The sequence below is a fragment of the Pseudomonas extremorientalis genome (assembly GCF_001870465.1).
Taxonomy (GTDB): domain Bacteria; phylum Pseudomonadota; class Gammaproteobacteria; order Pseudomonadales; family Pseudomonadaceae; genus Aquipseudomonas; species Aquipseudomonas extremorientalis.
In genome coordinates, this window is sequence record NZ_MDGK01000015.1 from 511,016 (window position 1) to 565,356 (window position 54,341).

Annotated in this window: 57 protein-coding genes and 2 tRNA genes (1 of these 59 cut by a window edge); 26 read left to right on the forward strand and 33 right to left on the reverse strand. The window is 60.8% G+C overall.

The window, feature by feature from the left end:
• Positions 1–161: the 5' end (the start) of a DUF4917 family protein gene (locus BFN10_RS06090; protein ID WP_071488903.1), read on the reverse strand. The gene continues 856 nt to the left of window position 1, outside the view; only the first 161 of its 1,017 coding nucleotides appear in the window; it begins with the start codon at positions 159–161; its stop codon lies beyond the left edge, outside the window.
• A gap of 123 nt (positions 162–284) precedes the next feature.
• On the opposite strand from BFN10_RS06090, the gene yiaY reads away from it, so the two are divergent.
• Entirely contained in the window at positions 285–1,433 is a 1,149-nt protein-coding gene (gene yiaY / locus BFN10_RS06095) for an L-threonine dehydrogenase (RefSeq protein ID WP_071488904.1), read from the forward strand.
• Here the strand turns inward: yiaY and BFN10_RS06100 are convergent.
• Entirely contained in the window at positions 1,430–2,587 is a 1,158-nt protein-coding gene (locus BFN10_RS06100) for an MFS transporter (protein WP_071488905.1), read from the reverse strand. The two genes, yiaY and BFN10_RS06100, sit on opposite strands and share 4 nt — an antisense overlap.
• A 99-nt stretch (positions 2,588–2,686) precedes the next feature.
• Complete coding sequence (locus BFN10_RS06105; protein WP_071488906.1) at positions 2,687–3,913, reverse strand: aminotransferase class I/II-fold pyridoxal phosphate-dependent enzyme; 1,227 nt, start codon at positions 3,911–3,913, stop codon at positions 2,687–2,689.
• A gap of 337 nt (positions 3,914–4,250) precedes the next feature.
• On the opposite strand from BFN10_RS06105, the gene BFN10_RS06110 reads away from it, so the two are divergent.
• The 6 genes from BFN10_RS06110 (at position 4,251) to BFN10_RS06135 (ending at position 10,137) form a co-directional block, all read left to right on the forward strand.
• Entirely contained in the window at positions 4,251–4,925 is a 675-nt protein-coding gene (locus BFN10_RS06110) for an NAD(P)H-binding protein (RefSeq protein WP_071488907.1), read from the forward strand.
• Positions 4,925–5,833, forward strand: coding sequence for a LysR family transcriptional regulator (locus BFN10_RS06115; RefSeq protein WP_071488908.1), 909 nt, complete (start codon positions 4,925–4,927; stop codon positions 5,831–5,833). The genes BFN10_RS06110 and BFN10_RS06115 overlap by 1 nt, the downstream gene beginning before the upstream one ends.
• An 89-nt stretch (positions 5,834–5,922) precedes the next feature.
• Positions 5,923–7,116, forward strand: coding sequence for a CaiB/BaiF CoA transferase family protein (locus BFN10_RS06120; protein ID WP_071488909.1), 1,194 nt, complete (start codon positions 5,923–5,925; stop codon positions 7,114–7,116).
• Complete coding sequence (locus BFN10_RS06125) at positions 7,113–8,054, forward strand: hydroxymethylglutaryl-CoA lyase (RefSeq protein WP_071488910.1); 942 nt, start codon at positions 7,113–7,115, stop codon at positions 8,052–8,054. The genes BFN10_RS06120 and BFN10_RS06125 overlap by 4 nt, the downstream gene beginning before the upstream one ends.
• A gap of 59 nt (positions 8,055–8,113) precedes the next feature.
• Positions 8,114–9,445: an MFS transporter gene (locus BFN10_RS06130; RefSeq protein ID WP_071488911.1), complete on the forward strand. Its 1,332-nt coding sequence runs from the start codon at positions 8,114–8,116 to the stop codon at positions 9,443–9,445.
• 164 nt (positions 9,446–9,609) lie between these two features.
• On the forward strand, positions 9,610–10,137 hold the full coding sequence (locus tag BFN10_RS06135; RefSeq protein WP_071488912.1) for a DUF4142 domain-containing protein: 528 nt from the start codon (positions 9,610–9,612) through the stop codon (positions 10,135–10,137).
• 55 nt (positions 10,138–10,192) lie between these two features.
• On the opposite strand, the gene BFN10_RS06140 is transcribed toward BFN10_RS06135, so the two are convergent.
• The 5 genes from BFN10_RS06140 to BFN10_RS06160 all read right to left on the reverse strand — a co-directional run bounded on the left by BFN10_RS06140 (position 10,193) and on the right by BFN10_RS06160 (position 12,968).
• Positions 10,193–10,618 carry a low affinity iron permease family protein gene (locus BFN10_RS06140; RefSeq protein ID WP_071488913.1) on the reverse strand — a complete coding sequence of 142 codons (426 nt, stop codon included), beginning with the start codon at positions 10,616–10,618 and terminating at the stop codon, positions 10,193–10,195.
• An 81-nt stretch (positions 10,619–10,699) separates the two neighbouring features.
• Complete coding sequence (locus BFN10_RS06145; protein WP_071488914.1) at positions 10,700–11,200, reverse strand: methylated-DNA--[protein]-cysteine S-methyltransferase; 501 nt, start codon at positions 11,198–11,200, stop codon at positions 10,700–10,702.
• A 90-nt stretch (positions 11,201–11,290) separates the two neighbouring features.
• The gene (locus tag BFN10_RS06150; RefSeq protein ID WP_071488915.1) at positions 11,291–11,701 is read right to left on the reverse strand and encodes a type II toxin-antitoxin system HicB family antitoxin; all 411 of its coding nucleotides are present in this window, start codon (positions 11,699–11,701) and stop codon (positions 11,291–11,293) included.
• Positions 11,702–11,723: 22 nt separating this feature from the next.
• The gene (locus tag BFN10_RS06155) at positions 11,724–11,906 is read right to left on the reverse strand and encodes a type II toxin-antitoxin system HicA family toxin (RefSeq protein ID WP_003189411.1); all 183 of its coding nucleotides are present in this window, start codon (positions 11,904–11,906) and stop codon (positions 11,724–11,726) included.
• A gap of 168 nt (positions 11,907–12,074) precedes the next feature.
• A complete protein-coding gene (locus BFN10_RS06160) occupies positions 12,075–12,968 on the reverse strand; it encodes a LysR family transcriptional regulator (RefSeq protein WP_071488916.1) in 894 nt (297 codons plus the stop codon).
• A gap of 95 nt (positions 12,969–13,063) precedes the next feature.
• Between BFN10_RS06160 and BFN10_RS06165 the strand changes: the two genes are divergently transcribed.
• A complete protein-coding gene (locus BFN10_RS06165) occupies positions 13,064–14,227 on the forward strand; it encodes an MFS transporter (protein ID WP_071488917.1) in 1,164 nt (387 codons plus the stop codon).
• On the forward strand, positions 14,224–15,393 hold the full coding sequence (locus BFN10_RS06170) for an MFS transporter (RefSeq protein ID WP_071488918.1): 1,170 nt from the start codon (positions 14,224–14,226) through the stop codon (positions 15,391–15,393). Before BFN10_RS06165 ends, BFN10_RS06170 begins: the two co-directional genes overlap by 4 nt.
• 409 nt (positions 15,394–15,802) lie before the next feature.
• On the opposite strand, the gene BFN10_RS06175 is transcribed toward BFN10_RS06170, so the two are convergent.
• The 5 genes from BFN10_RS06175 to BFN10_RS06195 form a co-directional block, all read right to left on the reverse strand.
• Positions 15,803–15,876 (reverse strand) — tRNA-Gly (locus BFN10_RS06175).
• Between the two features lie 215 nt (positions 15,877–16,091).
• A complete protein-coding gene (locus tag BFN10_RS06180; protein ID WP_071488919.1) occupies positions 16,092–16,976 on the reverse strand; it encodes an alpha/beta fold hydrolase in 885 nt (294 codons plus the stop codon).
• Positions 16,977–17,281: 305 nt separating this feature from the next.
• On the reverse strand, positions 17,282–17,974 hold the full coding sequence (locus BFN10_RS06185) for a 16S rRNA pseudouridine(516) synthase (protein WP_071488920.1): 693 nt from the start codon (positions 17,972–17,974) through the stop codon (positions 17,282–17,284).
• The gene (locus BFN10_RS06190; protein ID WP_071488921.1) at positions 17,974–18,186 is read right to left on the reverse strand and encodes a cysteine-rich CWC family protein; all 213 of its coding nucleotides are present in this window, start codon (positions 18,184–18,186) and stop codon (positions 17,974–17,976) included. The genes BFN10_RS06185 and BFN10_RS06190 overlap by 1 nt, the downstream gene beginning before the upstream one ends.
• A gap of 74 nt (positions 18,187–18,260) precedes the next feature.
• Entirely contained in the window at positions 18,261–19,883 is a 1,623-nt protein-coding gene (locus tag BFN10_RS06195; protein ID WP_071488922.1) for a methyl-accepting chemotaxis protein, read from the reverse strand.
• 262 nt (positions 19,884–20,145) lie between these two features.
• On the opposite strand from BFN10_RS06195, the gene BFN10_RS28660 reads away from it, so the two are divergent.
• Complete coding sequence (locus BFN10_RS28660) at positions 20,146–20,511, forward strand: hypothetical protein (protein ID WP_083351549.1); 366 nt, start codon at positions 20,146–20,148, stop codon at positions 20,509–20,511.
• Positions 20,512–20,567: 56 nt separating this feature from the next.
• On the opposite strand, the gene BFN10_RS06200 is transcribed toward BFN10_RS28660, so the two are convergent.
• Complete coding sequence (locus tag BFN10_RS06200) at positions 20,568–21,680, reverse strand: enoyl-CoA hydratase/isomerase family protein (protein WP_071488923.1); 1,113 nt, start codon at positions 21,678–21,680, stop codon at positions 20,568–20,570.
• Between the two features lie 136 nt (positions 21,681–21,816).
• Here BFN10_RS06200 and ung point away from each other — a divergent pair, with 136 nt between their 5' ends.
• Positions 21,817–22,509 carry a uracil-DNA glycosylase gene (ung, locus tag BFN10_RS06205; RefSeq protein ID WP_071488924.1) on the forward strand — a complete coding sequence of 231 codons (693 nt, stop codon included), beginning with the start codon at positions 21,817–21,819 and terminating at the stop codon, positions 22,507–22,509.
• A gap of 50 nt (positions 22,510–22,559) precedes the next feature.
• Here ung and BFN10_RS06210 read toward each other — a convergent pair whose 3' ends face one another.
• From BFN10_RS06210 to BFN10_RS06230, 5 genes are read right to left on the reverse strand one after another with little or no spacing between them, the layout of a single operon-like run.
• Entirely contained in the window at positions 22,560–23,597 is a 1,038-nt protein-coding gene (locus BFN10_RS06210; protein WP_071488925.1) for an AbrB family transcriptional regulator, read from the reverse strand.
• Positions 23,590–25,104: a tripartite tricarboxylate transporter permease gene (locus tag BFN10_RS06215; RefSeq protein ID WP_071488926.1), complete on the reverse strand. Its 1,515-nt coding sequence runs from the start codon at positions 25,102–25,104 to the stop codon at positions 23,590–23,592. Before BFN10_RS06215 ends, BFN10_RS06210 begins: the two co-directional genes overlap by 8 nt.
• Before the next feature lies 1 nt (position 25,105).
• Positions 25,106–25,564, reverse strand: coding sequence for a tripartite tricarboxylate transporter TctB family protein (locus BFN10_RS06220; protein ID WP_071488927.1), 459 nt, complete (start codon positions 25,562–25,564; stop codon positions 25,106–25,108).
• 59 nt (positions 25,565–25,623) lie between these two features.
• Positions 25,624–26,613: a Bug family tripartite tricarboxylate transporter substrate binding protein gene (locus BFN10_RS06225; RefSeq protein ID WP_162276416.1), complete on the reverse strand. Its 990-nt coding sequence runs from the start codon at positions 26,611–26,613 to the stop codon at positions 25,624–25,626.
• A gap of 39 nt (positions 26,614–26,652) precedes the next feature.
• On the reverse strand, positions 26,653–27,945 hold the full coding sequence (locus BFN10_RS06230) for an OprD family porin (RefSeq protein ID WP_071488928.1): 1,293 nt from the start codon (positions 27,943–27,945) through the stop codon (positions 26,653–26,655).
• 235 nt (positions 27,946–28,180) lie between these two features.
• On the opposite strand from BFN10_RS06230, the gene BFN10_RS06235 reads away from it, so the two are divergent.
• On the forward strand, positions 28,181–28,852 hold the full coding sequence (locus BFN10_RS06235) for a response regulator (protein ID WP_010212220.1): 672 nt from the start codon (positions 28,181–28,183) through the stop codon (positions 28,850–28,852).
• On the forward strand, positions 28,845–30,230 hold the full coding sequence (locus BFN10_RS06240; protein WP_071488929.1) for a sensor histidine kinase: 1,386 nt from the start codon (positions 28,845–28,847) through the stop codon (positions 30,228–30,230). Before BFN10_RS06235 ends, BFN10_RS06240 begins: the two co-directional genes overlap by 8 nt.
• On the opposite strand, the gene BFN10_RS06245 is transcribed toward BFN10_RS06240, so the two are convergent.
• Positions 30,231–31,052 (reverse strand): HDOD domain-containing protein, encoded by an 822-nt coding sequence (locus BFN10_RS06245; RefSeq protein ID WP_071488930.1) that lies wholly within the window; start codon positions 31,050–31,052, stop codon positions 30,231–30,233.
• 37 nt (positions 31,053–31,089) lie between these two features.
• Complete coding sequence (gene ygfZ, locus BFN10_RS06250) at positions 31,090–32,031, reverse strand: CAF17-like 4Fe-4S cluster assembly/insertion protein YgfZ (protein ID WP_071488931.1); 942 nt, start codon at positions 32,029–32,031, stop codon at positions 31,090–31,092.
• A 142-nt stretch (positions 32,032–32,173) separates the two neighbouring features.
• Here ygfZ and BFN10_RS06255 point away from each other — a divergent pair, with 142 nt between their 5' ends.
• Together BFN10_RS06255 and BFN10_RS06260 are read left to right on the forward strand one after the other, a co-directional pair.
• Positions 32,174–32,428, forward strand: coding sequence for an FAD assembly factor SdhE (locus BFN10_RS06255; protein ID WP_071488932.1), 255 nt, complete (start codon positions 32,174–32,176; stop codon positions 32,426–32,428).
• Positions 32,412–32,858 carry a protein YgfX gene (locus tag BFN10_RS06260; protein ID WP_071488933.1) on the forward strand — a complete coding sequence of 149 codons (447 nt, stop codon included), beginning with the start codon at positions 32,412–32,414 and terminating at the stop codon, positions 32,856–32,858. The genes BFN10_RS06255 and BFN10_RS06260 overlap by 17 nt, the downstream gene beginning before the upstream one ends.
• Here the strand turns inward: BFN10_RS06260 and nadB are convergent.
• The gene (gene nadB / locus BFN10_RS06265; protein WP_071488934.1) at positions 32,827–34,443 is read right to left on the reverse strand and encodes an L-aspartate oxidase; all 1,617 of its coding nucleotides are present in this window, start codon (positions 34,441–34,443) and stop codon (positions 32,827–32,829) included. The two genes, BFN10_RS06260 and nadB, sit on opposite strands and share 32 nt — an antisense overlap.
• A 463-nt stretch (positions 34,444–34,906) precedes the next feature.
• Here nadB and rpoE point away from each other — a divergent pair, with 463 nt between their 5' ends.
• The 3 genes from rpoE to BFN10_RS06280 are packed head-to-tail and all read left to right on the forward strand — an operon-like array spanning position 34,907 to position 37,086.
• A complete protein-coding gene (rpoE, locus tag BFN10_RS06270; RefSeq protein WP_003172477.1) occupies positions 34,907–35,488 on the forward strand; it encodes an RNA polymerase sigma factor RpoE/AlgU in 582 nt (193 codons plus the stop codon).
• Between the two features lie 32 nt (positions 35,489–35,520).
• Positions 35,521–36,108, forward strand: a complete 588-nt coding sequence (locus BFN10_RS06275) for a sigma-E factor negative regulatory protein (protein ID WP_071488935.1) — start codon at positions 35,521–35,523, stop codon at positions 36,106–36,108.
• Between the two features lie 15 nt (positions 36,109–36,123).
• Positions 36,124–37,086, forward strand: a complete 963-nt coding sequence (locus tag BFN10_RS06280; protein ID WP_071488936.1) for a MucB/RseB C-terminal domain-containing protein — start codon at positions 36,124–36,126, stop codon at positions 37,084–37,086.
• A 29-nt stretch (positions 37,087–37,115) separates the two neighbouring features.
• On the opposite strand, the gene BFN10_RS29170 is transcribed toward BFN10_RS06280, so the two are convergent.
• A complete protein-coding gene (locus BFN10_RS29170) occupies positions 37,116–37,295 on the reverse strand; it encodes a hypothetical protein (RefSeq protein WP_130898099.1) in 180 nt (59 codons plus the stop codon).
• 25 nt (positions 37,296–37,320) lie between these two features.
• Here BFN10_RS29170 and BFN10_RS06285 point away from each other — a divergent pair, with 25 nt between their 5' ends.
• A complete protein-coding gene (locus BFN10_RS06285; RefSeq protein ID WP_071488937.1) occupies positions 37,321–38,757 on the forward strand; it encodes a DegQ family serine endoprotease in 1,437 nt (478 codons plus the stop codon).
• Between the two features lie 65 nt (positions 38,758–38,822).
• On the opposite strand, the gene BFN10_RS06290 is transcribed toward BFN10_RS06285, so the two are convergent.
• Positions 38,823–40,256, reverse strand: a complete 1,434-nt coding sequence (locus BFN10_RS06290) for a M48 family metalloprotease (RefSeq protein ID WP_071488938.1) — start codon at positions 40,254–40,256, stop codon at positions 38,823–38,825.
• A 94-nt stretch (positions 40,257–40,350) separates the two neighbouring features.
• On the opposite strand from BFN10_RS06290, the gene BFN10_RS06295 reads away from it, so the two are divergent.
• Positions 40,351–40,590 (forward strand): sulfurtransferase TusA family protein, encoded by a 240-nt coding sequence (locus BFN10_RS06295; protein WP_071488939.1) that lies wholly within the window; start codon positions 40,351–40,353, stop codon positions 40,588–40,590.
• 30 nt (positions 40,591–40,620) lie between these two features.
• On the forward strand, positions 40,621–41,691 hold the full coding sequence (locus tag BFN10_RS06300; RefSeq protein ID WP_071488940.1) for an AI-2E family transporter: 1,071 nt from the start codon (positions 40,621–40,623) through the stop codon (positions 41,689–41,691).
• A 40-nt stretch (positions 41,692–41,731) separates the two neighbouring features.
• On the opposite strand, the gene BFN10_RS06305 is transcribed toward BFN10_RS06300, so the two are convergent.
• Positions 41,732–42,205, reverse strand: a complete 474-nt coding sequence (locus tag BFN10_RS06305) for a peroxiredoxin (RefSeq protein WP_071488941.1) — start codon at positions 42,203–42,205, stop codon at positions 41,732–41,734.
• A gap of 10 nt (positions 42,206–42,215) precedes the next feature.
• A complete protein-coding gene (locus tag BFN10_RS06310) occupies positions 42,216–42,776 on the reverse strand; it encodes a glycine cleavage system transcriptional repressor (protein ID WP_003172487.1) in 561 nt (186 codons plus the stop codon).
• Positions 42,777–43,049: 273 nt separating this feature from the next.
• Here BFN10_RS06310 and dapA point away from each other — a divergent pair, with 273 nt between their 5' ends.
• From dapA to BFN10_RS06335, 5 genes are all read left to right on the forward strand, one after another.
• A complete protein-coding gene (gene dapA / locus BFN10_RS06315) occupies positions 43,050–43,928 on the forward strand; it encodes a 4-hydroxy-tetrahydrodipicolinate synthase (RefSeq protein WP_071488942.1) in 879 nt (292 codons plus the stop codon).
• Positions 43,929–43,945: 17 nt separating this feature from the next.
• Positions 43,946–45,061, forward strand: a complete 1,116-nt coding sequence (gene bamC / locus BFN10_RS06320) for an outer membrane protein assembly factor BamC (RefSeq protein WP_058425138.1) — start codon at positions 43,946–43,948, stop codon at positions 45,059–45,061.
• 4 nt (positions 45,062–45,065) lie between these two features.
• Positions 45,066–45,824: an MBL fold metallo-hydrolase gene (locus tag BFN10_RS06325; RefSeq protein WP_012722776.1), complete on the forward strand. Its 759-nt coding sequence runs from the start codon at positions 45,066–45,068 to the stop codon at positions 45,822–45,824.
• A gap of 27 nt (positions 45,825–45,851) precedes the next feature.
• Entirely contained in the window at positions 45,852–46,565 is a 714-nt protein-coding gene (purC, locus tag BFN10_RS06330; RefSeq protein ID WP_071488943.1) for a phosphoribosylaminoimidazolesuccinocarboxamide synthase, read from the forward strand.
• Positions 46,566–46,648: 83 nt separating this feature from the next.
• Positions 46,649–46,738: transfer RNA gene (locus BFN10_RS06335), tRNA-Ser, on the forward strand.
• Positions 46,739–47,162: 424 nt separating this feature from the next.
• Here BFN10_RS06335 and BFN10_RS06345 read toward each other — a convergent pair.
• From BFN10_RS06345 to BFN10_RS06375, 7 genes are all read right to left on the reverse strand, one after another.
• Positions 47,163–48,389 (reverse strand): MFS transporter, encoded by a 1,227-nt coding sequence (locus BFN10_RS06345; RefSeq protein ID WP_071488945.1) that lies wholly within the window; start codon positions 48,387–48,389, stop codon positions 47,163–47,165.
• Between the two features lie 435 nt (positions 48,390–48,824).
• Positions 48,825–50,744: a response regulator gene (locus tag BFN10_RS06350; RefSeq protein WP_071488946.1), complete on the reverse strand. Its 1,920-nt coding sequence runs from the start codon at positions 50,742–50,744 to the stop codon at positions 48,825–48,827.
• Positions 50,734–51,597 carry a sensor histidine kinase gene (locus tag BFN10_RS06355; RefSeq protein ID WP_071488947.1) on the reverse strand — a complete coding sequence of 288 codons (864 nt, stop codon included), beginning with the start codon at positions 51,595–51,597 and terminating at the stop codon, positions 50,734–50,736. Before BFN10_RS06355 ends, BFN10_RS06350 begins: the two co-directional genes overlap by 11 nt.
• The gene (locus BFN10_RS06360) at positions 51,590–52,597 is read right to left on the reverse strand and encodes an ATP-binding protein (protein ID WP_083351550.1); all 1,008 of its coding nucleotides are present in this window, start codon (positions 52,595–52,597) and stop codon (positions 51,590–51,592) included. The genes BFN10_RS06355 and BFN10_RS06360 overlap by 8 nt, the downstream gene beginning before the upstream one ends.
• Positions 52,588–52,992: an ATP-binding protein gene (locus tag BFN10_RS06365; RefSeq protein ID WP_071488948.1), complete on the reverse strand. Its 405-nt coding sequence runs from the start codon at positions 52,990–52,992 to the stop codon at positions 52,588–52,590. The genes BFN10_RS06360 and BFN10_RS06365 overlap by 10 nt, the downstream gene beginning before the upstream one ends.
• Positions 52,989–53,351 (reverse strand): STAS domain-containing protein, encoded by a 363-nt coding sequence (locus BFN10_RS06370; RefSeq protein WP_017254285.1) that lies wholly within the window; start codon positions 53,349–53,351, stop codon positions 52,989–52,991. Before BFN10_RS06370 ends, BFN10_RS06365 begins: the two co-directional genes overlap by 4 nt.
• 2 nt (positions 53,352–53,353) lie before the next feature.
• Complete coding sequence (locus BFN10_RS06375) at positions 53,354–54,205, reverse strand: STAS domain-containing protein (protein WP_071488949.1); 852 nt, start codon at positions 54,203–54,205, stop codon at positions 53,354–53,356.
• Positions 54,206–54,341: the final 136 nt, after the last annotated feature.

A 54,341-nucleotide genomic window follows, 5' to 3' on the forward strand; every position in this document is an offset into this window, starting at 1 on the left:
TCTTCGACGGTGCGAGCGTTTTCGAACAGCGAGTCGTAGGCAAAGTCTTCCCAAATCGTGCGGCTGGCGCCGTTGCCGATCAGAATCCCGCTGAAGTCGAGGCTCGCGCGCAGTGCGCTCCAGTCTTCAAGGTGGGCGTCTATATCCTGGAAATCCTTCATCGGGGCGGGTCTACTCGAAATCGGCTGGACGGTGACTTTATCACGAGCGAGCGTTGATCCTGATCAAGATGCAGAACGCGTGATCGGTTGATTCTGTAGGCATAAAGCCTCTGAGGATTGACCATGAGCAGCACCTTCTTCATCCCCGCCGTCAACATCATGGGCACCGACTGCCTCGACGAAGCCATGATCGCCATCCGCAACTATGGTTTTCGCAAGGCGTTGATCGTCACCGATGCCGGTCTGGCCAAGGCCGGCGTAGCCAGCATGATCGCCGAGAAACTGGCGATGCAGGACATCGATTCGGTGATCTACGACGGCGCCAAGCCCAACCCCAATGTGGACAACGTCGAGAAAGGCCTGGCGCTGTTGCAGCAGAGCGCCTGCGATTTCGTGGTGTCCCTGGGCGGCGGCTCGCCCCACGACTGCGCCAAGGGTATTGCGCTGTGCGCCACCAACGGCGGGCATATCAGCGACTACGAAGGCGTCGACCAATCGAGCAAACCGCAACTGCCGCTGGTGGCCATCAACACCACCGCCGGCACCGCCAGCGAGATGACCCGCTTCTGCATCATCACCGACGAAAGCCGCCACGTGAAAATGGCCATTGTCGACCGCAACGTCACGCCGCTGCTGTCGGTCAACGACCCGGCGCTGATGGTCGGCATGCCCAAGGGCCTCACCGCCGCCACCGGCATGGACGCGTTGACCCACGCCATCGAAGCCTACGTGTCCACCGCCGCCACACCGATCACCGACGCCTGTGCGATCAAGGCCATCGAACTGATCAGCGCCAACCTGCGCCTGGCCGTTCGCGACGGCACCGACAAGGCCGCACGGGAAAACATGGCCTACGCGCAGTTCCTCGCCGGCATGGCGTTCAACAATGCATCCCTGGGTTTCGTACACGCCATGGCCCACCAACTGGGCGGTTTCTACGACCTGCCCCACGGCGTGTGCAACGCGGTGTTGTTGCCCCACGTACAAAGCTTCAACGCCAGCGTCAGCGCCAAACGCCTGAGCGACGTAGGCCGAGCGTTGGGTGCGGACATCAAGGGCATCACCGATGAAGAGGGCGCCCAGGCCGCCATCGCCGCGATTCGCAGCCTGGCCCACGACGTCGAAATCCCGGCGGGGTTGCGCGAACTCGGCGCCAAACTGCAGGACATTCCACTGCTGGCGAGCAACGCGTTGAAGGACGCATGCGGCCTCACCAACCCACGCCGCGCGGACCAGCGGCAGATCGAGGAGATCTTTCGCAGCGCGTTTTAATCCATCCGAGAACGGGCGACGCATATCGATGCGGCGCCCGCCAACACCACACATAAAACCGCCAACGGCCAGGCCTGTTGACTCACCAGCAGGCTCGCCACGCCGCCGATCAACGCGGCCATCAACTGATGCATGAAGCCGCTCAACGCCATGGCGTAGGAGCCGCTCACCGGTGAGGCATCGTTGGCCAGGGACAAACTGATCGGGTAACTCATCGCTTGCCCCAGCACCGCCACGCAGTAAGGCAGCCACAGCAAGACAGCGATTCCGCCAGCAAACACACTGCTCAGCAACATCACAGCCGTTCCCGTTAGAACCAGGGTCATGCCCCAACCCATCATTTTCAGCCGCCCCGTGCGAGCGACGAAGCGATTGACCGTTAATGCCCCCGCCAGATACGCCACGCTGATTGGCCAACCCAGCCAGCCATATTGCGCCGCGCTCCACTCGAAACGCCCTTGCAGAATCAACGGTGCACAGGTGTTGAAGGCGATGATCACCCCATAACCCAGGCCACCGACCAACGCCGCGTGCAGAAACGGCGGATGCTGCATGATCATGGCGTAGATACGCCAGGCAGATGCCGATGTATCGACCTTTACCCGTGCAGGGAATATCACCCGGTTCAACACCAGCATCAAACCGACTGCGCCAATCGCCAATCCGTAGAAGATCGCCTCCCAGCCGAAGACCACCTGCAACAACGACCCAACGAATTGACCGATGCCCAAAGCAATCACGAAAGTCATGCCCAGCCATGACAACGCTTTTGCCAGCAATGCACCGCTGAAGCTGTCACGCACCAACACCCGCGCCATCACCGAAACACCGCCTGCCCCCAACCCTTGAACCAGCCGCAACGCCAAGAAGACTTCAACGCTGAACGCCGAGGGAATCGCCGCACTCGCTAGCGCATACACGCAAAGCGCCGCCAACAGCACCGGCTTACGCCCAAAGCGTTCGCCCAGGCTGCCCCACAGCAACATCGGCAATGCCATGCCGACCAAGTAGATCGCCAGCGCCAGCGCGACGTGGTCTTCGGCGGCGGGGAGTGCATGTGCAATCGTGGGGACGGCGGGCAGGTAGCTGCTGATGCCGACTTGGGCGAGGAAGGCGGCACTGCAGGCTATGACAAGGGTGGTGGTATTTTTCAAGACGAGGAAACCGCCAGCGTGAGTTCTGAACAAATCGTCGGAAGTCGGGTTATATGAATCGTGCCGTTTGAAACTCTTCATTTTTGAAACGTGTGTAATTCAGCGAGCACGTTTATTTTCTTCTATCAGACTCAGGAGCCTTGAGCAAAATAAACGTATTGTTTCATGGGTCATATCTGCTCGAAGCGTTATACGAATTGCGGCCCTTCCTCTGGGAACAACAGGGAAAAATACAGCTGACGTGAAGAAGCCACTGTCGGCGAGTTGTGCTGCGATTGTGTTCGCTTGTTGCGCCTCGCCGCAGGCCACGAGACGGATTGCAGTACTCGTGCCGTACTGCGCAGTTTCAATAAGTCTGTCAAATAATTGGATGTTGGCGAGGAGTTTATCTTGAAGAAGAGTCAGTTCCTTCGTTTGGTGAATTTTTACAGAGGCAAGGCCAGCGCCAATAGCGGCAGAATTTAGACTCTGGGACCAGTTGCTGGGTCCACCGTATCGATGCATGAGACTTTTTTGTTTTTCGGTACCAAACATAACCAGTCCTCCACTAGCGCCGAATGATTTGCCGAGCGATGCAACGATTAAGGTTTGATCGTCTAGCGTTTCAAAATTAGGGCGGATGAAGCCTTTTCCTTTCTCCCCAAAAGCCGACAGAGCATGCGAGTCGTCCAGATATAAAAATAGACCATAGCGGGATTTAAGGTAGATCAAACCGTCAATATCCGCCTTTCCACCCATGCTGTAGATGCCATCGGCTACGTAGGCGACTTTCTTGTGTTTCTTACATGATTCTTCAATGAAGTCTATGTCATTATGCGGCGCTGTTATTACTTCTGTTTCATCCGCGCAGGAGGCCTTCATATAGTTCATTGAATAGTGAGAATGTCTGTCGAATATCATTGTAGGGGGGACGTTTTTGGTAAACGCTCCGCTGGCAAGTAAGGGCAGTAATCCAGCGCTGGCCGCGCTGCAAGATAAGGTGCTCAGACAGATTGAGTCGAAAAGCGTTGAAAGCGCTGTTTCATATTGTTCGAGCATGTCCAGCTTGCATCTATTTTTTGAGTTCGCTACTCGCAGGGTCTTGGCTTTGAGTATCCCTTCGATAGCGCCATCCAGTATTTGCTGGTTGTAATCAAGTCCGAGGTAGGAGGTGGTGCAGAAATGTTGAAGTTCACGGCCGTATTGGTCGACAAAGCAGTTGTTGCTTTTGATGATTGCATTAAGTTCACAGGTTAGTCCTTCTTTGGCCGATTCCCAGTCTTGGTTGGAGGTTTGAATGATTTTTTTATAGTTTGAGAATTTGTTGGTTGACCTGGAGCTTTCCATTTTTCTGTCCTTGGCGATGGAGAGAAATAACACTAATGGGAATTTTTTTGAAGGTTAAGTCAGGACTTTCTTTTTGAGGTGACAGTCGGCGGATATTTTGATGTGTGTAACTTCCTACCATTTTCAATGGCGTGTATTCATCTGCACTGAATGGGTAACGAGATCAAGGCGTTTTTTATCGTGGTGTTTCGAGCTATACCCAGAGGCGTCGTACGATTTGATGAAGTCACCTGTCACCATATTGAGTAAGGTGGTAGTGCAAGGGCCTAATGTGACGATAGCCTCTGAAGACCTGTCTCTCAGGTAGTCAAAACCAGCGGGATGAAGGGAGTAGTGGATGAGAGTTCTGTTATTCGGTGCCACCGGCATGGTCGGCCAGGGCGTGCTGCGGGAGTGCCTGCTGGCCGCCGACGTGCAGGAAGTGGTCGCCGTCGGTCGCACGCCCCTGACCCAGGAACACGGCAAGCTGCACCAGGTGTTGCACAGCGATATGCTGGATTTCCAACCCCTGGAAAACCTGTTGCAAGGCTTTGATGCGTGTTTCTTCTGCCTCGGCGTTTCATCGGCGGGCATGAATGAAACCAGGTACACCCACCTCACCTACGACCTCACCCTGGTCGCCGCCAGCACCCTGGCGCGGCTCAATCCGCAGATGACCTTTATCTATGTGTCCGGCGCCGGTACCGACAGTTCCGAGGCGGGCAAGTCGATGTGGGCACGGGTCAAGGGCAAGACCGAGAACGCCTTGCTGCGCCTGCCGTTCAAGGCGGTGTATGTGTTTCGGCCGGGGGTGATCCAGCCGCTGCATGGCGTGCGCTCGAAGACGCCGTTGTATCAGTGGTTTTATTCCGTGCTTGGGCCGTTGCTGTCGTTTGTACGGCGGCTGAAACCGGGTTGGGTGGTGACTACCGAGACGGTGGGCCGGGCCATGTTGCAGGCGGCCAGCCACGGCGCGCCGCAGCCGGTGGTGGAACAGGCCGGGATCAACCGGCTGGCCAGCGAGCGTCGCTGATGCTGCACAAGAGTCTGGTGCGTCGGCTGGACCTGATCACGCTGCAGTTGTTCGTCGCGGTTTTCGAGGAAGGCACGCTGACCCGTGCTGCCAACCGCGAAGCCATCGCCGTGTCCGCCGCCAGCAAGCGCTTGATGGAACTGGAGCAGGTGCTGGGCGTGAGCCTGTTCGTGCGGCGGGCCAAGGGCATGGACCTGACGGCCGCCGGTGAAACCCTGCTGCACCATGCGCGGCAGATGCTGTTCAACGTCGAGAAGATGGGCCTGGAACTGGGCGAACACAGTCATGGCGTGCGCGGCTATGTGCGGATGCTGGCCAATCTGTCGGCGATCATTGAGTTCCTGCCGGAAGACCTGCGGGACTTTTCCAAACTGCACCCCGCAGTCAAAACCGATCTGGAAGAACGCCCCAGCAAAGGCGTGGTGCAGGGCGTACTGGATGGCGTCGCGGACCTGGGGATCTGCTCCAGTGACACCGACACCAAAGGCCTGCCCAGCGTGACCTATCGCCACGACAAACTGGTGGTGCTGATGCCGAAGGATCACCCACTGGCGAGCCGCGAAAGCCTGGCGTTCGCCGAAACCCTCGACAGCGACTATGTCGGCCTGCACGCCGCCAGCTCCATCAATATGCGCACCCACGCGGCTGCACGCGAGGCGGGCAAGCTGCTGCGCCTGCGCATTCACGTGCCGGGGTTTGATGCGATGTGCCGGATGGTGCAGGCCAATATGGGCATCGGCATCCTGCCGCAGAAAGCCTATGAATTATTTGGTCGCGCACTGGGTTTGCATGCCGTACCGCTGACGGACGATTGGTCGGATCGCAGCCTGATCCTGGTGGTGCGCGATGAAACCCAGCTGTCACCGGTCAGTCGATTGTTGTTCGATTATTTGAGCGTTCGCGTTTAGCGAACGCTGTTTGCCAACTGACGGTTGGATTTCTCCTGCATCGGCCCTCTAGTCTTGGCCGCACATTCCAAGAATAAGAGGTACACCCCATGACGGCTCCCCTGAGCGGTATCAAGGTGATCGAGATCGGCACCCTGATTGCCGCGCCGTTCGCCGCCCGGCTGATGGCCGAGTTTGGCGCCGAGGTGATCAAGATCGAAGCCATGGGCCAGGGCGACCCACTTCGCAAATGGCGAAAGCTGCACGAAGGCACGTCGCTGTGGTGGTACCTGCAATCGCGCAACAAGAAGTCCCTGGCGCTGGACCTCAAGTCGCCGGAGGGCCTGGACCTGATCAAGCAATTGCTCGGCGACGCCGACGTGCTCATCGAAAACCTGCGCCCCGGCGGCCTGGAAAAGCTCGGCCTCGGCTGGGACGTGCTGCACGCTCTCAACCCCAAGCTGACCCTGGTGCGTATCTCCGGCTATGGCCAGACCGGCCCGTATCGCGACCGTCCGGGTTTCGGCGCCATCGGCGAAGCCATGGGCGGCATCCGCTACACCACCGGCAACCCGGACTCGCCACCGGCGCGGGTCGGCGTGAGCCTGGGGGATTCGTTGGCTTCACTGCACGGCGTGATCGGCGCACTGATGTCGCTGCTGCGGGTCAAGACCGGCCAGGGCGATGGGCAGATTGTCGATGTGTCTCTGGCCGAAAGCGTGTTCAACCTGATGGAAAGCCTGGTGCCGGAATACGACATGCTCGGCCATGTGCGTGAACGCAGCGGCGGCGCCTTGCCGGGCATTGCGCCGTCCAACACCTACCTGACCGCCGACGGGGCCTACGTGGTGATCGCCGGCAACAGCGACCCGATCTACAAGCGCCTGATGCACACTATCGGCCGCGCCGACCTGGCCGAAGCGCCCGCGTTCGCCCACAACGATGGCCGCGCCGCCAAGAGCAGTTTGCTCGACGCCGCGATTACCCACTGGACCAGCAGCCTGCCCATCGAGCAGGTGCTCAGCGCCCTGGAAGCCGCCGAAGTGCCGGCCGGACGCATCTACTCCGTGGCGGATATCGTCAGCGACCCGCATTACCAGGCGCGTGAGATGTTGCTCAATGCCGAGCTGCCCGGCGGTGTATCGGTGAAGATGCCGGGCATCGTACCCAAACTGTCGGAAACCCCCGGAGGCGTGAACTGGCAAGGCCCGACCCTGGGTCAGCACACCGACGAAATTCTTGGCAGCCTGGGCCTGGCCGGTGCCGATATCCAACGCCTGAAAACCTCGGGAGTGGTGCAATGATTTCAGACTATTGCGACCCGCTGATCGTGCAGGAAGTCTCCCCGCGCGATGGCCTGCAAATCGAACCGACCTGGGTCGAAACAGCGGACAAGATCGCCTTGATCGATCAGCTTTCCCTCGCCGGTTTCTCACGGATCGAAGCCGGTTCATTCGTGTCGCCCAAGGCCATCCCGGCGTTGCGTGATGGCGAACAGGTGTTCCAGGGCATCGACCGTAAGCCGGGTGTGATCTACGTGGCGCTGATCCCCAACCTCAAGGGCGCCCAGCGCGCCATCGAGTCCCGTGCCGATGAACTGAACCTGGTGATGTCCGCCAGCCAGACCCACAACCTGGCCAATATGCGCATGCGCTGCGAGGCGTCGTTGGCGGCGTTTGATGACATCGTCAGTTTTGCCCGCGACTACCCGGTGAGGCTTAACGGCAGCATTGCCACCACCTTCGGTTGCCCGTTCGAGGGCAAGATCGATGAAGACCGTGTTCTGCAGATTGTCGAGGCTTATCAGGCACTGGGCATCCAGGGCATCAGCTTGGCGGACACCACCGGCATGGCCAATCCGCGTCAAGTGACGCGCCTGGTCAAACGCGTGCTGGAGCGTGTGTCCGCCAGCAATCTGACCCTGCATTTCCACAACACGCGCGGCCTGGGCTTGTGCAACGTGCTGGCCGCCTATGAGGCTGGCGCCCGTCGTTTTGACGCGGCGCTGGGTGGCTTGGGGGGCTGCCCGTTTGCACCGGGGGCGTCGGGCAATATCTGCACTGAAGATTTGGTCAACCTGTGTGATGAAGTCGGGATTCACACCGGCATCGACCTGCCGCATCTGCTGAATATGTCCCGCCGTCTTCCCGCTTTGCTTGGACACGAGTTGCCCGGCCAGGTAGCCAAGGCCGGACGCAATTGCGACCTGCATCTCCCCCCGGCGTATATCGCAACGCTGTAACGCCGCACCAGACAACAAAAACAATCGGGCGCCTGTGAGCAGCCCGCTGGAGAGAAACCATGAGCACTAATACGTTGGAGGCCGGCGCGCGCCCGGCCGCTGAAATCGATGCAGAAAAAGCCCTGGTCAGCAAGGTCGCCTGGCGCCTGATGCCGCTGATCATGGTGTGCTACCTGTTCGCGTTTTTTGACCGGATCAACATCAGCTTCGCCAAGTTCCAGTTGCAGGCTGACCTGAGCCTGAGCGACACCGCCTATGGCCTGGGCGCCGGGTTGTTCGTGGTGGGGTATGTGATCTTCGAGGTGCCGAGCAACATGATGCTGTACAAGGTCGGCGCTCGGCGCTGGATTGCGCGGATCATGATGTCGTGGGGGCTGGCGACGGCGGCCATGGTGTTTGTCACGGCCGAGTGGCAGTTCTACGGCCTGCGCTTCATCATCGGCGCGATGGAGGCGGGTTTTGCGCCAGGCGTGCTGTATTACCTGACCTTATGGTTCCCGCAGCATTTCCGTGGGCGCATCACCTCGATGTTGTTCCTGGCCTCGGCGTTTGCGGGCCTGGTGGGCGCACCGTTCTCCGGCCTGGTGTTGGAACACCTCGACGGCGTGTTGCAGATGCGCGGCTGGCACTGGCTGTTCCTGCTCGGCGGCTTGCCGTGTATCGGCCTGGGTTTGCTGGTGCTGACCTTGCTCAAGGATCGCATCGAAGACGCCCACTGGCTGACGGCGGCGGAGAAGACGTTGCTGGCAAGCCGTATCGCCAAGCACGAGCCGAACCAGCACGGCGGTTCGCTGCTGTCGGCGATCCGCATCCCCGGGTTCCTGATGCTCGGTTTTATCTACTTCCTGATCCAGGTGGCGTCCTACGGCCTCAACTTCTGGGCGCCGCAATTGATCCGCAGCGCCGGCACCCAGAGCCCGGTGATGATCGGCCTGCTCACGGCGATTCCTTATGTGTGCGGCGCCATCAGCATGGTGGTAATCGGGCGGCTGTCGGATGCCACCGGCGAGCGGCGCAAGTTTGTCTGCGGCCTGGTGGTGCTGGGGGCGATAGGCTTTTTCAGTGCCGGGATTTTTGCCGACCACACCACCTTCCTGATCATCGCCTTGGGCATGTTGGGCGCGGGTATCATCGCCTCGATCCCGACCTTCTGGACCCTGCCACCCAAGTTGCTGGCCGGCGCCGGTGCAGGCGCGGCGGGAGGCATTGCGGTGATCAATACCCTCGGGCAGTTCGGCGGCATTGTCAGCCCGGTGATGGTGGGGCGGATCAAGGACCTCACCGGCAGCACCACCCCGGCGCTTTACGTGATCGGTGTGTGCGCGCTGTTGGCGGCGGCGCTGTTGCTGTGGGGGCTGCCGCAGAAGTTGCGCACCCTCGATAAAGGCTGATCGGCCCATTGAGGGCGAACACTGCAACGGTGACAAGCCCGCCTGATTCGGTGATGACCGTTCGTCGCACTGACAAGTTTTTTCTAAACCTTTACCGCCCTCAAAATTCGAAATGAGGGCGGGGTGTATTCCCCGCCCCTATTTTTGCCCTGGAGGAACCCATCATGAGCCGCATGGCTATCCGGTTACGCACCGCCAGTTTCGCGATGCTGCTGGGCCTCGGCGCCAGCAATGCTTTCGCCCAGTCGCCTGCTGAATTCATCGAGCAGGCTTCGGCCAAAGGCATGGCCGATATCGAAACCAGCCGCATGGCCCACGCCAAGACCTCGTCCCAGGAAATCAAGGACTACACCATCGAGGTGATCAACGAGCGCACCCTGGCCAACCAGCACCTGGCGGCCATCGCCAAGAAGCTCGACCTGCCCGTGGCACCGCGCGAAAAGATTGTCGATAAAGCCGAAACCCTGATGCCCGAACTCAAGGACGGCGACTCCTTCGATGCGGCCTACACTGCGCAGCAAGTGAAGGAAAACGAAGACGCCATCGCCCTGTTCAAGCAGGAAGGTGCGGCGTCGGATGTGCCGGAAATCAAAGCCCTGGTCGATGAGACGCTGCCCAAGCTGGAAGAGCGTCTGCAAAAAGCCCGTGAATTGGCGTCGACCTATGGCAAAGGTCATCAAGGCGACGGTTGAGCCTGTCTCCTGAACTGAAAAAACGGCGGCTGGATCTTCTCCAACCGCCGTTTTTTCATGCCTGGTTCAAATCGGTCTTGGTCGCTGCCGCATCGTCGGCGGCATGACCACAACCGCTGTTCAGGCTTACCGTGCCGGCGTTGCCGATGCTGCGATATTCCTGGCGCAGTTTTTCCAGTTCCTTGCGATCCAGCCCATCCAGGCTAAGTACCGCATTCTGTGCATCCTTGGACACACGCAGTAGCTCGTCGATCTTGATATGCAGGATGTCGTTATCGCGGTTCTGCGTGTTCTGGATCAGGAACACCATCAAGAAGGTGATGATGGTGGTCGAGGTATTGATGATCAGTTGCCAGGTGTCGTTGTAGTGGAAATACGGCCCGCTCAAGCTCCACGCCAGGATCAGCGCCACTGCCGCGTAGAACGTGCGCGGGCTGCCGGCCCAGCGGGACAGGGATTGGGAGACTGCGGAGAATTTCATGACCGTTTTCCTTGGAAGGGTGATGAAGTTATGGACCGCAGGGAATCTTTGAAATTTCTTTTTACATTTGACCGACGCTTCTTAAAACGCCAATTCGACCTGGCCAGTCCCTTCAAGCGCGAGCAAATATTGCTTGGCTTTCAACCCTCCGGCAAATCCGGTCAAGCCGCCCGACGCGCCAATGACCCGATGGCACGGCGCAATGATCGAAATCGGGTTACGTCCATTGGCCGCGCCCACTGCGCGAACGGCTTTAGGATTACCGATCTGCTGGGCAATTTGGCTGTAGCTGCGGGTTTCGCCAAAAGGAATGGTGAGCAGCGCCTGCCAGACCTGCTTCTGAAAATCGGTGCCGGTAAAGTCCAGCTCAAGCTCGAACTGTTTGCGGTTGCCGGCAAAGTACTCGTGCAACTGGCGTTCGGTCTCCAGCAACACCGGGCTGTCATTGGCCTCGTGCAGTTCACCCAGGCGCACGCGGTTGGCGCGTTCTTCTGCCCAGAGGATGGCACTGAGCTTGCCAGCACGCGCCACGAGGGTGAGTACGCCGACAGGCGAAGGCATGAGCTTGTATTCGTAGGACATGAGCGGGCTCCTGGGTAGGCGGGGTAGCGTTGAATCTAGACCACGCCGCCCAACTGAAAACTACGTTTCTTGCGATTGAATTCGGTTTGTTCAGTGGTCCTGCTGTAACACTTTAAGTGCCGCTGAAGCCAGAAAGCCGGAACGGCTTTTTTCTTCCGGGTGGTGCAGCACATATTCATCGATGCGGTTCAGCAGATAACCAGGCAGCGTGATGTTCAGCTTCTGCGCCTTGCCCAGGTACTTGGTGACATCAATGTCCACCACCGCCCAGGTGCAACCTGCATATTGAGGGTTGGCGGCGTGCAAGGTGACCTTTTGCGCGCTGGGAATCGGTGCACCGTCTTCCGCCAGGATCTCGAAGTGTCCTTCAATGGCTTCGCGGGCCATGGCCATGGCGTCGTCCAGGTCATCGCCGGCGGAGTAGCAGCCGGGAATATCCGGGACTTCCACGCCCCAGGCGTGGTCGTCGTCGCCGGTTGAAATTGCAATCGGGTAAAGCATGTCTGTTGTCCTCCACGGACGGTTAACTCAGCAGAGCCTGTTTCAAAATGCTCTTGGCGGTCTTGTCCAACAGGTCCTTCTTTGGATGGGGAATCGTCACCAGCCCCGGTTTTGTCGGGTGCTTGAAGTGGTGATGGCTGCCTCTGATGCGTACCAGATACCAACCGTCCGCAACGATGTGACCTATCAAATATCGGCTATCCACAACACCTCCTTGTGGTGTGTGATGGTGGTGACTATAACCACTGAAATGAAATTATCAACACTCTACCTACCAGTGGTCGATGACCGGCGTTTTGGCAGGTGGTCAAGAGAGTGTATGAGCGCGGCGGAATGGCGCCGCAAGGAGGTATTGCGAGGTTTTGCAGCGGCCTTACCGGACCTTTAGCGTCTGTGCAATGACTGCGAGAAACGCATCAACCAGTACACTTTTTGATTCTTTCCGGGTCAGTACCAACAGTTGTGCACACGCATCCGCTTCCACCAACGGCCTGTACGTCACGCCTTTATTCATCAGGCTCTGCGTACAGGCCGGCACCAACGCCACGCCTTGCCCGGCGGCCACCAGCGCAATGATCGAGGTGATCTGCCGCCCGGTCGGGCCTGGGCGTAACGGCTGGCCGTGGTGCCGGTAAAGCTGTTCGATGGACTGGTTGAGCCCCGAGCCATAATCCGCTGGAAACAGAATCAACGGGTAGGCAGTGAGCTGCGCCAGGCTGACGTTGGGTTGATTGGCCAGCGGGCTGTCGCTGGACACAGCGGCCACCAGACGTTCTTCACCCAGGGACAGCGCTTGCACCGCTTCGCCTTGGGGCAACAGGCGACTCAGGCCGATATCCAGCCGCCCATCTGCCACCTGCGCACCCAGGCTGCCCGAGGCGCATTCCACCAGGGTCAATTGCACATCGGGAAAGCGTTGGGCAAACGCCTGGATCGCCTGGCTGAACAGGTCCGACAGTGCGATCGAGCTGACATAGCCTAACGCCAGTTGCCCGGCCGTACCTGCCGCGAGTTTGCCGGCGATTACCTGTGCCAATTCCACCTGCTCCAGTACGCCGCGTGCATAGGGCAGGAATGAGCGGCCTTGCGCGGTGAGGGTGACCGTGCGGCTGGTGCGGTCGAACAGCTTGAAGCCCAGCTCGGTTTCCAGCGCCGAGATCTGTCGCGTCAGCGGCGGTTGCGCCAGGTGCAGGCGAATAGCTGCGCGGCCGAAGTGCAATTCTTCGGCGACGGTCAGAAAGTAACGCAGCTTGCGTAGGTCGAGCATCCTGGTCCTTGGGTATCGATCGGTCCGAAATCGGTATTGGTTCAAGACCTGCCGGCCATTCTATAAAGACCTCACAAAATAAAACGAGAGGTTTCATGAAACCGCGCCTGCATTGTGCCCGTCTTGCTCTGTTCCTGTGTGGCTGCGCGGCGTTCCTCAACCTGTATGCCACACAGAGCATTCTCCAGACATTTGCTACGCAGTTTCACATCAGCGCCAAGGCGGCGGGGTGGAGCATCACCGTGACGACGCTGGCGGTGGCGATCACTGCGCCGTTTGTCAGCCGCCTGACCGGGCGCTTCGAACCACGCACGGTGATCAGCGCAGCGGCTTTGCTGTTGGCGCTGCCGTCACTGATGACCGCCTGGGCCGACAGCTTTGCCGAAGTGTTGGTGTGGCGGTGGGTGGCGGGGATGTTGATCCCGGTGATATTCGCCACCAGCGTGGCGTATATCGGCGACCGCTGGCGTGGCGGTACGCTGACGGAAGTCACCAGCCTGTATGTGGCAGGGACCGTGCTGGGTGGGTTCGCCGGGCGTTTCATCACCGGCGTCGTGACTGAATATGTCGGCTGGCGCGAAGCCTTTGAATGGCTGGCGGTGCTGAGCCTGATGGTGGGTGGGTTTATCCAGTTTCTGTTGCCGATGAGTCGTGTGCGCTCTGAGAAGGTTCAACCCTCGTTCTCGGCGGTTTTTAGCAAGCCCTTGCTGGCTGCCTACGCCGTAGGATTTTGTGTGTTGTTCTCACAGGTCGCAGCGTTTACCTACGCAGGTTTGTACCTTGGATTACCGCCCTTCAGCCTGGGGCCTGCGGCATTGGGCACGCTGTATATGGTGTTTTTGCTGGCGCTGATCGTGATCCCCATCGCCGGGCGCCTCAGCAAATCCCGGCCCCACGCTGAACTGCTGAGTGTGGCTGCGCTGCTGGGCATCAGCGGCTCGGCGCTGACGCTGGTGCCTTCCTTGTGGTGCATCGTGGTGGGCCTGGCTCTCAGTTCTACCGGCGTATTCCTCGCGCAGTCGGCGGCCAACGCGTTCACCACGGCGACGGCCCGTGACAATAAAGCAGGCGCTGTGGGGGTGTACCTGACGTGTTACTACCTGGGCGGCAGTTGCGGCGCCATTGTCCCGGCATTGATCTGGGAACGCTGGGGCTGGGCCGGGTGTGTGGCGCTGATTATCACCTTCCAGGTGTTGACCTTGCTGATCGCCCTGACCGGCTGGAGGCCCGCCAAACCTCAACTGATCCCGACGCCATGAATGCCATCCCACCCCGCCGTCGCACGCTGATCGCCGGCTGCAGCGCCCACGCCGTGCATGATGGCCTGACCGATGTCATCTACGTGCTGCTGCCGATCTGGCAAACACAGTTCGCCTTGTCCTACGCCCAGGTCGGGCTGTTGCGCGGTGCCTATTCCGGGATGATGGCGGTGTTCCAGCTCATGGCCAGCCGCGCCGCAAAACGCTGGGGCCGAGTGCCGATGCTGGTCGGCGGAACCGCGCTCGCCGGCACGGCTTACCTGTTGGTGGGCCAGGCCACCGGGCTGGTGATGCTATTGCTGGCGCTGCTGCTCGGTGGGCTCGGGGCCAGTAGCCAACACCCGCTGGCGTCTTCGATGATCAGCGATGCCTACGAAGACGGTGGCGGAATCAAGCAGGCGTTGTCCCAGTACAACTTCTCCGGCGACATCGGCAAAACCCTGATCCCCGGTCTGGTCGGCCTGTTGCTCACGCTGATCAGTTGGCGCGCCAGTGCCACGTTGCTGGGGGTGCTGGGGTTGGCGGCGGCGGGGTTGCTGTGGTGGCTTATTCCTGCGCAAACATCCGAAGCGTCCTCGACCAAAAAAGCCAGACCCTCCACCGGAACAGGCTCCGTCACCGGCCTGCGCGCACTGATCCTCACCGGCACCCTCGACAGCGCCGTACGCATGGGCTTTCTCACCTTCCTGCCGTTTCTGCTGCAGGCCAAGGGGGCCGGCACCGCCGGTATTGGCCTGGCCCTGACCCTGCTGTTTATTGGCGGCGCGTTCGGCAAATTATTCTGCGGCTACCTGGGCGCACGCATCGGCATGATGAAGACGGTGTGGTTGACGGAGGGCAGCACGGCACTGCTGATCGTGGCGGCGGTGTACCTGCCGCTGAGCGGGTTGATGGTGATGTTGCCGGTGCTGGGGCTGGTGCTCAACGGCACGTCTTCGGTGTTGTACGGTGCGGTGCCCGATCTGGCACCAGCAGAGAAACGCGAACAGGCGTTCGCCGTGTTCTACACCGGCACGATTGGTGGCGGGGCACTGGCGCCGGTGGTGTTCGGCGGGGTGGGGGATGCGCTGGGCGTGACGGTGGCGGTAATGCTGCTGGCCGGGATGTTGGGGGTGACGTTGCCGTTGGCGTGGGTGGTGCAGCGGGGGATTCACTCAAGCGATTGAGTGTCTGGCGGTATGTCCAGCTTGGGCGGCGTTGCTCCAGGAGCCAACGCCTTGTACAGACTCCAGGCCGCCCATACCACGGGGGAGGAAAGCCGAAAAACACAATGTGCATATACGCGTTGACCGCTGAAGTCTGATCTTGCGAAGTTGCCTACACGCTCATCGGAACGCGTTGGGTTGTACACCATGGGGAGGCTATTTATGGTTTGTCAGCCGCTAGATGCTCGATGGCAACTGCACGCAACACATCCTAAAGTGTGCCGGTATCCCGAAAGCTACCCGGTTCACTCGCCTGCGTGCAGTTGCCACCCTCCCATCAAATTCAACGCATAAAAAAAACCGGCCACCAAAGGACCGGTTTTTTTGCATCCCTCGTCAGAGACAACCTGACGCGGAACGAGAATCCGAGTGGAGCGGGTAGAGGGAATCGAACCCTCGTCGGAAGCTTGGGAAGCTACTGTTCTACCATTAAACTATACCCGCTCAGAGCGGCTGACTTTGTACCAGAAGTTCGTCGGAATTTGAAGTTTTTCTTCAAAAATATGTGTGGGTTACAGATGTCTCACACATCGACAAGCGAACCCATTGTAGGAGCGAGCTTGCTCGCGAAAGACTCAAGAGCGCGACGTTCTCTCAGGAGACGAGCGTTATCGTTGACGTTCTTCGCGGGCAAGCCCGCTCTTGCAGGGGGGCGTGTTTCAGAGTGCAAAGGCATGTTGTGCCGGGCCGGTCTGATAACGCAATCGGCTGACCTGGCGCTCCGGTTTCAAGAAGCCCACCACCGCATCCCGGCTGTCCCGACAGGCGGCCTTGTGCTCCATGTCCAGGAAATGCCCCGTGGCCTGGATCGTGCTGAAGCTGCTTTTTGCCACATGCTGGCCAAACAGCTTGGCATCCTGGGCGCTGGTGTATTCGTCCCATTCACCGTTCAAAAACAACACCGGGATGTCGATCTGCCTGGCTGCCTTGAGGTAGCACAGGCGGTCACTGTTGAGCACATGGCTGATGTGGAAGTGCATCTGCCCATACTCGTGCTCGGCCAGGCTGCTCACGTGCTTGTAGTTGAAGCGCTTGAACAGTGACGGCAGGTGTTTGCCGATGGTGCTGTTGACCAGGTGGCCGACGCGGTCGCGGTCGAGATTGCCGAGGTAGTCGACGCCGCGTTCCAGGTAGTCGCGCATGGGCGCGTTGATCACTGGGGAGAACGAGCTGATCACGGCTTTTTCCACGCGACGTGGCCGGTGGGCGAGGGCGACCAGGGTGGCGGCACCGCCCCAGGAAAACGACAGCACATGTTCAGCGGCGAAGTGGTCGATGAGCTCTAGCAGGATCTGGCCTTCGACTTCCTTCGTCAGCATCTGCTCATGGCGGTTATGGATTTTGGAGCGACCGGCGTAGGGCTGGTCGTACAAAACCACATTGAACTGCGGGTACAGGCTTTTCACGGTTTGGGCGAAGGATGCCGTGGTGGCCATGGAGCCGTTGACCAGGATGATGGTCTTTGCAGCAACGTCCGCGCGATAGAACTCCGTGTAAACCCGATACTGACCCTGTATATCCAACACAGCGATTTCTGGCCTCATGTCGTAAGACTCCTGGCAAGCGGGTAGGGCGCGCAGATCACTCTGCACGAGCTTTGTGACAGGTAGGCATACGCCTGGAAAAGGAGGGCCCATGTCGATCCGATGACGGCTGGCCGACGGGTGTTGTTGTGACGGGCTGTTTGCCTGGAAGGCCCGTAGATCAAGCGCGGGCGGGGCAAGGTGTTTCTTGGAGGTTATAGGCGACTCGCCAGTCATATTTGAACTGGTGATCCTGATTCAAGCAGTCGAGTCGATACCTCGCAAGGTGACCTGGCGGTTTTTTGCTATCACCGGCTGAACGGTCGTCAGACCTGTCGGATTTCGTCGTCAGTCAGCGCCCGATACTGGCCAGGCGCAAGGGTCGCATCCAGCACCAGGGAACCCATGCGCTCGCGGTGCAGGCCGATCACCTTGTTATCAAAATGCCCGAACATGCGCTTCACTTGGTGATAACGCCCTTCGATGATGCTCAAGCGTGCGGTTCTCGGCCCGAGCAATTCCAACTCGGCGGGGTGGGTGGTCAAGTCTTCGAAGGCGAAGTAAATACCTTCGGCAAATGTCGTTGCGTATTCAGGGCCGATAGCCTGTTCGGTCTCGACGAGGTACACCTTGGGCAACTTGGTCTGCGGTTGCGTCAGGCGCCGCGACCATTGGCCATCGTTGGTGATCAGCATCAGGCCGGTGGTGTTGAAGTCCAGACGGCCGGCAATGTGCAAGTCGCCTTTGTCCGGCTCATCGAGTAAATCCAGAACGGTTGGATGTTGCGGATCAGAGGTGGCGCTCACGCACCCCCGAGGCTTGTGCAGCATGAAGTAACGCGCCGGTTTGCCTGCCTGCAGCACCTCATCGTCAACGCTCACTCGGCTGAATTCCCGCACCTCGTGATGGGGGTCGCTGACGGCCACGCCATCCACCGCCACACGCCGCTCAACCAACAGCAGGCGCACTTGCTTGCGATTGAAGCGCGGCAGGTTACTGAGGAAACGATCCACCCGCATTACGTCGGCTCAACCCTACGCAGTTGCTCATCGACCTGGGCACAACGCGGGCAGAGGCAGGCCTGGTTGCGCAGTTCATCGGGCAGGGCCTGGAGCACCGCCGGGTCGATGGTGACGCTGTAGCACCAGCAGGCCTGGTCGACCGTACGGGGATCAGCCAGGCTGCAGTCGTTGCGTGCACCGCAGGCGGGGCAAAGGGTGGGTGTGGTCATGGGCTAGTTCGGGCAAGGGTGCGGATGATTCCGCCAGGCCCTGTACGATACAGGGCCGTCCCCGCCCAGGCCACTCAGAGCTGGAACTTGCTGACCAGCACGTTGAACGAGGTGGCCAGGCGCGACAGGTCCTGGCTGGAGGCGTTGGTCTGATGGGCGCCGGCCGCCGTCTGGGTGGACAGGTCCTGGATGTTCAGCAGGTTGCGGTCCACTTCGCGGGCCACCTGGGCCTGTTCCTCCGAGGCCGAGGCGATCACCAGGTTGCGTTCATTGATCTTCGCCACGCTGGTGGTGATCCGTTGCAGCGCTTCGCCGGCGTTCTGCGCCAGGGTCTGGGTGTTGTTGGCCCAGGTCAGGCTCTTGTTCATCGCCGCGACGGCGTCGTCGGCACCGGTCTGCACTTCACCAATCATCTTTTCGATATCGACCGTGGACGTCTGGGTGCGATGGGCCAGGGCGCGCACTTCATCGGCGACCACGGCAAAACCGCGACCTTGCTCACCCGCACGGGCCGCTTCAATGGCCGCATTGAGCGCCAGCAGGTTGGTCTGGTCGGCGATGCCACGGATCACATCGATCACCTTGCCGATCTCCCGTACCTGCCCGGCGAGGTCTGCCACCGACTGCGTGGAGTCATTGATCTCAACCACCATCGAGCTCATGCCGGACACCGCCTGTTCCACTTGCTGGCGACCCTCTTCGGCTTCGGTGGTGGCCTGGCGCGAGGCTTCAGAGGTCGAGACGGCGTTGCTGGCCACTTCGTCCACGGCGGCGGTCATCTGGTTGACGGCGGTGGCCGCCTGTTGGATCTCATCGTTCTGGCGGGTCAGGCCACGGCTGCTTTCATCGGTGACCGCACTCAGTTCTTCAGCCGCCGATGCAAGCTGGTCGGACGCGTTGGCGATTTCCACCAGGGTGCTTTTCAGGCCGCCCTGCATATCCGAGAGGGCCATCAGCAGTTGCCCGGCTTCGTCGGTACGCTCGGTGACGATGGCCTGGGTCAGGTCGCCCTGGGCAATGCGTTGCGCGTTCTGCACGGCTTGAGCGATGGGGCGGGTGATCAGGCGGGTGATCAACACACCGATGATGACCGCAATGATGAAGGCCAGCACAATGCCGCTGATCATCCAGGTCAATGCACTGTTGCGCAGTTCCTCGGCAGCAATGGCGCCTTCCTTGATCTGGCGGTTGTTGGACTCGATCATCACGCGGATCAGTTCGCGTGCCTGGCGGAAGAGTTCATTATTGCTGGTGTTGAGTTGGGTGCGGGCCTGATCGACCTGGCCGCCGTCGAGCATCGCCATGATGCGTTCGGAGTTGCTGATGTAGCTGGGCCAGAGCAGGTCAAGCTTGTCTCCCGCTGCCCGTTCGTCGTCTTCCAGCGGCGTAGCGCGGTAGGTGGCGTACGCAGCCTGGCTGCGCTTGAGTTCCTGGGCGATATCCTGGCGCACACGGTCGCGATCCTGTGGGGATACGTCGCCCTTGCTGGCATCCAGCAAGCGATACAAGCCACGGTTATGGGCCACTATGCCATTGAGGGTGGCGGCCGTGTTGCTGACCGAGACCAGGTTGTTGGAGAACGTCAGCTCCAGCGCTGACGAGAGGCGAACCACGCCTTTGATGCCCAGCAGGCCCACCCCCAGGGTGACCAGCGCGCACAGTAGGAATGAGAGCAGCAGTTTGGTTGAGATTTTCATGAGTCAGGTCCGGGCAGGGTAGCGAAGGGTGCACGCTAGAGCCTCCCTGGCCCTTGGCGATGTCATAGTGACATCATCGCAATTGAGAAAGTTGCGAGCCAGATAAATTTACTGAATCGATAAAGCGCACGTAGATGTTTCAACCTATTACGAAAACGCACCAGATTCAGTTTTTGATGTCAGATATTTCGTCATTCAATGAAAGTTGAGTGCCGCCCTCCAGCGTCGCTGGAGGCGCTCTTCCGCGGTCCAGGAGGCCGCCATGTATCGACGACTGCTGCTCAGCGCTTTACTCGGTCTAACCCTTTCCGCTTGCGTGCCCTATTACGATGGAGGCCAGAGCTACTATCGATCCGAGGTCTATACCTCACCGGCACCGGTGTATTACTACGGCGGCGGCACGGCGTATCAGTACCGCCGTGATTACTACCCCGCGCCGCGCTACTACGCGCCACAACCGCGCTACTACTCGGCCCCGCGTTATTACCAGCCGGCGCCGCGTTACTACGGGCCGCGTGCCGGTTACCGGCCGTATCCAAACCAGGGCTGGGGCGGAGGTCATTGGGGGAATGGTGGTGGACACGGTCGCGGTTCCGACCATGGAGGTGGCCGCGGCGGTCACCGTTGACGGGCCTGTACGGCAAGCGGCGCATGAAGCGCCGCTTTTTTTTTGGGGCGCAGCCGTCAGTAATCGGACAGGTCGGCCAGCGGGTGGCGACCTTCCCACGCCTTGTCGAAGTGGGCCTGCACCACCGCCGCAGGAACGGCGTTGATATCCGGCCAATGCCAATGGGGCGCCTGGTCCTTATCGATCAAACGCGCACGCACCCCTTCGCTGAATTCCGGATGACGGCAGCAATTGAGGCTCAGGGTGTATTCCATCTGGAATACCTGGGCCAGCGACAGGTGCCGTGCGCGCTGGATCTGTTCCCACACCAGATGGGCGGTCAGTGGGCAGCCTTCGCTCAACGTCTTGCCGGCACGGCTGAACAGTGGATCAGCATGCTCACTCAACAGGCTCAAGGCGCGCCAGGCACACCGCACGTCGCCCACATCCAGCCATTCGTCGATCTGTGCCCGGCGCGGCAGCCATTGCGCTTCGGGTTGCTGGCTGGCGGCTTCCTGGGCCAGCGCCTTGAGCAGGCTGTTAAGCTGCATCGGGGTCTGTTCCTGCCAGTTCAGTTGCAGCAGGCCATCAAGCAATTCGTCCTGCTGGTCGTCACGCAGGAAACGGTCGGCCAGGCCCAGGTCCAACGCGTCACGCCCGTTGATATGCGCACCGGTGAGTCCGAGGAACAATCCGAGCTTGCCCGGCAGGCGCGACAGGAACCCACTGGCGCCGACGTCCGGGTACAGGCCGATGTTGATCTCCGGCATGGCCAGCCGGCTGCTGGGGGTGACGATGCGGATCGCGGCACTTTGCAGCAGACCCATGCCGCCGCCCAGCACATAGCCGTGGCCCCAGCAAATCAACGGTTTCGGGTAGGTGTGCAGGCGGTAATCAAGGCGATACTCCGCCGCAAAAAATTGCGCCGCCAGCGCCGGCACCACACCGGGCTCTTCGCGACAAGCCTGCGCCAGGCTGCGCACTTCGCCACCGGCGCAAAAGGCCTTGGGGCCGTTGCCGCGCAACAGCACGCAGACGATATTCGGGTCTTTGGCCCAGGTGTCCAGGCGACTGCTCAAGGCGAGGATCATCGGCAGGGAAAGGGCATTGAGGGACTTTTCAGCGTCGAGGCTGGCGATGCCGATGCGGGCACCGTCGCTGCCGGTCAGCTCTTCGAAGTGCAGGTTCATCGTGACCTCAATCGAGAAGGTGAAGGATGAGTATGATCGCTTCGCAGGAAAGCGCCGTTGGTGTGTCAGATCAATTGACAAGCGGGGTCGGCTTTCCTAGGGTTCGCCTCATTCTTTTTGACAAGACCATTCAACCATGACCGACGACGACCGTATCAAACTCGAACCCAGCTGGAAACACGCCCTGCGGGATCAGTTCGAGCTGCCGTACATGGCCCAGTTGCGCGAGTTCCTGCGCCAGGAACATGCCGCCGGCAAAGAGATCTACCCGCCTGGCCCGCTGATTTTCAATGCGCTCAACTCCACGCCGCTGGACAAGGTCAAGGTGGTGATCCTCGGCCAGGACCCGTACCACGGCCCCGGCCAGGCCCACGGCCTGTGCTTCTCGGTGCAACCGGGCGTGCCGGCGCCGCCGTCGTTGGTCAATATCTACAAAGAGCTCAAGCGCGACCTTAACATCGACATCCCTAATCACGGCTACCTGCAAAGCTGGGCCGACCAGGGCGTGCTGATGCTCAACACCACCATGACCGTCGAGCGCGCCAATGCCAACGCCCATGCGGGCAAGGGCTGGCAGTTCTTTACCGATCGGATTATCGAAGTGGTCAGCGAACATCAGCCGCACCTGGTGTTTCTGCTGTGGGGCGCCCATGCCCAGAGCAAGCAGAAGCTGATCGACGCGACCAAGCACCTGGTGCTGACCTCGGTGCATCCGTCGCCGTTGTCGGCGTATCGCGGGTTTTTGGGTTGCGGGCATTTCAGCCGGACCAACAAGTTTCTTGAGCAGAATGGCGAGACGCCGATCGAGTGGCGGTTGCCGCCGCTCTAAGGCCAAGCACATGCAGAGTGTGGGAGGGGCCCCCTCCCACATTTGAAGGTTTAGATTGTTTCCGGCTGACGGTTCCAATATCTGAACAACGGCTCCGCCAGAAAAAGCACAAACAACAAGCGCATCACCTGCATCGCCGTCACCAGTGGCACCGACAGTTGCAGGGTCTCAGCGGTAAGGCTCATCTCGGCAATGCCACCGGGCATCATGCCCAGGGTCAATGAGCGCAGGTCCAGATGGGTCAGTGCACTCAGACCCACCGCCGCCAACGTCGCCAATGCCATGGTCAACGCCGTGCCGATCAAGGTACGCCCCATGAACGACGGCGCCCGACGAAAGAACTGTCGGTTGAAGTGGCAACCCAGGCCACTGCCGATCAACCACTGGCCAATCTGGCTGCCGCCATCGGGCAGGCCGATATGCAGGTCCCAGACTACGCTGGCCGTCGCACTCACCAGCAATGGCCCGAACAACCAAGGGTTGGGCTGGCGCAGGCGCTGCCAGCCCCAGGCAACCAACGCACCAAGCGGAAACAGCGCCAGCAGCCAAGGCCAGCTCACCGGCGCCGGATGAAACTGCGGTGTACCGCCTTCCAGCAAGTACTTGAAAATCGCCGGCACACACAACACCACCATCAGCACCCGCAGACTCTGTCCCGCCGCAACACGGCTGAGCACCGCACCATTACGCGCGCCGAGGTTGACCATCTCACCGGAACCGCCGGGCATGCTCGAGAAGAACGCCGTGGCGCGGTCTTCACCGCTGCGGCGCATCAACCACACGCCCACCACGCTCGACAGACTGGTGACCAGCGCGCCGAAGAAGATCAGGCCGAAGTGACTCATCACCTGTTCGATCACCACCGGGGTGAAGTGTAGGCCGATGCCGATGCCCACCACCCATTGGCCGCATTTGCGCCCGCCGGGAATCTCCGCCAGCTGCCACGGCGTGAGGCAGCGCACCAGGATGATCGCCAGCAACGAACCGACCATGTACGGCAAAGGCCAGCCGACCAGGCTGGCCAGGAAACCGCCAGCCAGGCCGACCAACGGTGTCCCCCACCAATGTCTGAAGGTGACCTCAGACATCGGCCACGGCACGACGCTGCAGGGTACGTTTACGGTAGATACGCAGCAGCGGCACAAACAGCATGATCGCGGTCAGTACCCACACGCCAAAGGTGATCGGGCTCGACCACAGGATCTCCAGCGCACCGTTGGAGATCGACAGCGCACGGCGCAGGTTCTGCTCCATCAGGCCGCCAAGGATAAAGCCCAGCAGCACCGGCGACAGCGGGAAGTCGAGCTTGCGCAGGATGTAGCCGAAGATGCCGATACCCACCATCAGGAACAGGTCGAAGGTGGTGGCGTGCACCGCGTATACCCCGATGGCGGTGATGATTGCGATCACCGGCACCAGCGCCCAGTTCGGCACGGCGAGGATGCGCGTGAAGATGCGGATCATCGGGATGTTGAGGATCACCAGCATGATGTTGGCGATGAACAACGAGGCGATCAGGCCCCAGACGATGTCCGGTTGCTGTTGGAACAGCAGCGGGCCCGGGGTGATGTTGTACAGCGACAGTGCGCCGATCATCACCGCGGTGGTGCCCGAACCTGGGACGCCGAGGGTCAGCATCGGCACCAGGGCGCCGCAGGCGGACGCGCCGATGGCGGTTTCCGGAGCGGCGAGGCCGCGCATGTCGCCCTGGCCGAATTTACCGCTGGCACCGGCCAGGCGTTTTTCGGTCATGTAGGCAACGGCCGACGCCAACGTGGCACCGGCACCGGGCAGTACGCCCATGATGAAACCGAGCAGGCCGCAACGGATATTCACCACGAACACCGCGCCCGCTTCCTTCAGGTTGAACATCATGCGGCCAGTGGCTTTGACTGCTTCCTGGCCACGGTGGGTTTTTTCCAGCAGCAACAGAATCTCGCTGATGGAGAACAGACCCAGCACCAGCACGACGAACTGGATGCCGTCGGTAAGGTGGATGTTGTCGCCGGTGAAGCGATACACACCGCTGTTGGCGTCGATGCCGACCGCCGACAGGAACAGGCCGATCAGTGCTGCTACAAACGTCTTCAGCGGTTTGTCGCCAGCCATGCCGCCGAGGCAGACAATTGCGAACACCATCAGTACGAAATATTCCGCCGGGCCGAAGGCAATCGCCCATTTGGCCAGCAACGGCGCAAACAGCACCATGCCGCAGGTGGCGATAAACGCGCCGATGAACGAACTCCAGGCCGACAGCGACAGCGCCACACCGGCGAGGCCTTTGCGGGCCATGGGGTAGCCGTCGAGAGTGGTCATTACGGTGGACGCTTCGCCCGGTATGTTCAGCAGGATCGAGCTGATGCGCCCACCGTATTCGCAGCCCAGGTACACGGCTGCCAGCAGGATCAGCGCCGATTCCGGCGGCAGGCCCAGGGCGAAGGCAATGGGGATCAACAACGCCACGCCGTTGATCGGGCCCAGGCCCGGCAGCAGGCCGACCACGGTGCCGATCAAGGTGCCGCACAACGCGGTCACCAGGTTGTAAGGGGACAGTGCAACGCCGAAGCCCTGGCCCAGGTAGCCGAAAGTATCCATGTCAGTTCTCCAGAACGTCGAGCAGGCCGAGGGGCAGCGGTACATCCATGGCTTTGTCGAACAGCAGGTACAAGCCGATGGCCATCAACGTGACGATCACCACGCTGGGCAACCAACGACCACCGTACAAGCGCGCCATGGGAATGCCGATCAGCATGCTGCTGAGGATGAAGCCCAGGGGTTCGAAGGTGCCGGCGAACACGATCAACAGCGCGACGCACACGCCGATCTTGATCAGGGTTTCGCGGTCCAGCGCGGGTTCTTCTTCGGTGTGTTTGGTCGGCTGTGGACGAAACAGCATGTAGATCAGTGCCAGGCTCATCAGCCCGAGCATCAGCAGCGGGTAGGCGCGCGGCCCCACCGGCTCGTAGGAAAACGACGCCTGGTACGGCCAGGCCATCAGCGCGAGGCCGGCGCAGGCCAGCAGCAGCGCGGCGGCGAAAATGCGTTGTAAGAGCATGTGGAACTCCTGGGCCACGCCGCTTGGCTAAAGGGCGTGGCCACACAAAAGAGGGGCGATTACTGGATCAGGCCGAACTCTTTGGCCAGCACTTTGTAGTCAGCCACTTGTTTCTTCACGTAAGTGTCCAGCTCCGGGCCGGTCATGGCGAACGGGAACAGCTCACGCTGGTCACGCAGTTTGGCGAACTCCTCGGAGGCCAGCAGTTTGTCGAAGGCGTCTTTCCACCATGCGTAGTCGGCATCGCTGACTTTTGGCCCGAGGTAGAAGCCACGCACCACTGGCCAGACGATGTCGTAGCCTTGCTCTTTGGCGGTCGGAATGTTCTTCATTTCCGGCTCGTCCAGACGCTGTTCGGAGAACACCGCCAGCAGGCGCATATCGCCGCTCAGGATGTGCGGCATGGAGTCGGAAATGTCGGTACTGCCCACCTGGATATGGCCGCCGAGCAGGGCGGTGGCAATTTCACCGCCGCCTTCAAGGGCGACATAACGCAGTTCGCGCGGGTTGATCCCGGCGGCCTTGGCGATCAGCGCGGTTTGCATCCAGTCCTGGCTGCCGACGGTGCCACCGGAACCGATTACCACGCTGCCCGGATCTTTCTTCAAGGCTTTGACCAGATCGTCGAGGGTCTTGTAGGGCGAATCGGCTTTCACCGCGATAGCCCCGTAGCTGGTGCCGACCGCCGCCAGCCAACGCACGGCGCTTTCATCGAAGCGGCCGAACTTGCCCTGGGCCAGGTTCAACAGCGAACCGCTGGACCAGGCCACCAGCGTGCCGCCGTCCGCAGGACGCTGGGCGACCACGGCGTTGTAGGCCACCGCGCCGACGCCGCCTGGCATGTAGGTCACGCGCATCGGCTTGCTCAGCAGCTTCTCGTTGACCAGCGCGCTTTGCGCCAGTTTGCAGGTCAGGTCAAAACCACCGCCCGGCGAGGCCGGGGCGATGCACTCTGGGCGCTTGGGTTCGTCAGCGGCCAGCAGTTGGCCGGCGAACAGCATGCAGCCGGCGGCGAGGGCCAGTTTACGCAGTGATAGGGTCATGGTTATCTCCGTCGTTGTTGTTATGAATGGCTTACCAAGCACTACTTACCAAAGTGCAACGCTGTAGCTGACCAGCAGACGCACTTCGTCCGCATCACGGGCCGAGTAGTTGGAGCGGTATGTGGCGTTGCGCAGGCGCACGGCCACGTCCTTGAACGTGCCGGCTTGCACCACATACTTGATCTCGGTGTTGCGCTCCCACTCCTTGCCGGTCTCGCCGTTCTTGAGCTTGATGTTGTCACCTGAGAGGTAACGGCTCATGAAGCTCAGGCCGGGAATGCCCAGCTTGGCGAAGTCGTAGTCGTAGCGCGCCTGCCAGGAACGCTCTTGGGCGCCGGCAAAGTCGTTGATCTGCACGAAGTTGACCAGGTACGGGTCGCTGCCATCCACATAGGGGAAGGCGCTGTCGCCGGACATGTGCTGGTAACCGGCGCTGAGCTTGTGGCCGTTGAGGGCATAGCTGAACAGGCCGTTGAGGGAGGTATTGTCGATCTTGCCGCCACGGGCGGCGCCAGTGTCATCGCTGATGGCCAAACGCAGGTCGGTGCCGAACGTACCGGGACCCATCGGGCGCGAAGCCACCAGGCCGAGGAAGTGCTGGCGGTACACATCGTCGAGTTGGGCGAAGTGGTAGCTGCCGGTGATCTTGTCGGCGAACTTGTAGTCGGCCCCGCCAAAATTGAAATGCTTGCCGGTGGCACCGCTGACGAAGCGGCTGTTCTTGTTGTTGAGGGCGATGTCTTCGTAGTTGGTGTCGTCGCGGTCCTTGGCTTTGTCCAGGCGCCCGCCGGTGAACACCAGGTTCTTGAATTCCTTGGAGGTGATCAGGCCACCGTTGAAGGTCTGCGGCAGGATGCGCCCGTCATTGGGCTTGAGGATCGGCAGCTCGGGTATCAGTGAGCCGATCTTCAGCTCGGTGGCCGAGATCTTCACTTTGCCGGTCAGGCCCAGCTTGGAGTATTCATTGGCGGCGCGGCCATCATCATGGGTGGGCAGCAGGCCGGTGCCAGTGCGGTCGGGGCTGGAGTCGAGCTTGACTCCGAGCATGCCCAGCGCATCCACGCCGAAGCCGACGGTGCCGTCGGTGTAGCCCGATTGCAGGTTGAGCATGAAGCCCTGGGCCCATTCGTCGCGCTTGGATTGCTGGGCGCTGGTGCCATCGCGAAAGTCGCGGTTGAAGTACATGTTGCGGGTTTCCAGGGTCGCGCTACTGTCTTCGAAGAAGGCAGCCTGGCTAAGCGGCGAAAAGCCGGCAAGGGTAGCAGCACTGGCGAGGGCGGTCTGGGTCAGGCGAGAAAAACGAACAGGCGAGGGGGCCTGGGGCTGTGTCGACAGCATCGTTGTGTACTCCGTTATTGTTCTTATTTTGGCGAAAACGCTTCGAGGCGTTTTTCGGGCGCTGCGGATAAGGCAACTTGGCGGGCATAGACCACCGAGACTGGATGCTAAAGGGCGAAGCTTTCACTAACCTTTCAGTCGGCTTTCAATGTTTTCGGGCTTCACAGGCCGGTCGGCGCCTGTAAACTGCCCGCCAAAGCGTGGCACCGACCACCCCTGAATGAGGTAGCAATCCATGCGTGTCTTGCTGGTTGAAGACCATCTGCAACTCGCCGAAAGTGTTGCGCAAGCGCTCAAGAGCACGGGTCTGACCGTTGACGTGCTGCACGATGGCGTGGCGGCGGACCTGGCCCTGAGCAGCGAGGAGTACGCGGCGGCGATCCTCGATGTGGGGCTGCCGCGCATGGATGGTTTCGAGGTGCTCGCACGTCTGCGTGCCCGTGGGAAAAATCTGCCGGTACTGATGCTGACGGCACGCAGTGATGTGAAAGACCGCGTGCACGGCCTCAATCTTGGGGCGGACGACTACCTCGCCAAACCGTTCGAACTTACGGAGTTGGAAGCGCGGGTCAAGGCGCTGCTGCGGCGTAGCGTGCTGGGCGGGGAGCGTCAGCAGGCCTGCGGCGTGCTGGTGTACGACCTCGACACCCGGCGCTTTACCGTAGGGGGTGAACTGATGACACTCACTTCCCGCGAGCAAGCCGTACTCGAAGCGCTGATTGCCCGCCCGGGCCGGGTGATGAGCAAGGAGCAACTGGCTTCCCAGGTGTTCGGCCTGGACGAGGAGGCCAGCCCCGATGCCATCGAAATCTATGTGCATCGCCTGCGCAAGAAACTCGATGGCCAGCCCATCGCCATCGTGACCTTCCGTGGCCTCGGTTACCTGTTGGAAGCCCGCGATGCATAAGCCCAGCAGCCTGCGCTGGCGCTTGCTGTGGAACCTGGCGCTGTTGCTGGTGCTGTTGATGCTGGCCAGTGGCATGAGCGCCTACTGGAACGGTCGCGAGGCCGCCGATACCGCCTACGACCGCACGCTGCTGGCCTCGGCGCGTACCATCGCCGCCGGCCTGACCCAGGTGGACGGCACCCTGAGCGCCAACGTGCCCTACGTGGCCCTGGACACCTTCGCCTATGACAGTGCCGGGCGCATTTACTACCAGGTCAACGACATCGACCAGAAGCTGATCTCCGGCTACGAAAACCTTCCCGGCCCGCCGCCGGGTACGCCACGCACCGATGACTATCCGGCATTGGCGCGCTTCTACGACGCCATCTACCAGGGCCAGCAGGTACGCGTCGTGAGCCTGCTCAAGGCCGTTTCCGAACCGAACATGAACGGCATGGCCGAAATCCGCGTTGCCGAGACCGATGAAGCGCGCGTGAGCATGGCCCGCAGCCTCATGGCCGATACCCTGCTGCGCCTGGGCATGCTCGCCGTCGGCGCACTGTTGCTGGTGTGGTTTGCCGTGAGTGCGGCGTTGCGGCCGCTCGAGCGCCTGCGTACGGCAGTGGAGGAGCGTCAGCCTGACGACCTGCGGCCGTTGCCCCTGGTGGAAGTGCAGCATGAGTTCGGCCCATTGGTGCGTTCCCTCAACCATTTCACCGAACGTCTGCGCGGCCAGTTCGAACGCCAGGCGCAGTTCATTGCCGATGCGGCCCATGAACTGCGCACGCCACTGGCAGCCCTCAAGGCCCGGCTGGAACTGGGCTTGCGCGCCGAGGACCCCGCCACCTGGCGCAGCACCCTCGAAGCCGCCGCCCAGGGCACCGACCGCCTGACCCATCTGGCCAATCAACTGTTGTCCCTGGCGCGCATCGAAAATGGGGCGCGTGCCATTGCCGAAGGCGGCGCGCAGTTGCTCGACCTCAGCCAACTGGCCCGTGAGTTGGGCATGGCCATGGCACCGCTGGCCCATGCACGCGGTGTGGCATTGGCGCTGGAAGCCGACGAGCCGGTGTGGCTGCGCGGCGAGCCTACCCTGTTGAACGAGTTGTTGAGCAACCTGGTGGACAACGCCCTGGCCCACACGCCACCGGGCGGCAATGTGATCCTGCGGGTGACGGCGCCGGCGGTGCTGGAAGTGGAAGATGATGGGCCGGGCATCCCGCTGGATGAACGGGACCGGGTGTTCGAGCGTTTCTACCGGCGCAGCCAGCAGGGCATGGGCTCAGGTCTGGGGCTGGCGATCGTCGGCGAAATCTGCCGGGCGCACCTGGCGCAGATCAGCCTGCACGATGGCGAGCACGCCGGCTTGAAGGTGCGCGTGAGTTTTATCGCGGGTTGATCAATAGAACATCGAGCGCGCTTCATCCAGCTCGGCGCGCAAGGCGTCGCTGTAAGGGTCGACCCGTAGTTTCTTGATCGCCGGCAAGGTGGAGACCGCAACGTTTGCCAATGGATGATCGGTGCCGCGATGGCAATACAGCACGGCGACCTGTACCAGGTCGATGTAGTCGAGGCGGGCTGAATCGCGCTCCAGGTCCAGGTATTGGCCCGGCAGTTTCGCCAGCATTTCCGGAAAGTCCCAGACGCCCAGCAGTTTGTCGCCCAGCAGCGGGTGGATGCTCTCGATGACGTGGTTGAGGCTGACCGGGTCGGCGAGCAGCTCATAGTGGTCTTCGGCGTACGTCAGGATCGGCAGCACACCGATCTGGTGCACCAGGCCGCCAAGGGCCGCCTGGTCCGGCTTGAGTTGGGAATGGCTGCGACACAGGGCATAACTCACACCCGCGACCTCAAGGCTGCGGCGCCACACATCACGCATCTTTTGTTCGACCACGTCGGAGCGCGCGTGGAAGATCTGCTCCATGACCAGGCCGATCGCCAGGTTGCTGCTGTAGTTGGTACCCAGCCGGGTGATGGCGGTGTGCAGGTCGGTGACTTCCTGGGTCGCGCGCAACAACGGGCTGTTGACCACTTTGATCAGGCGTGCAGACAGTGCGGTGTCGCGACCGATTACTTTGCTCAAGTGGCTGATGCTGATCTCCGGGTCTTCGGCGGCCTGACGAATATTCAGGGCCACTTCCGGCAATGTCGGCAGAACCAGGTCATCGTTATCGATGGCCCTCACCAAAGCCTGTTGGACTTTTTCCGCCAGCTTGTTCATTCATGCTCTCTAGGGTGTTGCAACAAAGGTACGGCGATCAGCGCTGGATCTCTCGATCGCGGTCGAGCGTGTAAGGCAGGTCGAGCAGTTGCAAGCGGGGACCCTCCAGCGCGCCCAGGTGCACATCTTCACTATCGGCAGCTTCGGCTTGCAATACGGCCAGAAGTTCAACGGTCTGGTCAGCTTTTGCGGCGATCACCACTTCGCCGATCGAGCTGTTATGGCTGGGAGAAAACAGCGGAGTCCCTGGCGCGGGCATTTCAGACGTAGCGAGACTCAGGCGGTACAGGCGACGTTTGAGTTTGCCCAGGTACTGCATGCGCGCGACGATTTCCTGGCCGGTGTAGCAGCCTTTCTTGAAGCTGACGCCGCCCACGGCCTGCAGGTTGAGCATCTGTGGAATGAACAGTTCGCGGGTCTGGGGCATGACCTGGCCGATGCCGGCGCGGATCTGGCCCAGTAGCCATTCATTCAGATCGGTTTGTTCAAGGGTTGCAGCCAATTGACTGCGTACGGCGTCGCCTTGCTCGGCAGGTACCCAAAGTTCAGCGCGGCCAGGGGAGACGCGGATGGCGATCAACGTATCGTTGCGCACGACGCTGTCGGTCTCGGCAGGCAGCTCAAGGCCAAGACCCGTCAGGGCCGGGTCGGCATTCATCAGGCCGAAGCGCACCCAGGCGGCGCTTTCATCGGTGAGTTTGGACTTGGAAAACACGGCGTATTTTTTCAGGTCAGCCAGTTGCGGCTCCAGCAGCTCGCTGGCCATGGCCAGCAACACGCCGTCACCTTGCAGCAGGATGCGGAAGCTCGACTGCATGCGCCCTTTTTGCGTGCAGCGCGCGCCGAGGCTGGCCTGGGTGTCGCTCAGGTAATTGAGGTTGCAGGTCAGTTGGCCCTGAAGGAATTTGGCAGCGTCGGAACCGCGGACGGCGAGAACGCCTTCGTGGGACAGGGGGCAGAAGAAAGCAGAGTCAGCCATGGGTCATCGCAGGTCAAAAAAAGTCATGGGTGCATCATAGAGGGGCGCCCGGCAAATGGATAGTTTCCGTATGGGGCGACCAAAGCCGACTGTTCCGGTGCCGTCGGGTCTGTATACTTGCCGCCTATTTGAGGAGCGCTCCATGGTCGAAGATGTAGAAATCAATCGCCTCTACTGGCACAGCCGTCGCGGCATGCTGGAGTTGGATGTGTTGCTGGTACCTTTCACCAAAGAGGTCTACGCGACGCTCAATCAAGTGGACCGCGACCTCTATGTGCGGCTGCTGACGTGCGAAGACCAGGACATGTTCGGCTGGTTCATGGAACGCGCCGAGTCGCAAGACCCGGAGCTGCAGCGCATGGTCCGGATGATCCTGGATCGTGTCCAGCCCAAGTAATAGCTTTGAATGCCGCTGGCAGGCCTCACGGCTGTTGCTGGCGGCGTATCTGCTTGCCCAGCTGTTTGCGCTGGGTGCCTTGATGTTTATGCAACTTCCTTTTTCGAGCCTGGGCATGCTGGTGTGCCTGGCGCACGCCGCCTGGGTTTTGCCGCGTTCTATCTTGCTGACTCACCGTTCGTCGATTCGTGGCCTGCGACGCGATGAAGATGGTTGGCAGCTATGGAGCGCCGCACGGGGCTGGCACGCCGTGCAATTGCGTCCTGACAGCCTGGCGTTGCCGTTGATCGTGGTGCTGCGTTATCGGGTGCAGGGCGAATGGCGGGTACGTTCAGCCTGTGTGCCCAGGGACGCGCAGGCCGCCGATGTGCATCGGCGCCTGCGTGTGCGCCTGAAGTTCAGCCGCCGTAGGTGGTTGGCACCAGGATAGTGTCGCGGGCCTCGGGCAGCATCTGCGGGTAGTCGAGGGTGTAATGCAGGCCCCGGCTCTCCTTGCGTTCCATGGCCGAGCGGATCATCAGTTCGGCGACCTGGGCCAGGTTGCGCAGCTCGATCAGGTCGCGGCTGACTTTGTAGTTGCTGTAGAACTCATCGATCTCGTCCAGCAGCAGCCGCACCCGGTGCTGCGCCCGTTGCAGGCGCTTGTTGGTGCGCACGATCCCCACGTAGTCCCACATGAAACGGCGCAGCTCGTCCCAGTTGTGCGCGATGATCACATCTTCGTCCGAGTCGGTCACCTGGCTGGCGTCCCAGCGGGGCAGGGCGGCGGGCACCGGAATGCGCGGCAGTTGTTCAAGGATGTCCGCCGCTGCAGAGCGCGCATAGACGAAGCACTCGAGCAGCGAGTTGCTGGCCATGCGGTTGGCACCGTGCAGGCCGGTGAAGCTGGTTTCGCCAATCGCATAAAGGCCGGGTACGTCGGTACGTCCGTGCTGGTCGACCATCACGCCGCCGCAAGTGTAGTGCGCGGCCGGTACTACGGGGATTGGGCCTTTGGTGATGTCGATATTGAAGGCCAGGCAGCGCTCGTAGACGGTGGGGAAGTGGGTCTTGATGAAGGCTTCGGGCTTGTGGCTGATGTCGAGATACACGCAGTCGATGCCCAGACGCTTCATTTCATGGTCGATGGCGCGGGCGACGATATCGCGCGGGGCCAGTTCGGCACGGAGGTCGAAACGCTGCATGAAACGCTCGCCATTGGGCAGTTTCAGGTGCGCACCTTCGCCACGCAGCGCTTCGGTGATCAGGAAACTCTTGGCCTGTGGGTGATACAGGCAGGTGGGGTGGAACTGGTTGAATTCCAGGTTGGCCACCCGGCAGCCGGAGCGCCAGGCCATGGCGATGCCATCACCGCAGGCGCCATCGGGGTTGCTGGTATAGAGGTAGACTTTGGCCGCGCCACCGGAGGCGAGGATGGTGAAGCGTGCGCCGTAGGTGTCGACCTCGCCGCTGCCGCGATTGAGCACGTAGGCGCCGAGGCAGCGCTCGCCTTCCAGGCCCAGGCGTTTTTCGGTGATCAGGTCGACGGCGACGCGTTGCTCCAGCAATTCGATGTTGGGGCGTTGGCGGGCCTGGTCGAGGAGCGTCCTGAAAATAGCCGCGCCGGTGGCATCGGCGGCATGGATGATGCGGCGGTGACTGTGGCCGCCCTCGCGGGTCAGGTGGAACTCGAAACCACCGTCGTCGCTGCCTGCGTGTTCATCGCGGGTAAAGGGGACGCCCTGGTCTATCAGCCATTGGATGGCCTCACGGCTGTGCTCCACGGTGAAACGCACCGCTTCTTCATTGCACAGGCCGCCGCCGGCGTTGAGGGTGTCTTCGACGTGGGATTGCACGGTGTCGGTGTCGTCCAGCACCGCGGCGACACCGCCCTGGGCCCAGAACGTAGAGCCGTTGGCCAGGTCGCCTTTGCTCAGAACCGCAATGCGCAGGTGGCTGGGAAGGGTCAGCGCAAGGCTCAAGCCGGCCGCGCCGCTGCCGATCACCAGGACATCGTGTTGAAACTGTTGGCTCATTTGAAGGATTCCGCAAAAAGCGATCCGAAGAGGTGGCGCAAACAGGACGCCTGGATCGGCGAATCAAAGGGTCACACGGGCTACTAGTATATAGAGGGGTGGAGCGGCACAATAGCCGGGCATTCGTGGCAATGTGAGATTACGGTGCACGGCTCGGGTAAAATCAGCTGGTTATTGAGGCGGGAACTTTTTGCATGGCCCCCGACTCAATAGCAGGTTGCCCGAAAGCTGGGAAAACGTTGAGTTTATTGGCCCGTCGGGAGCATTGGACGCGTCAGAAAACCGACGACAAGATTATTCGCGCAGTCGGCGTTGCCCGTGCTGCGTTTTTCGTGTGTGCCAAATCAGTGCGTGCCGGAAACTTGCTTGAAGGGGGAGAACTTTTGCGAAAAGACCGAGTCTATGTTTGCAAGCCTGATCGTTTAGTTATGCAAGCCTCCTTAAAGTACTACGAGGAGTGTTCATGCTAACCCAGGAAGAGGATCAGCAGCTGGTCGAGCGCGTTCAACGCGGCGACAAGCGAGCTTTTGATCTGCTAGTGCTGAAATACCAGCACAAAATTCTCGGGTTGATCGTGCGGTTTGTGCACGACACCCATGAAGCGCAGGACGTTGCACAGGAAGCCTTTATCAAGGCGTACCGTGCACTTGGTAACTTTCGCGGTGATAGTGCGTTTTACACGTGGCTATACCGAATCGCCATCAACACGGCGAAGAACTATCTGGTGTCTCGCGGACGCCGCCCACCGGATAGCGATGTAAGTTCAGAAGATGCGGAATTTTACGATGGTGATCACGGCCTCAAGGATCTCGAGTCGCCGGAGCGTGCATTGCTGCGCGACGAGATCGAAGGCACCGTTCATCGCACAATTCAGCAACTGCCAGAAGATTTGCGTACGGCGTTAACTTTACGTGAATTCGATGGTCTGAGTTACGAAGACATTGCGAGCGTCATGCAGTGTCCGGTGGGGACTGTAAGGTCACGGATTTTCCGGGCCCGGGAAGCCATCGATAAAGCCTTGCAACCGTTGTTGCAAGAGAACTAGAGACAGCGGCGACAGCCAAGAGAGGAACCGCCATGAGTCGTGATGCCCTGCAGGAATCGCTGTCCGCAGTGATGGATAACGAAGCGGATGAACTGGAACTTCGTCGAGTGCTCAACGCATTTGATGACGCCGAAACCCGTGATACCTGGTCTCGTTACCAAGTCGCTCGGGCGGTGATGCACAAGGATCTTCTAATCCCTCGTCTGGATATTGCTGCGGCCGTTTCTGCTGCACTGGCTGATGAAGCCGTTCCGGCAAAGGCTGCTCGTGGTCCATGGCGTAGCCTGGGTCGCCTGGCGGTTGCTGCCTCGGTGACTGTCGCCGTGCTGGCGGGCGTTCGCCTGTACAACCAGGACGAGATCGCCGGTGCCGAACTGGCTCAGCAGACCCAGCAGCCTGTAATGGCGGGTCCGCAGGTCAAAGGCCCAGCCGTATTGGCCGGCTACAAGGAAAGCGCTGACACCACCGGCCCGATGGCCAACGGTGTACTGCAAGGGCAATCCGGTTGGCAAGACCAGCGTCTTCCAGGCTACCTGCGCCAACACGCACAGGAATCGGCTCTGAAGGGCACTGAAAGCGCTCTGCCTTATGCTCGTGCAGCAAGCCTGGAAAACCGCTAATCCGTAAGGAGCTCTATGCGAGCCATACCGCTCCTTACGCTTTTGCTCAGTGGTTGGTTTGCACTCCCCGCCCACGCCGATGAAGCCCAAGACTGGCTGACTCGACTTGGGCGTGCAGAGCAACAGCAAAGCTTTCAAGGTACGTTCGTCTACGAACGCAACGGCAGTTTTTCTACCCATGACATCTGGCATCGTGTCCAGGACGGTCAGGTCCGTGAGCGGCTCTTGCAGCTCGATGGTTCTGCTCAGGAGGTCGTGCGGTTGGATGGCCGGACGCAATGCGTCAGCGGCACTCTTGTCGCAGGCCTTGGCAATTCGCGTGATGCGCCATCACGTGCGCTTGATCCGCAAAAACTCAATCAATTCTACGAACTGGCCGTCATTGGCAAGTCCCGCGTGGCCGGTCGAAATGCGGTCATCGTCTCGATCACGCCGCGTGACCAGTACCGTTATGGCTTTGAACTGCACCTGGATCGGGAAACCGCGCTGCCGCTCAAGTCCCTGTTGCTGAATGATCAAGGGCAACTGCTGGAGCGCTTCCAGTTCACGCGATTGAATACTTCCGTCGTGCCTGATGATCGGGAACTGCAACCCAGCAACGACTGCACACCTATCGCCGTCGCTAATAGCAAAGCGCCCGAGGTGCAATCTACCGAGACTTGGCATATGGAATGGTTGCCACCGGGTTTTCAATTGACCAACACCAGTGCACGCAAAGATACCCAGACCAAGGCGACCGTCGACAGCCTGATGTATGAAGACGGGCTGGCGCGGTTCTCGGTATTCCTGGAGCCGATCAGCGATGCAAGCGTGACGGAGACCCGCACTCAGTTGGGCCCTACAGTCGCGGTATCGCGTCGGCTGAATACGGTGGACGGTGAGATGATGGTGACGGTGGTGGGTGAAATACCCATCGGCACCGCAGAGCGGATCGCCCTATCGGTGCGCGGTGAAAAAAAGCCAGCCGCCCAACCGTGAGTCGTTAATCCTATGTTCATCCTGACGTTTCACTGTATTCCCATGCCAGGTTGGCTGCCGAGAGCATGAAATGTCTGGATCAGCATTTTCACTTGCAAAAATCCCCCATGTTTTTTATAGGTCAGGGCTTGTCGGCTCTGGCCTTGTTTTGTTCGCGGAACAAAGATGTCGGTCGCGGTTTCCGGCGTTTCTTGAACCCTGTCGCTCAACCCTGCTCGTCGTAACGGGAGCTGTATGTCGATACCACGTTTGAAGTCTTACCTATCCATAGTCGCCACGGTGTTGGTGCTGGGTCAGGCCCTGCCTGCGCAAGCAGTCGAGCTGCCTGACTTCACCCAATTGGTCGAGCAAGCCTCACCTGCCGTGGTGAACATCAGTACCACGCAGAAACTGCCGGATCGCAAAGTCTCCAACCAGCAGATGCCGGACCTGGAAGGCCTGCCGCCGATGCTGCGCGAGTTCTTCGAGCGCGGCATGCCGCAACAGCGCGCACCCCGTGGTGGCGGTGGTCAGCGCGAGGCCCAGTCCCTGGGCTCGGGTTTCATCATTTCGCCGGACGGCTACATCCTTACCAACAACCACGTGATTGCCGACGCTGACGAGATTCTCGTGCGCCTGGCCGATCGCAGTGAGCTGAAAGCCAAGCTCGTCGGTACCGACCCACGTTCCGACGTGGCCTTGCTGAAGATCGACGGCAAGGACCTGCCTGTGCTCAAGCTGGGCAAATCCCAAGACCTGAAAGCCGGCCAGTGGGTGGTCGCCATCGGTTCGCCGTTTGGTTTTGACCATACCGTGACCCAAGGCATCGTCAGCGCCATCGGCCGCAGCCTGCCGAACGAAAACTACGTACCGTTCATCCAGACCGACGTGCCGATCAACCCGGGTAACTCTGGTGGTCCGCTGTTCAACCTGGCGGGCGAAGTGGTCGGCATCAACTCGCAGATCTACACCCGTTCCGGTGGCTTCATGGGGGTGTCGTTCGCGATCCCGATCGACGTGGCCATGGACGTTTCCAACCAGTTGAAAAGCGGTGGCAAGGTCAGCCGCGGTTGGTTGGGTGTAGTGATCCAGGAAGTGAATAAAGACCTGGCTGAGTCCTTCGGCCTCGACAAGCCGGCCGGTGCACTGGTTGCACAGATCCAGGACGACGGCCCGGCTGCCAAAGGCGGCCTGCAAGTTGGCGACGTGATCCTGAGCATGAACGGCCAGCCAATCGTCATGTCGGCCGACCTGCCGCACCTCGTAGGTGCGCTCAAGGCGGGCAGCAAAGCCAAGCTGGAAGTGATCCGCGAAGGCAAGCGCCAGACTGTTGAGCTGACCGTGGGCGCAATCCCTGAAGAAGGCGCCACCCTGGATGCCCTGGGCAATACCAAGCCGGGCGCCGAGCGCAGCAGCAACCGCCTGGGCATCGCCGTGGCCGAGCTGACCGCTGAGCAGAAAAAGAGCTTTGACCTCAAGAGCGGTGTTGTGATCAAGGAAGTGCAGGATGGCCCGGCGTCTCTGATCGGCCTACAGCCGGGTGACGTCATCACCCACCTGAACAACCAGGCGATCGAGACCACCAAGCAGTTCACCGACATCGCCAAGGCGTTGCCAAAGAACCGCTCGGTGTCGATGCGTGTGTTGCGTCAGGGCCGCGCCAGCTTCATTACCTTCAAACTGGCTGAGTAAGTCGGTAATAACAAAAAGCCCCGCCTTCGTTTAACGAGGGCGGGGCTTTTTTGTGCCTGATCGGTTTAGCTCATCATCCCTTTGACCAGGCGTTCCTGTTCGATCAACTCACGCTGGCGTGCATCGATGCGCGACGACAGCGGGAAGTTGCTGCCGGCGCGACGCTTGGCAAAATCCAATTGCTGGATGGCCTGCTGGAAATCACCCACCAGCGCAAAGTACTCGGCGCGAGCCTGATGCAAACCGATGATGTTGCCCGACAAACCGCGTGTCTCAGCGACCTGGTACCACACGTCCGGGTCATCCGGGCGAGACTTGAGCAAACCGTCCAGTGCCTTTTCTGCATCCGCCGTGCGGTTCTGCTTGAGCAGCAGGTCCACGCGCACCTGATTCAACGGATAGTTGCCTGGGTACTGGGTGAGCATCCGATCCGTGCGTTGCTGGGCATCCGGCAGGCGGCTGTTGTCGATGTCCAGCTGGATCTGCGCCAGATTGTAGGTGATGTCGTTGGGCGCCTTGGCCAGCAGCGGCGCGAGGTTTTCCCGAGCCTGCTTGAATTGGGAGCCTTTGATCTGGGCGATAGCCAAGCCGTAGCGCGCCACATCGTTCTTCGGATTTTCGTCCAGCTGCGCCTGGAAGCGCTTGGCGGCGAGGCCAGGGGTGTCTTCGTATTGCAATTGCACCCGCGCGCGGATGAGCTGATAACGCAGGCTGTCTTCCTTGCCGCCAGGCTTGGATTGCTCGGCGCGGTTGCGGGTGTCGGCGATCCGCGATTCGGTGACCGGGTGCGTCAACAGGAACTCCGGCGGTTTGGCGTCGAAGCGGTACTGGCGCATCAGGCGTTCGAACATGGTCGGCATGGAGCGCGGGTCATATCCGGCTTTTTCCAGGTTGAGGATGCCGATACGGTCTGCCTCTTGTTCGTTCTGGCGAGAGAACCGACGTTGTTCCTGGATCGCCGCAGCCTGGGTGCCGGCAATCGCGGCAATACCTGCATCGCCTGCACCCGCCGCAGCAGCAATGATGCCGCCGAGCAGGGCGGCCATCATCGGAATCTGCATGCGCTGTTGCGCTTCAACGCCACGGGCGAAGTGGCGTTGGGACAAATGCGCCAGTTCGTGAGCCAGTACCGAGGCATATTCCCCTTCGGTCTGGGCGTTGAGGAACAGGCCGCCGTTGACCCCGACGATGCCACCCGGTGCGGCAAAAGCGTTCAGTTGCGGGCTGTTGATCAGGATGAATTCCAGCCGCCGGTCATTGACCTGGCTGGTCTCCACCAGCTTGTACACGCTGGTTTCGACGTAGTCCTTGAGCTGCGGGTCGTTGAGTTGCGAGACCTGGCCCCGCAGGTAGGCCAGCCACGCGCGGCCCAGTTGGTATTCCTGTTGCGGCGAGACAATGGCAGAACTGGCGTCGCCAAGTGACGGCAGGTCGTCGGCGAAGCCTGGGGAGGCCAGCAGGCAAGCCAGCGTCAGCAGGGTGGGGCGCAAAAAAGTCATGCACAGAGCCTTTCGACAAAGAGCTTACTGTAGCCGGACACTGAGCTTCGGACCAGATATTCTAAGCACTCTCAACGCTTGCCCGGAGTAAACCATGACCTACGCTGTAGCCTTTGATGCCGAACTCGATGCCAGCGGCCTCAATTGCCCGCTGCCTTTGCTCAAGGCCAAGCTGGAACTCAACCGTCTGAGCAGTGGCGCAGTGCTCAAGGTGATCGCTACGGACGCCGGCTCCCAGCGTGATTTCCGTACGTTTGCCAAGCTGGCCGGCCACACGCTGTTGCATGAAGAAGACGCCGCCGGTGTGTACCGTTACTGGTTGCGCAAGGCCTGAATCGTTTGCCCTATCACCCGAGGTTGATTGATGTTCAAAGTGTTACGAGACTGGATCCAGCGCTACTTCTCCGATGAGGAGGCGGTGGTGCTGGCGGTCCTGCTGTTTCTGGCCTTTACGGCCGTACTCACCTTGGGCGGCATGCTGGCGCCGGTATTGGCGGGGATGGTGCTGGCTTACCTGATGCAGGGCCTGGTCACTACGCTGGAGCGCCTGCACCTGCCGGGTGGGGCGGCGGTAGGGCTGGTGTTCGCCTTGTTCATGAGCTTGTTGGTGCTGTTTATCGTGGTGGTATTGCCGTTGCTATGGCATCAGTTGATCACCCTGTTCAATGAACTGCCCGGCATGCTCGCCAAGTGGCAGTCGCTGTTGCTGTTGTTGCCGGAGCGCTACCCGCATTTGGTGTCGGACGAACAGGTGCTGCAAGCCATCGAAGTGGCGCGCGGCGAGATCGGAAAGTTCGGGCAATGGGCGCTGACCTTTTCCCTGTCCAGCCTGCCGCTGCTGGTCAACATCATGATCTACCTGGTGCTGGTGCCGATCCTGGTGTTCTTCTTCCTCAAGGACCGCGCCATGATCGGTCGCTGGGTGCGAGGCTACCTGCCGCGCGAGCGCGCGCTGATCACCCGGGTGGCGGAGGAAATGAACCGGCAGATCGCCAACTACATTCGCGGCAAGGTCATCGAGATCATTATCTGCGGGGGCGTGACCTACATCGCCTTCATCGCCCTGGACCTGAACTACGCAGCCTTGTTGGCCTTGCTGGTGGGGGTTTCGGTGGTGGTGCCCTACGTTGGCGCCGTGGTGGTGACGGTGCCAGTGACCTTGATCGCCTTGTTCCAGTGGGGCTGGAGCGACCAGTTCATCTACCTGATGGCGGTTTACGGGATCATCCAGACCCTGGATGGCAATGTGCTGGTGCCGCTGTTGTTCTCAGAGGCAGTCAACCTGCACCCGGTGGCGATCATCTGCGCGGTGCTGTTGTTCGGTGGGTTATGGGGATTCTGGGGCGTGTTTTTTGCGATCCCGCTGGCAACGCTGTTCAAGGCGGTGCTGGACGCGTGGCCGCGGCAGGAGCCTGTCGTGGCGCCGCTTCTGTAGTGAGCGGGACAAGCCCGCTCATACAACAGTCTGCTGCGTCTCAGGCTTTGTTCAAGGCCTGCGCCGCCGCCAGCACGGCATCCACATGCCCCGGCACCTTCACACCACGCCATTCCTGGCGCAGCACGCCATCCTTGTCGATCAGGAAGGTGCTGCGATCCACGCCGAGGTATTCCTTGCCGTACAGCTTCTTCAACTTGATCACATCAAACAGCTGGCAAACCGCTTCATCCTTGTCACTGATCAGCTCGAAGGGAAACTCCTGCTTGCCCTTGAAGTTCTCGTGGGACTTCACGCTGTCACGCGACACACCAAACACCTCGGTGTTGGCCGCCTTGAACGCTGCGTACTGATCACGAAAGCCCTGGCCTTCGGTGGTGCAGCCCGGCGTGCTGTCCTTCGGGTAGAAGTAGATCACCACTTGCCTGCCCTTGAGGGCGGCGAGGCTGAAGGTCTGGCCACTGGTGGCCTGGGCTTCGAAATCGGCTACGGGTTTGTCGATGACTACCGCCATGAAAACTTCCTTACATTGGGTTCTGTGGGCGCCATGGCTCGATCAAGGCATCGAGGTTCAAGGCATCGGCGAAATCCAGGAACTGGTCGCGCAACCAGCTGATCTGCACGCCGGCCGGCAGGGTCACGGTAAACGTGGCGTTCAGCATGGTGCCGCCGGTTTGCGGGGCCTGGTAGGTGTCGCAGGTCAGGTTTTCCAGCTCAACGTTGTGGTCGATGAAGAACTGGCACAGCTCATTGACGATGTCCGAGCGGTAGGCGGAGCTGACGTAAGCCACATACGGCAGGGCCTGGGGACGATTCTCCAGGGCTGCGCTGCGCACCACGTTGACGGTGAAGTCATGCTTCTTGGCCAGGCCTGGCAGGCCGGTCTCCAGGCGCGCCAGGGCATCCCAGGTGCCGGAGATCTGCAGGACCAGCGCGCTGCACTCGCCGTGGCGGGTCAGGCGGGAGGTCACGACGGCGCAGCGGTTTTCATGGCTGGCGCGGCACAGGACGTTGGTCAGCTCCATGGGGTTGGCGCCGAGGGCACTGATAACAAGGAATTGTTCGCGAACTGTGGGGGTGGACATGCAGCCTTCCTAAAACGATGAGCGGTCGATACCGTGTGGGCTGTATCGATCAAAGGATGAAGGGTAGCGAAAACCGTCGCCAAGGGATAGGAGGTGGCGTTTTCATTGCGTGATCGGTCCGATTTCAGCGTGCTTCAGGGCATGCTTTCGCCCAATGATGGCATTGCCCGTCGTTTAGTTGCGCCAGAACGCATCCTCAGGCGGTACTTCGCTTGTGCAAGCATCTTGGCGCCAGTACCATTACGGCTCTCTTTTTCCGGCAGGAGCGGTTGCATGATTGCGGGCAGTATGGTGGCACTGGTCACACCCATGGATGCACAAGGTCATCTCGACTGGGACAGCCTGGGCAAACTGGTGGACTTCCACCTGCAAGAAGGCACCAATGCCATCGTGGCGGTCGGCACCACCGGTGAATCGGCCACCCTCGACGTGGAAGAACATATCCAGGTCATCGAATTCGTGGTCAAGCGTGTTGCCGGCCGTATTGCCGTGATCGCCGGTACGGGCGCCAACTCGACGCGTGAAGCCATCGAGCTGACCAAAAACGCCAAGAAGGCCGGCGCCGACGCCTGCCTGCTGGTGACCCCGTACTACAACAAGCCGACCCAGGAAGGCCTGTACCAGCATTTCCGCACCATTGCCGAAGCGGTCGACATCCCGCAGATCCTCTATAACGTACCGGGTCGTACCGCGTGCGACATGAAGGCCGAGACCGTGATCCGCCTGTCCACCGTGCCGAACATCATCGGTATCAAGGAAGCCACCGGTGACCTGCAGCGCGCCAAGGACATCCTGGCCGGCGTGAGCAGCGATTTCCTGGTGTATTCCGGTGACGACGCCACCGCTGTCGAGCTGATCCTGCTGGGCGGCAAGGGCAACATCTCCGTGACCGCCAACGTGGCCCCCCGTGCCATGAGCGAAATGTGTGCCGCCGCCATTGCAGGCGACGCCGTGACCGCCCGCGCGATCCACGAGAAGCTGATGCCGCTCAACAAGACACTGTTTATCGAATCCAACCCTATTCCCGTGAAATGGGCACTGACTGAAATGGGCATGATGCCGGACGGTATCCGTCTGCCGCTCACCCGTCTCAGCGAAGCCTGTCACGAACCGCTGCGACAGGCCCTGCGCCAGTCCGGCGTCCTGGTTTAATTGAGGAAGCACTACGCATGAAGCGATTGGCCGGACTTTCCGCACTTGCCTTGATTATCTCCAGCACCAGTGGCTGCGGTTGGATCTGGGGCCCGGAAGGCTACTTCCGTGACCGCGGCAGCGATTACCTGGAAGCACAACCCACCAAACCGATGGAATTGCCGCCGGGCGTCAACGTCGCCAAGCGCCTTGACCCGTTGCTGCCGATCCCGCGCAACGTCGCCGACGACACCACCAAGGGTGAGTACGTGGTGCCGCGTCCACAGCCGATCTCGGCGGTGGCGGATGCCAGCGACTACAGTCTGCAGAAGAGCGGCGACTCGCGCTGGATCGTGGCACAACGCCCACCTGCCGAAGTCTGGCCGGTGGCCGTGCAGTTCTTCCAGGACAACGGTTTCCGCCTGGACGAGCAGCGCCCGCAGACCGGTGAGTTCACCACCGCATGGCAGCAGGGCAGCGAGCTGTCCGCCACCATGGCCAAGCGCTTGCAGGCCGGTGGCGTAGCCGCTGACAGCGAAGCCCGCGTGCGTGTGCGCATCGAACCAGGCGTACAGCGCAATACCAGTGAAGTCTACGTGGTCAGCGCCGAGCGCCCGGCCGGCAGCACCGCCAACGTTGACTTCACCAACCGCTCGGTTAACACCGGCGTCGACTCGGCGCTGGTCGACGAGATGCTGGCCAGCATGAGCCGTATCTCCGAGAAGGGTGGTTCGGTTTCCCTGCTCGCCGCCCGTGATTACGACACCCCGAGCCGCGTCAGCCTCACCGAAGACGGCAGCGGCAACGTGGTGCTGAACCTGGGTGAAGACCTCGACCGTGCCTGGGCCAGTGTTGGCCGCGCGTTGGAGCAGGGCCCTTGGCGCGTTGAAGACATCAACCGCAGCCTGGGCCTGTACTACATCAACGTGGCGGAAAAGGCCGAGCGTAAAGACGACGAGCCTGGTTTCTTCGGCAAACTGTTCGGCAGCAAGCCGACCAAGGAAGAGATCGAGACCCGCGCCGAGCGTTACCAGGTTCGTTTGAGCAAGGTGGGCGACAGCGTGCAGGTCACCGTCGAGAAGAACATCAATACCGTTGCGCCAGCTGAAACAGCGCGCAAAGTGTTGGGCGTGATTCAGGACAACCTGGGCTGATCCGATGCGTTTTGCCGTTCTCGGCAGCGGTAGCCAAGGGAACGGCACGCTGGTCGCACATGACGACACGTATGTGCTGGTGGATTGTGGTTTCTCGTTAAAAGAAACCGAGCGGCGCCTGCTGCGCCTGGGGGTTCACCCCGCGCAGCTGAGCGCGATTCTGGTAACCCACGAACATGCCGACCACGTGCATGGCGTGGGTTTGCTGTCTCGGCGCTACAATCTCCCGGTGTACCTCAGTCGCGGCACCTTGCGCGGGATGCGCAAACCCATTGAACCCGCAGGTTTCCTGGCCGGTGGCGAGCAGTTGCAAATCGGCGCCTTGAGCATCGATGTGATTGCCGTGGCGCATGATGCCCAGGAGCCGACGCAGTATGTCTTCAGTGACGGTGAGCGGCGCTTCGGCGTACTGACCGACCTGGGCTCCTACTGCGCCAAGGTGCTGGACGGCTACCGGAACCTCGATGCCTTGATGATCGAGTCCAACCATTGCCGAGACCTGCTGGCCCGTGGTCATTACCCCTACTTCCTCAAGCAGCGGGTGGGCGGCGAACTGGGACATTTGAACAACCACCAGGCGGCGTACCTGGTGTATGAGTTGGGCTGGCAAGACTTGCAACACCTGGTCCTGGCCCACCTGAGCAGCAAGAACAACCTGCCGCAGCTGGCCCGGCAATGTTTTGTCGACACCCTCGGGTGCGACCCGGACTGGCTGCAACTGGCCGATCAAGATTCAGGGCTCGACTGGCGACACATCGCCTAGCCCACCATTTAGCAAGCGGAGCCCATCATGGAAAAACGTGAAGAACTCTACCGCGGCAAAGCCAAGTCGGTGTACAAGACCGACGACGCCAACCGCCTGATCCTGCTGTTTCGCAACGACACCTCGGCGTTCGACGGCAAACGCATCGAACAACTTGATCGCAAAGGCATGGTGAACAACAAGTTCAACGCCTTCATCATGCAGAAGCTCGAAGCGGCCGGCATCCCGACCCAATTCGACAAACTGCTGGGCGACAACGAGTGCCTGGTCAAGAAGCTCGACATGATCCCGGTTGAATGCGTCGTGCGTAACTACGCCGCCGGCAGCCTGGTCAAGCGCCTGGGCGTGGAAGAGGGCCTCAAGCTCAATCCGTACACTTTCGAACTGTTCCTGAAGGACGACGCCAAGGGCGACCCGTTCATCAACGAATCCCACGTCGTGGCATTCGGCTGGGGTACCGCTGAGCAACTGGCGCGCATGAAGGAGCTGTCCCTCAAGGTCAACGACGTGCTGAGAAAGCTGTTCGACGACGCCGGCCTGCTGCTGGTGGACTTCAAGCTCGAGTTCGGCGTGTTCCACGACGGCTCCATCGTCCTGGGCGACGAATTCAGTCCGGACGGCTGCCGCCTGTGGGACAAGGACACCAAAAAGAAGATGGACAAAGACCGCTTCCGCCAGGGCCTCGGTGACGTGATCGAAGCCTACGAAGAAGTCGCCAATCGTCTCGGCGTACCGCTTTAATCGACGCAAGCATCTGATAGCACGGAAAAAAATCGCTTCGGCGCTTTGCATCCACGAATCATGCTGTTATGATGCGCGCCGTTGGAGAGATGCCAGAGTGGCCGAATGGGACGGATTCGAAATCCGTTGTACCTTCACCGGTACCTAGGGTTCGAATCCCTATCTCTCCGCCATTACATAGAAAAAGCCCCGTAGCCGAATAAGCTACGGGGTTTTTTCGTTTTGGAATGTAATCGTTCCTTCTCTGTGGCCAGCAAGCCTTCAAGCTTGACCCTACTTCTTACCCTTGGGCTTTGACGGCGGCTTTTTATCCGTCTCCTTCACCGTCTCCCTAGGCCTCTTCTTTGCCTCAGCCTCTGTCACGTACTCCCCTGTGACCGCATCACGATACCTAGCTGGCATATAACCTCCTTGGCAGTCTGTCGCCACGGCAGCGACTTTTTCAGGCTAGCCCAGGGGCCTGGGGGCACAAGATTCATTGTGCGAATTCTCATTACCAGGCTTTTCCATCGCTGTGACGGGCGTTGCGACACTTTGAAAATAAAAAAGCCTGCTGGGCTTAAGGCTCAGCAAGCTTTTTGGGTGGGCACTCTTCGCTCAGGCGGGTTGGGCCGCCAGGCTATTGCTTACATTCCGCCCCAGCACCAGCACAGTCATAAAACCGACGCCGACCAGGGCCGTGGCCAGGCTCAACAACACCGAGCTGCCCATCTGGTCGACGATCCGCCCGCCAAAGAACGAACCCAGGGCAATGATCACTTGAAACAAGGCGACGAACAGCGGCATGCCGCGTTCGACATCCTTGGGCGCGACCACGAACATCCAGATACTTGCACAGGCCGGGAAGGCGCCGAAGGCAAAGCCCCACAGGCCGATCAGCATCGCTGCGCCGGTCATGCCGGTGGCGAAGTAAGGGAAAAGGGCGGTGCTGGTGCCGATCATCAGTGCAACCAGCATCAAGGTGTGGCGTACGCTGCGGTTGGCAGCAAAACCGGCAAAAATATTACCGAATACCCCAGCCACGCCAAAGAGCAGCAACAGTGAACCAATCGTTGGGCCGTCGAAACCGGAGCTGTATTTAAAGAACGGTGCGACATAGGTGTACGCAGCAAAGTGCGCCAGGCCGATCAGCAATACCGCGATCAACCCGACCCGAGCCCGTGGGTTGATGAACAAGGCGGGCAGGTCACGAACGAGAATGGCTTTCTCCGGGTCCAGCCGGGGCAGCAGGAGGACCTGCGCCAACAGCACCGGTATGCCCACCAGCGCGGTGACCAGGAACGTCATGCGCCAGCCCATCAGGCCACTGAGCCAAGTGCCGACGGGCACGCCCAGTACGGTGGCCAGGGTCACGCCCATCATGATGATCGAGGTCGCCTTGGCGACGTCCACACCCTTGGGTGCCAGGCGGCCGCTGAGGGCGATGGCCGTCGCCCAGAAACCGCCGATACTGATGCCCAGCAAGACGCGGCCGAACAGCAGCAGGCTGAAGTCACTGGCGAACGCCACGACCATGTTGGCGATGATCATGATCAGCGTCAGGCCGATCAGCAGGTAGCGGCGGTCCATGGCGCCAATGATCACCGACAGCAATGGGGCGGCGAGGGCGGCCATGATGCCGGGCAGGGTCACCATCAGGCCGGCGTGGCCGGCACTGATGCCGAGGTCGGCAGCGACGTCGTTGAGCACGCCCACCGGGAGAAACTCACTGGTGACCAGGGCGAAGGCACCGACGGCGACCGAGAGAATCGCCAGCCACTGCTGTTTGACGCTCTGTTGATTATGTTCGGGGAGGCCGCTGGGGGCCTGGCTGGCACTTGGCATGGTGTTGGGTTCCAGGGTGAACGACGCCTGCAGTCAGGCGAGGGGGAGGGGATCTGGAGGCGATTATAGGAATTAGTGTTGAAAATCGGGCAGGCGCTCGTTTCGATAGTAATCATCAGTGCTATCGATGCGACGCTCTGGCACGCACTGCATGACGAGGCAGCAGTCCGTGCGCAGGTGGGGCGTTGGTCGTACGGGGGAGGAAAGAGTGAAAGGCGTGCCGCGAACGCGGTTCATGGCACGCCGTAGGCTGCACTAATGCGTACTGGGTTCTTCCTCAACGCGAATGTTGAATGCCTCCAGCACACCGTCGCTTCTTCTTCTCAGCTCGTAGGTCACGGTTTGCCCTTCGTGTTCCAACACCCGATCCCTGCCGCCTTCCGCCAGCAGACAGGTCCCCGCCCTGTAGGTGTCCCGGTCTATCGGCGCCTAGCCCTACTCCCCTACGCCCTGTCTGATCTTTTCCAGCAACTCATCGATGTGAAAGGGCTTGGTGATCAGGTGCATGCGTTCGCCCAGGAAGTTCTGGCGGTTGGCCGCATTCTCGGCGTAGCCGGTCATGAACAGGATCGGCAGGTTGGGGTTCAGGGCTCGCGCGTGGTCGGCCAGCTCCCGGCCAGTCATGTACGGCAAGCCGACATCCGTCAGCAGCAGGTCGATGCCCGCATTGGCTTTCAGGATGACGATGGCTTCGTCACCATCGGCCGCCAGGCTGCAGCGGTAGCCGGCATCCGTCAGTACCTCGGCGACAAAACTGCGGACCGAGGGCATGTCTTCAACAATCAGTATGTGTTCGCCCATGCTGTTGCCCGGCACCGCCACGGTTTTGGTGGCAAAGGTGGCGGGGCCGTCGGCGGCGGGGAGCATGAGGGTCACCTCGGTGCCCTGGCGGGTCACGCTGCGGATCTGCGCATCACCGCCGGACTGGCGGGCAAAGCCATAGATGGTCGACAGACCCAGGCCGGTGCCCTGGCCGACGGGTTTGGTGGTGAAGAAGGGGTCGAACACCTTGTCGATCACGCTGTGCTCGATGCCCACACCGTTGTCCCGTACCGACAGTGCAACGTACGGGCCATCTTCCAGCTTGAGGTTGCCGTTGGAGTACGACGGGTAAGTCGTCACCCAGATAATCCCGCCCTGGGGCAGTGCATCCCGCGCGTTGATCACCAGGTTCAGTACCGCACTTTCCAGTTGGATCGGGTCCACCATCGCCACGGCGGGGTTGGTGGTCAGCTCCAGTTTCAAGGCAATGTGTTCGCCGATGGTGCGCACCAGCAACTCTTCCAGCGAGCGGATATGTGCGTTGATATCGGTCGGCCGGGTGTCCAGCGGCTGCTGGCGGGCGAAGGCGAGCAGACGGTTGGTCAGGCCGGCGGCGCTCAGGGCTGAACTGAGCGCCGCGTCGGCATAACCGAGTACCTTGTCGGTGCGCTGGCTTTCGATGCGCTTCTTGATCAGTTCAAGGCTGGTGATGATGCCCGTCAGCAGGTTGTTGAAGTCGTGGGCGATACCGCCGGTGAGCTTGCCCAGGGCATCCATTTTCTGGGCCTGGAGCAGTTGCGCTTCCGTACGTGCCAACTGGGTGGCGGCGTTGGCCAGCTCGGCCTGTTGGTGGCGTTCACGATGGCGGTGTTCGGTTACGTCCTCGACAAACACCAGGCTCAGCTCGGCGCGGTCATAGGGCGAAATCTGCCATTCGGTTTCGCGCAGTTGCCCATCGACCTTCATCTGCAGCGTGCCCTTCCAGCGTTCACCCGCCGCGAGGCGCAGGCACAGCTCCTGGATGACGCTGTATTGATCGCTGGCGAAGCATTCGAGCAGGGCGTCCGGGTTGAGGTTGTCGTGGATCAGTTGGGCGAAGGCGTGGTTGCACTCGTGAACCTTCAACTGCGCGTCCATCACCGCAATCGGTGCGCTGATATTGAAGAAGATTTCCCGGAAGCGCGCCTCGCTTTCGCGCAGTGCGTATTCGGTGTCGCGTACCCGCAGCAAGGTGCGCAGGGTCGCCAGGAGCACCTCGGGGTCTACCGGGTGGATCAGGTAGGCATCGGCGCCTGCGTCCAGGCCGGTGATGATGTCGCCGGTCTCGATGGACGCCGCCGAAACGTGCACCACCGGCAGCAAGGCTGTGGCCGGGTTGGCACGCAAACCACGCACGATGTCGAAGCCGCTCATGTCCGGCAGGTTGACGTCCAGGATCAGTGCGTCGATCTTGCCCCTCGCGATCAGGTCGAGCCCTTCCTGGCCCGTGCCGGCTTCCAGTACCAGGTAATGATGGCGCTCCAGGCGTCGGCGCAGGGCATAGCGCGTGGCAGCGTTGTCGTCGACGATCAGCAGTTGTATGTCACGTTTCATCGACGGTCTCGCTGGCGATGGAAAAGGGAATGACCACAAAAAACAGCGAGCCCACACCGGGTGTGCTTTCCACGCCCACCCGGCCACCGAGCAGTTCGGCGAAACGCTTGCACAAGGACAGGCCCAGGCCGGTGCCGCGCAGGCGCTTTTGCAACGGCGAATCGATCTGGGAAAAGTCTTCGAACAGATTGCTGTGCAATTCACCCGGTATACCCAGGCCGGTGTCCTGCACCGCAAAGCGTATCTCGTGTTCATTCTCCATGCGCGCCGACACCCGCACTTCGCCCTGCGCGGTGAACTTCAGCGCGTTGGAGATAAAGTTGCGCAGGATCTGCGCCAGTTTCTTGTCATCGGTGTAGAGCTTGGGCAAGCCGGAGGGCTCTTCGAAGATCAGGTCCACCGAGGACGCATCGACAATCGGCCGGAACATGCCGCGCAACGCCGAGAACAGGTCGAACATATCGAACCAGGCCGGGGAAATGCTGATACGTCCGGCCTCGATCTTCGCCAGGTCCAACAGGTCATCGACCATCTCGCGCAGTTCGCGGGCCGAGTTGCGAATGAAGCCGACCTGGGTGTGCTGTTCCTCGCTCAACGGGCCATCCAGCTCATCGGCCAGCAGGCTGGTGATGCTCAGGATCGAGCCCAGCGGCGTGCGGAACTCATGGCTCATGTAGGACAGGAAGCGGCTCTTGAGGTCCGACGCCTGGCGCAGTTGGTCGGCCTGGGTGTCCAGTTCGGCATACAGCGCCAGCACGCCCTGGTTGGTTTCGTCCAGCTCGGAACGCAGGGCGTCCGCCTCCAGGCGAAGGCGTTGGATTTCAGCGGCGAGCGCGGCAGGGGTGTCAGCCATCAATGGCCTCCAGGGCAATCACGAAGACCGTGACGTCATCCCGGCCGCGACAGAAGTCACGGTGCAGGACGGCGGCGATCAGGGCAGGGTGGCGGTGGACGAGCCCGGGGTAGTCCGACAGGTTCCAGCGTGACTGCAGGCCGTCGCTGTAGAGGATCAGCAACTGGCCGCCCACTTGAGCGTAGTCGAAGGCATGTGCCTTGCGAAACTGCACGCCGACGATCCCTGGATGGGAGGCCAGGCCACGGGATTTTTCCGGCCCGATCAGGCTGGCGCCAATATTGCCCACGCCGGTAAACCTCAGGTTATCGGCCTCGGCATCGTATTGGGCCACGGCGAGGGCGCCACCGCGGGTGCCGTTCATGGCAATGTGCAGGTCGTTCATCAGCACCGTCGAATCCAGGAAGGCATTCTGGGCGAATACCCCTTCACCTGCCCGGGCGGCTTGCTCGGCATATTCGCCATGGCCCAGTCCATCGGCCACCATCACACTGAAACCACCGGCTTCGATTGCCAGGTGCCAGGCATCGCCGCAATGCGGATCATCATGCAGTGAGTGCTGGCTGACCCCGTAGCGAATGTCCTTTGCCACTGAGCCGCGTGGATACAGCCTGGCCAGAATCGCCGTTCCGCGTGGATTGGCGTAGGCATCGAATACCTGGGCCAGGCGCGAAATCGCACCCAGACCAATGCCTTGGGTGCCCCCGGTAGAGTAACCGTCCACCAGGCAGCTGTTCAGGTCGAAGCCTTGGCCACGGTCGATGGCGACCAGTTCGAGGCCACCATTACCGGTGGTGCGCAGGTGCAGTTGGCCATGTTCGGCATGCTTGAGGACATTGCTGGCCAGTTCGGTGGCCACCAGGGCTACGCGCCCGGCATCGGTGTCGTCGAAGCCCAACTGCTCGGCGAGTTGCTGCGCCGTGCGGCGGGCGTGGCCGACCTGGCTGGTGTCTTCAATCAGCAGCACATGGGTCAAGGCACTGGGAATGTTCAGGCCCATCGGGTGATCGTCACGCGGGTGCCCTGGCCTGGCGCGGTCTCCAGTTCAAATTCATCCACCAGGCGCTTGGCCCCGGTGAGCCCCAGGCCCAGGCCGCTGCCGGAGGTCCAGCCGTCGGTCATTGCCAGTTTCAGGTCGGGAATGCCCGGGCCTTCATCGCGAAAGGTCAGGCGCAGGCCGGGGCGGTGGTCTTTTTCGACCACCGCCCAGTCCATGTAGCCACCCTTGCCATAGACCACTGTGTTGCGCGCCAACTCGCTGACCGCCGTGACCAGCTTGGTCAGGTCGATCAGGCGCATGCCGCAGTCCTGGGCCAGTTTGCGTACGAGTTGTCGAGCCAGCACGACGTCCTGTTCGATCAGCACCGGGTGGGTGCCATTGCTGGCTTGGGTCATGAGTGTTCTACCCGGTCGCGCAGCAGTTTCATGCCGCGCTCGACATTCAACGCCGTCGCCACGCCAGGCAGGGTCATGCCCAGTTCCACCAGCGTAATGGCTACGGCGGGCTGCATGCCTACCAAGACGGTCTGCGCGTCCATGATGCGCGACAGGCCGGAGATCGTGCCGATCATGCGTCCGATGAACGAGTCGACCATGTCCAGCGCCGAGATATCGATCAGCACACCGCGGGCGGAGGTACGGCTGATGCGTTCGGACAGGTCGTCCTGCAGGGTCAGCGCGAGTTGGTCGTGCATGTCCACCTGGATGGTCACGAGCAGGAACTCGCCCATCTGCAAAATAGGGATGCGTTCCATGCTTAAACGGCCTTGGTGACGGTGACGCCTAAGCGTTTGAGGGAGAGTGCCAGCGCATCGGCCAGGTTGGCCTTGGTGACCACGCCTTGCAGGTCGAGACCCAGGTGCACGATGGTCTGCGCGATTTGCGGGCGTACGCCACTGATGATGCAGTCGGCACCCATCAAGCGGATGGCCGTGACGGTTTTGAGCAGGTGCTGGGCGACCAGGGTGTCGACGGTCGGTACGCCGGTAATGTCGATGATCGCGATTTCCGCGCCGGTGTCGACGATGCGTTGCAGCAGCGATTCCATCACCACCTGGGTGCGTTGCGAATCCAGGGTGCCGATCATCGGCAGGGCCAGGACGCCTTCCCACAACTTCACCACCGGCGTGGACAGCTCCAGCAACTCTTCCTGTTGGCGCTTGATCACCGACTCGCGGGATTTCTGGAAGGTGCGGATGGTGTGCATGCCCAGGGCGTCGAGCAGCTCGGAGACTGTCAGCAGTTGTTCGGCCAATTGTGCCGGCTGGTCGGCATATTCACGCTGCAACAGCGTGAACAGCGGGCCCTTGAGGGCAAAAATGAAGCTGGCAGTCTGCTGGGAGTCCTGGCCGGCGAGGGCGCGGCTGTGGGAGAGCTTTTCCAGGAATTGGCGGGTTTGTGCCCAGTTTTCATGATCGGTGCGCTGCGAACCGCCATTTTGCAGGGCTTCAGTCAGCAGAGCCAGGAACTCGGCGGTCTGTGTTTGCACGTCGTCAGGCTTGATATTGCGCGTGGCCCCCGAGGCTTCGAGACTGGCTTTCCATTGATCAAGGAGAGTGCTGCGATTAGCTTGCAGGGCCTGGATTGTGTTCGTTTGCAGAGTTGCCACGGTAACCTCCTTGAATGCCATTGATGCGGTGCGCGCAATCTATACTAAATTGAGCTGTTTGGAATTGTTTCAAGCGGATTCGTTCAGGGGGACCGTCACCTTAAAAAGTGCCCTGGGGGACTATAGTTTGGGCCTT

What these genes read in the sequence shown, in the direction of transcription:
- yiaY (WP_071488904.1), top strand. Translation starts at nt 285, where the DNA reads ATGAGCAGCACCTTCTTCATCCCCGCCGTCAACATCATGGGCACCGAC.
- BFN10_RS06105 (WP_071488906.1), bottom strand. Translation starts at nt 3,913, where the DNA reads ATGGAAAGCTCCAGGTCAACCAACAAATTCTCAAACTATAAAAAAATC.
- BFN10_RS06110 (WP_071488907.1), top strand. Translation starts at nt 4,251, where the DNA reads ATGAGAGTTCTGTTATTCGGTGCCACCGGCATGGTCGGCCAGGGCGTG.
- BFN10_RS06115 (WP_071488908.1), top strand. Translation starts at nt 4,925, where the DNA reads ATGCTGCACAAGAGTCTGGTGCGTCGGCTGGACCTGATCACGCTGCAG.
- BFN10_RS06120 (WP_071488909.1), top strand. Translation starts at nt 5,923, where the DNA reads ATGACGGCTCCCCTGAGCGGTATCAAGGTGATCGAGATCGGCACCCTG.
- BFN10_RS06125 (WP_071488910.1), top strand. Translation starts at nt 7,113, where the DNA reads ATGATTTCAGACTATTGCGACCCGCTGATCGTGCAGGAAGTCTCCCCG.
- BFN10_RS06130 (WP_071488911.1), top strand. Translation starts at nt 8,114, where the DNA reads ATGAGCACTAATACGTTGGAGGCCGGCGCGCGCCCGGCCGCTGAAATC.
- BFN10_RS06135 (WP_071488912.1), top strand. Translation starts at nt 9,610, where the DNA reads ATGAGCCGCATGGCTATCCGGTTACGCACCGCCAGTTTCGCGATGCTG.
- BFN10_RS06140 (WP_071488913.1), bottom strand. Translation starts at nt 10,618, where the DNA reads ATGAAATTCTCCGCAGTCTCCCAATCCCTGTCCCGCTGGGCCGGCAGC.
- BFN10_RS06145 (WP_071488914.1), bottom strand. Translation starts at nt 11,200, where the DNA reads ATGTCCTACGAATACAAGCTCATGCCTTCGCCTGTCGGCGTACTCACC.
- BFN10_RS06150 (WP_071488915.1), bottom strand. Translation starts at nt 11,701, where the DNA reads ATGCTTTACCCGATTGCAATTTCAACCGGCGACGACGACCACGCCTGG.
- BFN10_RS06160 (WP_071488916.1), bottom strand. Translation starts at nt 12,968, where the DNA reads ATGCTCGACCTACGCAAGCTGCGTTACTTTCTGACCGTCGCCGAAGAA.
- BFN10_RS06165 (WP_071488917.1), top strand. Translation starts at nt 13,064, where the DNA reads ATGAAACCGCGCCTGCATTGTGCCCGTCTTGCTCTGTTCCTGTGTGGC.
- BFN10_RS06170 (WP_071488918.1), top strand. Translation starts at nt 14,224, where the DNA reads ATGAATGCCATCCCACCCCGCCGTCGCACGCTGATCGCCGGCTGCAGC.
- BFN10_RS06180 (WP_071488919.1), bottom strand. Translation starts at nt 16,976, where the DNA reads ATGAGGCCAGAAATCGCTGTGTTGGATATACAGGGTCAGTATCGGGTT.
- BFN10_RS06185 (WP_071488920.1), bottom strand. Translation starts at nt 17,974, where the DNA reads ATGCGGGTGGATCGTTTCCTCAGTAACCTGCCGCGCTTCAATCGCAAG.
- BFN10_RS06190 (WP_071488921.1), bottom strand. Translation starts at nt 18,186, where the DNA reads ATGACCACACCCACCCTTTGCCCCGCCTGCGGTGCACGCAACGACTGC.
- BFN10_RS06195 (WP_071488922.1), bottom strand. Translation starts at nt 19,883, where the DNA reads ATGAAAATCTCAACCAAACTGCTGCTCTCATTCCTACTGTGCGCGCTG.
- BFN10_RS28660 (WP_083351549.1), top strand. Translation starts at nt 20,146, where the DNA reads ATGTATCGACGACTGCTGCTCAGCGCTTTACTCGGTCTAACCCTTTCC.
- BFN10_RS06200 (WP_071488923.1), bottom strand. Translation starts at nt 21,680, where the DNA reads ATGAACCTGCACTTCGAAGAGCTGACCGGCAGCGACGGTGCCCGCATC.
- ung (WP_071488924.1), top strand. Translation starts at nt 21,817, where the DNA reads ATGACCGACGACGACCGTATCAAACTCGAACCCAGCTGGAAACACGCC.
- BFN10_RS06210 (WP_071488925.1), bottom strand. Translation starts at nt 23,597, where the DNA reads ATGTCTGAGGTCACCTTCAGACATTGGTGGGGGACACCGTTGGTCGGC.
- BFN10_RS06215 (WP_071488926.1), bottom strand. Translation starts at nt 25,104, where the DNA reads ATGGATACTTTCGGCTACCTGGGCCAGGGCTTCGGCGTTGCACTGTCC.
- BFN10_RS06220 (WP_071488927.1), bottom strand. Translation starts at nt 25,564, where the DNA reads ATGCTCTTACAACGCATTTTCGCCGCCGCGCTGCTGCTGGCCTGCGCC.
- BFN10_RS06230 (WP_071488928.1), bottom strand. Translation starts at nt 27,945, where the DNA reads ATGCTGTCGACACAGCCCCAGGCCCCCTCGCCTGTTCGTTTTTCTCGC.
- BFN10_RS06235 (WP_010212220.1), top strand. Translation starts at nt 28,181, where the DNA reads ATGCGTGTCTTGCTGGTTGAAGACCATCTGCAACTCGCCGAAAGTGTT.
- BFN10_RS06240 (WP_071488929.1), top strand. Translation starts at nt 28,845, where the DNA reads ATGCATAAGCCCAGCAGCCTGCGCTGGCGCTTGCTGTGGAACCTGGCG.
- BFN10_RS06245 (WP_071488930.1), bottom strand. Translation starts at nt 31,052, where the DNA reads ATGAACAAGCTGGCGGAAAAAGTCCAACAGGCTTTGGTGAGGGCCATC.
- ygfZ (WP_071488931.1), bottom strand. Translation starts at nt 32,031, where the DNA reads ATGGCTGACTCTGCTTTCTTCTGCCCCCTGTCCCACGAAGGCGTTCTC.
- BFN10_RS06255 (WP_071488932.1), top strand. Translation starts at nt 32,174, where the DNA reads ATGGTCGAAGATGTAGAAATCAATCGCCTCTACTGGCACAGCCGTCGC.
- nadB (WP_071488934.1), bottom strand. Translation starts at nt 34,443, where the DNA reads ATGAGCCAACAGTTTCAACACGATGTCCTGGTGATCGGCAGCGGCGCG.
- rpoE (WP_003172477.1), top strand. Translation starts at nt 34,907, where the DNA reads ATGCTAACCCAGGAAGAGGATCAGCAGCTGGTCGAGCGCGTTCAACGC.
- BFN10_RS06275 (WP_071488935.1), top strand. Translation starts at nt 35,521, where the DNA reads ATGAGTCGTGATGCCCTGCAGGAATCGCTGTCCGCAGTGATGGATAAC.
- BFN10_RS06280 (WP_071488936.1), top strand. Translation starts at nt 36,124, where the DNA reads ATGCGAGCCATACCGCTCCTTACGCTTTTGCTCAGTGGTTGGTTTGCA.
- BFN10_RS06285 (WP_071488937.1), top strand. Translation starts at nt 37,321, where the DNA reads ATGTCGATACCACGTTTGAAGTCTTACCTATCCATAGTCGCCACGGTG.
- BFN10_RS06290 (WP_071488938.1), bottom strand. Translation starts at nt 40,256, where the DNA reads ATGACTTTTTTGCGCCCCACCCTGCTGACGCTGGCTTGCCTGCTGGCC.
- BFN10_RS06295 (WP_071488939.1), top strand. Translation starts at nt 40,351, where the DNA reads ATGACCTACGCTGTAGCCTTTGATGCCGAACTCGATGCCAGCGGCCTC.
- BFN10_RS06300 (WP_071488940.1), top strand. Translation starts at nt 40,621, where the DNA reads ATGTTCAAAGTGTTACGAGACTGGATCCAGCGCTACTTCTCCGATGAG.
- BFN10_RS06305 (WP_071488941.1), bottom strand. Translation starts at nt 42,205, where the DNA reads ATGGCGGTAGTCATCGACAAACCCGTAGCCGATTTCGAAGCCCAGGCC.
- BFN10_RS06310 (WP_003172487.1), bottom strand. Translation starts at nt 42,776, where the DNA reads ATGTCCACCCCCACAGTTCGCGAACAATTCCTTGTTATCAGTGCCCTC.
- dapA (WP_071488942.1), top strand. Translation starts at nt 43,050, where the DNA reads ATGATTGCGGGCAGTATGGTGGCACTGGTCACACCCATGGATGCACAA.
- bamC (WP_058425138.1), top strand. Translation starts at nt 43,946, where the DNA reads ATGAAGCGATTGGCCGGACTTTCCGCACTTGCCTTGATTATCTCCAGC.
- BFN10_RS06325 (WP_012722776.1), top strand. Translation starts at nt 45,066, where the DNA reads ATGCGTTTTGCCGTTCTCGGCAGCGGTAGCCAAGGGAACGGCACGCTG.
- purC (WP_071488943.1), top strand. Translation starts at nt 45,852, where the DNA reads ATGGAAAAACGTGAAGAACTCTACCGCGGCAAAGCCAAGTCGGTGTAC.
- BFN10_RS06345 (WP_071488945.1), bottom strand. Translation starts at nt 48,389, where the DNA reads ATGCCAAGTGCCAGCCAGGCCCCCAGCGGCCTCCCCGAACATAATCAA.
- BFN10_RS06350 (WP_071488946.1), bottom strand. Translation starts at nt 50,744, where the DNA reads ATGAAACGTGACATACAACTGCTGATCGTCGACGACAACGCTGCCACG.
- BFN10_RS06355 (WP_071488947.1), bottom strand. Translation starts at nt 51,597, where the DNA reads ATGGCTGACACCCCTGCCGCGCTCGCCGCTGAAATCCAACGCCTTCGC.
- BFN10_RS06360 (WP_083351550.1), bottom strand. Translation starts at nt 52,597, where the DNA reads ATGGGCCTGAACATTCCCAGTGCCTTGACCCATGTGCTGCTGATTGAA.
- BFN10_RS06365 (WP_071488948.1), bottom strand. Translation starts at nt 52,992, where the DNA reads ATGACCCAAGCCAGCAATGGCACCCACCCGGTGCTGATCGAACAGGAC.
- BFN10_RS06370 (WP_017254285.1), bottom strand. Translation starts at nt 53,351, where the DNA reads ATGGAACGCATCCCTATTTTGCAGATGGGCGAGTTCCTGCTCGTGACC.